The following is a 55976-nucleotide window of genomic DNA, read 5'->3' as shown; positions in this document are numbered from 1 at the left end:
CGGCAATGATGCTCACAGCGGCAAAGCGCGGGAAGGGCATGTCGCACATGCCGGCGACCATGGGCAGCATGGGACGCAATGGGCCGATGAAACGCCCGACCAACAGGCTGGCGATTCCGTACTTGTGGAAGTAGGTTTCTGCACCGTTCATCCATTCAGGATGCTGGCGCAGGCCGGGCAGGCGCCGGATGTTCTGATGGAAATGGCGGCCCAGGTAATAGGAAACGCCGTCGCCCAATAAACCGCCGAGGAAGCCCAGCAGTAGGGTTTCACTCAAAGGCAGCGCACCGCTGCCAGCCAACGCGGCGATTGCAAACAGCAATACCGTGCCTGGCACGATCAACCCGGCAATCGCCAGACACTCCACACACGCGACAATAAACACCGCCGCTGCCAGCCATTGTGGGTTGAGGGTCAACCAGCCGGTGATGCTATCGAGCCATTGGCCCATACAATCCACTCCATGCATACAAAACAGAATTTGAGGCGGTGAAATTCAACTGTGGGAGCTGGCTTGCCTGCGATGGCTGCGGCATGGCCAGCATTGAAGTTGCCTGGCCCACTGCTATCGCAGGCAAGCCAGCTCCCACATGGGATGTGTCGCGCGTTAAATCAAAAAATAATCCCGGCCTTCGACCTGCCCCCGACGCATCGGGTTCCGCGTGCAATAAGGCGCATAGCCAGCATCGACGAAGCGGTACATCAAGTGTTCATCGCGCCCGCTGGGGATACCCAGGCGCGTGGTCTGGATAATCTGCGTGGGCACCTGGCCCACGTCTTCGACATACAGCAGTTCCTGATCGAAGCGCTTGGCGTCCCACATCGGCACTTTCAGGCCCAGGGCCTTGCACAGCAGCGTCTGGCCCGCACAGAGTTTCTGCGAGGGGCGTGGGCTGCCATCGGGGTTGGGGTTGTTCAACAGCATCTGCGCCAGGCTCGCCGCGCCGGAAATGTCGTCGACCCAGGGATAGGCCGATTTGATCAGCACGGCATTGCCCGGGCCGTGAGCGCTGAAGTTCAACGAATCACCGCCACGGGCGTAGTACATGTAGATATGGCCACCATCCAGAAACAAAGCCTTACGCTTTTCTGTGTAGCCGAGTGAGGCGTGGCTGCCTTTTTCGGCCACGTAATAGGCTTCGGTTTCAATAATTCGCGCCGAAAGCCAGAGATCGCCCACACGATGACGAATGACTTTTCCGAGTAATTCGCGCGCAAGCAGTTGGGCATCGCGGTCGAAGAAGCTATCGGGCAGGGGGCTGGCGGGAAGTTGGGGCGAAAAATCGGGCATGGCGGTCAAGGGTTGATACGGCTAAATGTGACCGAATCATAACAACTCTCAGCTTAATTACGCCTGAACCTGGGGTTTTTACAGTTCATTTCGACCATCCGCCCCTCACCGCTGTCAGTCGGGCGGCGTCACAGCTATAATCTGCCGCTTTCCTCTTTGCCAAGACTCCCTGACCATGACTGAGTCCGTTCTTGACTACATGACCCGCCTGGGTCGCGCTGCCCGGCAGGCCTCGCGGTTGATCGCCCGTGCGAGCACCGCGCAGAAGAACCGTGCGCTGCTGGCGGCTGCGGATGCTCTGGATGCTTCGCGCTCCGAGCTGACCGCCGCCAACGAACTGGACCTGGCCAATGGGCGCGCCAATGGCCTGGAGCCAGCCCTTTTGGACCGCCTGGCGCTGACCCCGGCACGTATTGACGACATGATCGAAGGCCTGCGTCAGGTGGCCAAGCTGCCTGACCCCATCGGTGAAATTCGCGACATGCGTTACCTGCCGTCCGGCATCCAGGTGGGCAAGATGCGCGTGCCCCTGGGCGTGATCGGCATTATCTATGAGTCGCGCCCGAACGTGACCATCGACGCCGCGAGCCTGTGCCTCAAGTCAGGCAACGCTACCATCCTGCGTGGCGGTTCCGAGGCGATCAACTCCAACCGCGCCATCGCCGCCTGCATCCAGCAGGGCTTGGCCGTGGCCGAGTTGCCAGCCGAAGTGGTGCAAGTGGTGGAAACCACCGACCGTGCCGCCGTGGGCGCGCTGATTACCATGCCGGAATTCGTCGACGTGATTGTGCCTCGTGGTGGCAAGAGCCTGATCGAGCGCGTCAGCCGCGATGCCAAGGTGCCAGTTATCAAGCACCTGGACGGCGTCTGCCATGTGTTCATCGACATCGCCGCCGACCTCGACAAGGCGATCCGCATTGCCGACAACGCCAAGACTCACCGCTACGCGCCGTGCAACACCATGGAAACCCTGCTGGTGCACGTCGGCATTGCCGAGCGCGTGCTGCCGCCGCTGGCCGCCATCTACCGTGACAAGTCGGTAGAACTGCGCGGTTGCGAGCGCACCCGTGCGCTGCTGGGCGCGGACGTCATCGAGGCGACCGAGCAGGACTGGTACACCGAGTACACGGCCCCGATCCTGTCGATCCGCATCGTCGACGACCTGGACCAGGCCATCGAACACATCAATACCTATGGCTCCAAGCACACCGACGCCATCGTTTCCGAGCATTTCAGCGATGCCCGGCGTTTCCTCAACGAAGTGGATTCCGCTTCGGTGATGGTCAACGCCTCGACGCGTTTTGCCGACGGCTTCGAGTACGGCCTGGGGGCGGAGATCGGTATTTCCACCGACAAGCTCCACGCACGCGGCCCGGTGGGCCTCGAAGGGCTGACCAGCGAGAAGTACGTGGTGTTTGGCGACGGTCATGTGCGCACTTGATGACTAAACGCATCGGGCTGCTCGGCGGTACTTTCGACCCCGTGCACATCGGCCATTTGCGCAGTGCCCTGGAAGTTGCGGATGCCCTTGCGCTGGATGAGCTGCGCCTGCTGCCCAATTTTCGGCCGCCCCATCGCGACACGCCGCAGGTGGCCGCAGAACAACGCCTGGAAATGGTGCGTGTTGCCGTAGAAGGTATATCGCCGCTGGTGGTGGACGATCGCGAACTCAAGCGCGATAAACCGTCCTACACTATCGACACCCTGGAGCTGATGCGCGCCGAATTGGCCGCAGATGACCCACTGTTTCTGCTTTTGGGCTGGGACGCATTTTGCGGCCTGCCCTCTTGGCACCGCTGGGAGGAACTCCTCCAGCATTGCCACATCCTGGTTTTGCAACGCCCGGATGCCGACAGCGAACCGCCGGATGCCTTGCGCAACCTGCTGGCCGCGCGGTCGGTAAGTGACCCCTTGGCCCTGACCGGGCCGAACGGGAATATTGCATTCGTCTGGCAGACCCCGCTTGCGGTGTCCGCCACCCAGATCCGTCAACTGCTGGCCAGCGGGAAGTCGGTACGTTTCCTGGTGCCTGACGCGGTCCTGGCCTACATCGATGCGCACGGGCTTTACCGTGCGTCGAACTGAAAAGGCGCGCTTGAACGCACGAACCGTGCAGCAAGCGCCCGAACATACGAGCAAAACGAGTTTTATATGACGAACAAAGACGTAAGCAAAGTTAAGCGCAAAGGCACCTTCAAAAGCGCGCCGCTGCCGGTTGAAGCCCATGTTGGCCCGGAACTGGCTGGCGAAGAGCTGGTGAAAGTCGCCGTGGCTGCCCTGGAGGACGTTAAAGCCCAGGACATCCAGGTGCTGGACGTGCGCGACAAGCAGAGCATCACCGACTTCATGATCATCGCCACCGGTACCTCCAACCGCCAGATCGGCGCGATGCTGGACAAGGTTCGCGAAGCCGTCAAAGCCCAGGGCGTCAAGCCACTGGGTGAAGAAGGCAAGGGCGACAGCGACTGGGTGCTGCTGGACATGGACGATGTGATCGTTCACATGATGACCTCCAACGCTCGCCAGTTCTACGACCTGGAGCGTCTGTGGAAAGGCGCCGAGCAGAGCCGTGCTGCCGATGGCAAGCACCACAGCCCGGAAGTGGGTCACGCGCACTTCGACAAGCTCAACAAAGACCAGGAATAAGGAACGGCTGTGCGCCTGCGTCTGATCGCTGTCGGTTCACGCATGCCCAAGTGGGTGGAAGAAGGCTGGCACGAATATGCCAAGCGTCTGCCCGCTGAGCTGTCGCTTGAGCTGGTGGAAATACCGCTCAATACCCGGGGCAAGAACGCCGACGTGGCGCGCTTTATCCGTCAGGAAGGCGAAGCCATGCTGGCCAAGGTCGGCCCCAATGAGCGCATCGTCACCCTTGAAGTGCACGGCAAGCCCTGGAGCACCGAGCAACTGGCGGTGGAACTGGATCGCTGGCGCCTGGATTCGCGCACGGTCAATTTCATGGTCGGCGGCCCGGAAGGGCTGGCGCCGGAAGTCTGTGCGCGGGCCGATCAGCGCTGGTCGCTGTCGGCGCTGACATTGCCACACCCGTTGGTAAGGATTCTGATCGGTGAACAGCTGTATCGCGCCTGGACAGTCCTGTCCGGGCACCCTTACCACAAATAGTCTGCGCCGCCCCCGATGACCCAGCCGATCCGCATCAAGGACCACGAGAAAGACGCACGTCTGGTACGCGCGCGGGTGGTGTTCGGTGCTGTCTTGGTGGTGGTGCTGATGTGCGTGCTGATTGCGCGGCTGTATTTCCTCCAGGTGATCCAGTACGACTATCACTCCACGCTGTCGGAAAACAACCGGGTGCATGTGCAGCCGATTCCCCCGACCCGTGGGCTGATTTTCGACCGCAATGGCGTAGTGGTTGCCGATAACCGGCCCAGCTTCAGCCTGAGCATGACCCGTGAACGCTCCGGCGATTGGAAGCAGGTCCTCGATGTCATCGTCGAGGTGCTGCAACTGACGCCGGAAGACCGGGCCGTCTTCGAGAAGCGCATGCGGCAGGGGCGCCGGCCTTTCGAGCCGGTGCCGATCCTGTTCGAGCTGACCGAAGAGCAGATCGCCCGGATTGCGGTGAACCAGTTCCGCCTGCCGGGTGTGGAAGTGGTGGCGCAGTTGGTGCGGCATTACCCGCAAGGGCCGCACTTTGCCCACTCCGTTGGCTACATGGGGCGGATCAACGAGAAAGAGCTGAAAACCCTCGACCCGATCAACTACAGCGGCACCCACCATATCGGCAAAACCGGCATCGAGCGTTTCTACGAGGCCGAGTTGCATGGCCAGGTAGGTAACGAGGAAGTCGAGACCAATGCGCGTGGCCGCGTATTGCGCGTGCTCAAGCGCACCGATCCGGTACCGGGCAAGGACATTGTCCTGAGCCTGGACATCAAGTTGCAGGAAGCTGCCGAGATGGCCCTGGGCGGTCGGCGAGGTGCCGTAGTGGCGCTGGACCCGAAGACTGGCGAAGTGCTGGCGATGGTCAGCCAGCCCAGCTTCGACCCCAACCCGTTTGTGACTGGCATCAGCTTCAAGGCCTACGCCGAGCTGCGTGACTCCATCGACCGGCCACTGTTCAACCGTGTGTTGCGCGGCCTGTACCCCCCGGGCTCGACCATCAAGCCGGCGGTGGCGATTGCCGGCCTGGATGCTGGTGTGGTCACGGCCTCAAGCCGGGTGTACGACCCTGGCTACTACATGCTGCCCAACTACGACCACAAGTACCGTAACTGGAACCGCTCCGGTGACGGCTATGTCGATTTGGACACCGCGATTATGCGCTCCAACGACACCTATTTTTACGACCTGGCCCACAAGCTGGGGATTGATCGGCTATCTGCCTACATGGGCAAGTTCGGCCTCGGTCAGAAAGTATCCTTGGACATGTTCGAAGAATCCCCTGGCCTGATGCCATCGCGGGAGTGGAAGCGTGCGACCCGCCGCCAGGCGTGGTTCCCTGGCGAAACCCTGATCCTGGGTATCGGCCAGGGCTATATGCAAGCCACTCCGCTGCAACTGGCCCAGGCCACGGCGCTGGTGGCGAACAAAGGCGTGTGGAACCGACCGCATCTGGCCAGGACCATCGAAGGCGAAAAGCCGGTGGACGACAACCCGATTCCGGACATCGTGCTGCGTGACCCGTCCGACTGGACCAAGGTCAACCACGGCATGCAGCAGGTGATGCACGGCGCTCGCGGCACCGCGCGCAAGGCGGCGGTCGGCGCGCAGTACCGCATTGCCGGCAAGAGTGGTACGGCCCAGGTGGTCGCAATCAAGCAGGGCGAAAAGTATGACCGCTCCAAGGTGCAGGAGCGCCACCGCGACCACGCCTTGTTTGTCGGCTTTGCGCCGGCGGAAGACCCGAAAATCGTGGTGGCAGTGATGGTCGAGAACGGCGAGTCCGGCTCCGGCGTCGCGGCCCCAGTGGTACGCCAGGTGATGGACGCCTGGCTGCTGGCCGACGATGGCCGGCTCAAGCCCGAGTATGGCGGCCCCCCTTCAAGCCCCGAGGTTACGGCCCGTGAAGAGTAATTTTGACCGCATCCTCTCCAGCGAAGATGTGATGCGTCGCCGTGCGACGTTGCTGCAACGCATGCACATTGATGGCCCCTTGCTGATCCTGCTGCTGACCCTGGCGGCCGGCAGCCTTTTTGTACTGTATTCGGCCAGCGGCAAGAACTGGGACTTGCTGATCAAGCAGGCGTCCTCGTTTGGCCTGGGCCTGCTGTCGATGGTGGTGATCGCCCAGTTGGAGCCGCGCTTCATGGCACGCTGGGTGCCCTTGGGGTATGTCGCCGGCGTGTTGCTGCTGGTGGTGGTGGACGTCATGGGCCACAACGCCATGGGGGCCACACGCTGGATCAACATCCCCGGGGTGATTCGCTTCCAGCCGTCGGAATTCATGAAGATCCTGATGCCGGCCACTATTGCCTGGTACCTGTCCAAGCGCACCTTGCCGCCGCAGCTCAAGCACGTGGCGATCAGCCTGATCCTGATTGGCGTGCCCTTTGTGCTGATCGTGCGCCAGCCGGACCTTGGCACCTCGTTGCTGATCCTCGCCGGTGGCGCGTTCGTACTGTTCATGGGCGGATTGCGCTGGCGCTGGATCCTCAGCGTGCTGGCCGCCGCCGTGCCCGTGGCGGTGGCCATGTGGTTCTTCTTTATGCACGACTACCAGAAGCAACGGATCCTGACGTTCCTCGACCCGGAGAGCGACCCGCTGGGCACCGGCTGGAACATCATCCAATCCAAGGCGGCCATCGGTTCCGGCGGGGTATTTGGCAAGGGGTGGTTGCTGGGCACCCAGTCTCACCTGGACTTCCTGCCCGAGAGCCATACCGACTTCATCATCGCGGTGATGGGCGAAGAGTTCGGCCTGGTGGGCATTTGCGCATTGTTGCTGATCTATCTGCTGTTGATTGGTCGCGGCCTGGTGATCACGGCCCAGGCGCAGACGCTGTTCGGCAAATTGCTCGCCGGCAGCCTGACCATGACTTTTTTTGTTTACGTTTTCGTCAACATCGGTATGGTCAGTGGCCTGCTGCCGGTGGTTGGGGTGCCGTTGCCATTCATTAGCTACGGCGGAACTTCGCTGGTGACATTGCTGTCAGCGTTTGGGGTTTTGATGTCGATTCATACGCATCGCAAGTGGATCGCACAGGTTTGAATAAGGTGAAGATGTCAATGCAAGTAATGCGCGGCTGGGCGACTCGGCATGCGACCTGGATGGGCCTGATCGGGCTGCTGGGGGCAACGCAAGAGGCGCAGGCCGGTGACTACGATGGCTCTCCCCAGGTTGCCGAATTTGTCGGTGAGCTGACCCGCGACTACGGTTTTGCCGGTGAGCAACTGATGGGCGTGTTCCGCGAAGCCCAGAAAAAGCAGGCGATCCTCGACGCCATTTCCCGGCCCGCCGAACGCGTCAAGCAGTGGAAGGACTATCGCCCGATGTTCCTCACTGATGCACGCATCGCCCGCGGCGTGGATTTCTGGCGCCAGCACGAGGCGGTACTGGCCCGCGCCGAGCAAGAGTACGGCGTGCCGGCGCAGGTGATCGTCTCGATCATCGGCATCGAAACCTTTTACGGGCGCAATACCGGCAGCTACCGGGTGATCGACGCCTTGTCGACCCTGGGCTTCGATTACCCGCCCCGTGCCGAATTCTTCCGCAAGGAACTGCGCGAATTCCTGTTGCTGGCCCGCGAAGAGCAGGTCGACCCGCTGAGCCTCAAGGGCTCCTACGCCGGGGCGATGGGCTTGCCGCAGTTCATGCCGAGCAGCTTTCGGGCCTACGCGGTGGATTTCGACGGTGACGGGCACATCAATATCTGGAGCAACCCCGACGATGCCATCGGCAGCGTGGCCAGCTACTTCAAGCGCCACGGCTGGGTGGGCGGCGAGCCGGTGGTTATCCGCGCCGATGTCGCGGGCGAGCACGCCGACGAGGGCCTGACCCAAGGTATCGAACCGGTCAAGACCGTCGGGGAGTTGCGAGCGCTGGGCTGGTCGAGTCAGAATGCGCCACGCGACGACATGCCGGTGACGGCATTCCGCCTGGAAGGCGCAAATGGCCCTGAATACTGGATGGGCCTGAAGAATTTCTACGCAATCACGCGTTATAACCGCAGTGTGATGTACGCCATGGCCGTGCATCAGCTGTCAGATGAGCTGGTTCAAGCACGGGGCAACAAGTAATGCGGGTATCGCCGTTCAAAAAACCGCTCAAGCTGGTGGCGTTCGCCGCGTTGTCCTTGTTGGTAGCCAGTTGCTCCACCACGCCTAGCCGTGCGCCGGCCAAGAAGGCCGGCGGCGCGGTCGTGCGCGCCCAGCCGGGCCTGGACATCAACCGCGCGCACAAAGACGGCGCGCCGTGGTGGGATGTGGATGTGTCGAAAATCCCGGACGCCACGCCGACCCTGCACACCGGCCCCTACAAGGCCAACCCCTATACCGTGCTGGGCAAGAATTACTTCCCGCTGCAGGAGTCCAAGACTTACGTGCAGTCGGGCACCGCGTCCTGGTACGGCACCAAGTTCCATGGCCAGAACACCGCCAACGGCGAAGTGTATGACCTGTATGGCATGAGCGCGGCCCACAAGACCCTGCCGCTGCCCAGCTATGTTCGCGTCACCAACCTGGACAACAACCGCACGGTGATCCTGCGGGTCAATGACCGCGGGCCGTTCTATTCGGACCGGATCATCGACCTGTCCTACGCCGCCGCCAAGAAGCTTGGCTACGCCGAAACCGGCACCGCCCGGGTGAAAGTCGAAGGCATCGACCCGGCGCAGTACTGGGCCCAGCGCGGCAAGCCGGCGCCGTTGATGCTCAACGAACCGGCTACCCCGCAACCGCAAGTGACGGCCTCGACCGGCAAGATCGAGCAGTGGACGCCGCCGCCGGCGCAACATGCTCCGGATACCGTCGTCGTCCCTCACGCGGCACCGGGCGCCTCGATGGCGGGCGGGCAATACCTGCAGGTCGGCGCTTTCGCCAACCCGGATGCGGCAGAACTGTTAAGGTCCAAGCTCAGCGGTATGGTCAGTGCGCCAGTCTTCATCAGCTCCATCGTGCGTAACCAGCAAACGTTGCACCGTGTGCGCATGGGCCCGATCGGCTCGCCGAGCGAAGTGGCGCAAGTGCAGAACAGCGTACGCCTGGCCAACCTGGGGCAACCTAGCGTGGTCACCGCAGAATAAGTAACGCATTGATGGCTCGGGGGCGTCTGCGTGCCCGAGCCCTGGTTGTTGGCTCGTTGAACAATAAAAACCCAGGGGCAAGGGGTGAGCGGGCAACCGAACACGTGACAGTCTGGAAGCGGGCTGTCTGAATAGTTTTGCCCGCGAGGGCAAGTTTCCATAAGCAATTTCGAGAGACGGATGAACATCACCACCTTAGCCAAACGCACGTGCCTGCTTATCTCGCTGATCATCACCCCGGCCGCCTGGGCGGTTGAAATGGTGCCGGCCTCCCCGCAACTGGCCGCCAAGTCGTGGGTCCTCATGGACGCCGCCAGTGGTAACGTGCTGGTCGAAAACGGCGGTGATGTACGCCTGCCGCCTGCCAGCCTGACCAAGCTGATGACCGCCTACATCGCGACCCTGGAAATCCGTCGCGGCCAGATCGGCGAAAACGACCCGGTTACCGTCAGCGAAAACGCCTGGCGTACTGGTGGTTCGCGGATGTTCATCAAGGTGGGTTCGCAAGTGACCGTGAGCGACCTGCTGCACGGCATCATCATCCAGTCCGGTAACGACGCCAGCGTCGCCCTGGCCGAGCACATCGCCGGCAGCGAAGACGCCTTCGCCGACATGATGAACAAAACCGCCGGTGAGTTGGGCATGACCAACAGCCACTTCATGAACCCGACCGGCCTGCCGAACCCGGAGCACTACTCGTCGGCTCATGACATGGCGATCCTGGCGCGCGCCATCATCCGCGTTGACCCGGTGCACTACGCGATCTACTCCCAGAAGGAATTCTTCTGGAACAACATCAAGCAGCCTAACCGCAACCTGTTGCTGTGGCGCGACAAGACCGTCGATGGCCTGAAGACCGGCCACACCGACGAAGCCGGCTACTGCATGGTGTCGTCCGCCGTACGTGATGGCCAGCGCCTGATCGCCGTAGTATTCGGCACCAACAGCGAGCAGGCCCGTGCGGCCGAGACGCAAAAACTGCTGACTTACGGCTTCCGCTTCTTCGAAACCCAGACCTTCTACCAGAAGGGTGCTGAACTGGCGACCGCGCCGGTGTGGAAGGGCTCGACTTCTCAAGTCAAGGCCGGCCTGGCCGACGACCTGACCCTGACCATGCCTAAAGGCCAGCTGAAAAAGCTCGCCGCCAGCATGACCCTGAACCCGCAATTGGTTGCGCCAATCGCCAAGGGTGATGTGATCGGTAAGGTCGAAGTGAAGCTGGACGACAAGGTGGTGCACAGCGCCGACCTGATCGCGCTGGACGCTGTCGAGGAAGGTGGTATCTTCCGCCGCGTATGGGATAGCATCCGTCTATTCTTCTACGGCTTGTTCAACTGATTGTGTGCACCTGCAAAGCCCCGCGTTGATCCAACGCGGGGCTTTGCCCGTCGCCACGGCTTAGCGCTTACGAGGCTGTTCTGCCATGACCGATAAAGACGTAGAAGTAAAGGCGCCAAAGATCGAATTTCCTGTGACGGATTATCCCGTCAAGGTGATCAGCGATACCGGTGTCGGCCGCAAGGACAAGATTCTCGAAATCGTGCGCAAGCACGCGACGATCAACGACAACCGCGTGGACGAGCGCCAAAGCTCCACCGGCAAGTACACCACGATCCAGTTGCACATCGTTGCGACCGATCAAGACCAGCTCTACAACATCAACAGCGAACTGCGAGCCACCGGCTTCGTGCATATGGTGCTGTGATGTCGCAAGTCCTGGGCTTTCGCGAGCTCGGCCGGATGGCATACGAGCCGGTCTGGCATGCCATGCAGCGCTTTACCAATGAGCGCGACACCTCGGCCCCGGATGAAATCTGGCTGGTGGAACACCCGCCGGTCTTCACCCAGGGTCAGGCCGGCAAGGCCGAGCACTTGCTGCTTCCGGGCGATATTCCGGTGGTGCAGGTCGACCGAGGGGGGCAAGTGACTTACCATGGGCCCGGTCAACTGGTGGCTTACCTGCTGCTGGACGTGCGCAAGCTGGGGTTTGGCGTGCGCGACCTGGTCAGCCGCATGGAGACGTGCCTGATCGAGCTGTTGGCCAGTTACGGCGTGACCGCCGTGGCCAAGCCCGATGCACCGGGTGTGTACGTGGATGGCGCGAAAATCGCCTCCCTGGGGCTGCGCATTCGCCACGGTTGTTCCTTTCATGGCCTGGCCTTGAATGTGGACATGGACCTGGCGCCGTTCCGGCGCATCAACCCGTGCGGTTACGCCGGGCTTGCGATGACCCAGTTGAGTGAGCATGCAACATCCATAGAATTTGCCGAGGTAAGTGCCCGGCTGCGCGCGCAGCTCGTCAAACACCTCGACTATGCAGAGCAGACGACCCTGACGGGCGGAATCGATTGATATGACTACTGATGTTGTGCAAACCATGATCCCGACGCTGGACATCACTGAGCGTCCAGCCCCGGCCCCGCGTGCCAAGGTGGAAGCCGGCGTCAAGCTGCGCGGCGCCGAGAAGGTTGCACGCATCCCGGTCAAGATCATCCCGACCACCGAACTGCCGAAGAAACCTGACTGGATTCGCGTGCGCATCCCGGTTTCGCCGGAAGTCGACCGTATCAAGTCGCTGCTGCGCAAACACAAGTTGCACAGCGTATGCGAAGAAGCCTCCTGCCCGAACCTGGGCGAGTGCTTCTCTGGCGGCACCGCCACGTTCATGATCATGGGTGACATCTGCACCCGTCGTTGCCCGTTCTGCGACGTCGGCCACGGCCGTCCGAAGCCGTTGGACGTCAACGAGCCAGAAAGCCTGGCCATCGCCATCGCCGACCTGAAGCTCAAGTATGTGGTGATCACCTCGGTAGACCGCGACGACCTGCGTGACGGTGGTGCCCAGCACTTTGCCGACTGCATCCGCGAGATCCGCAAGCTGTCGCCGAACGTGATGCTCGAAACCCTAGTGCCGGACTACCGTGGCCGTATGGACGTCGCCCTGGACATCACCGCTGCCGAGCCGCCGGATGTGTTCAACCACAACCTGGAAACCGTGCCGCGCCTGTACAAGGCGGCGCGCCCGGGTTCGGACTACCAGTGGTCGCTGACCCTGCTGCAGAAATTCAAGCAGATGATGCCGCACATCCCGACCAAGTCCGGCTTGATGCTGGGCCTGGGTGAAACCGACGAAGAAGTCATCGAAGTCATGAAGCGCATGCGCGAACACGACATCGACATGCTGACCCTGGGCCAGTACCTGCAACCGTCCCGCAGCCACTTGCCGGTGCAGCGCTTCGTGCACCCGGACACCTTCGCCTGGTTCGCCGAGGAAGGCTACAAGATGGGCTTCAAGAACGTGGCCTCGGGCCCGTTGGTGCGGTCTTCGTACCACGCCGACGAGCAGGCCAAGCTGGTCAAGGCGAGCCTGGTTTCGTAAGCCGCCCCCAGAATCAATGTGAAATGCTGGCTTGTGTGGGAGCTGGCTTGCCTGCGATAGCATCACCTCGGTGTCACTGATACACCGAGGCGCTTGCATCGCAGGCAAGCCAGCTCCCACATTTCGTTCTGCGTCATATAGGGAGAACCATGGATGACCGCCGCCGTACCTGCACTGCGCCCCGAAGGCACCTTCGGCCTGATCGCCCCCGCCGGCCCCGCCGCGCTGGATGTTGAAAAAGCCGGGCAATGGATGCGTGCCCGTGGCTACCAATTGCACATTTTCCCCGGGGTGTACGAGCACGACGGCTACCTGGCCGGCAGCGATGAAGTGCGCGTGCGTGATTTGCATGCCGCCTTCGCCAACCCCGATATCGATGCCATCCTTTGCCTGCGTGGCGGTTACGGCACGCCCCGTTTGCTCGACGCCCTAGACTTCGACCTGCTGCGCGCCAACCCGAAGCCGTTCGTGGGCTACAGCGATATCACCGCCTTGCATCTGGCCATCAACCGCTATGCGGGCTTTGTGACGTTCCATGGCCCGATGCTCAACGCCGACCTGCTCGGCGGCAAACAGCCACCCACCGAATCCTCCTTGTTCAGCCTGCTGCGTGGCCAGCGGGGCGCCGGCAGTGTGCTGCCGCACCCGATGGCCTACCCGTTGACCACAATCGAGCCAGGTGTGGCCTGTGGGCGCTTGCTGGGGGGTAACTTGTCGATGATCGCCGCGGTCATGGGCACGCCTTACGAAATAGACGCTGACGGCATCATCCTGTTTATCGAAGACGTCAACGAACCGCTCTATCGCATTGACCGTCTGCTGACCCACCTGCGCCTGGCTGGCAAGCTGGCCCAGGTCGCCGGTGTACTGGTAGGGGATGTGGCTGGTGTGGATAGCGGGGCGTTGGCACGTCTGCTGAAGCAGTCCTTTGAGCCGCTGTGCATTCCAGTGCTGGCAGGCTGGCGCAGTGGGCATTGCGACCCGAACCTGACATTGCCGATGGGCGCCTTGGTGCGCCTGGATGCGGGGGAGCAGCGTGTGGTGTTGGAGCAGGATGTAGTGTTCAAGGCCTGATCGTTCCCACGCTCTGCGTGGGAATTCCTCCAGTGACGCTCTGCGTCACCCTCTTCAGCCGCGGACGCGGAGCGTCCAAGGCAGCGCTCCCACACAGAGCGTGGGAGCGATCACTTCAGCGGTTCTGCAGCGACTCCAGCAACTTCACCGTCGGATACCCATCCGCCGGCCAGCCCAGTGCCTGCTGCGCAGCCCGAATCGCCTTGCGCGTGTTGGCGCCAATAATCCCGTCGGCATTACCCGCGTCATAGCCTTTGGCGCTGAGCGCCGTCTGCAGGTCTATGCGTTGCGAACGGCTCAGTGGCAGCTCATCTTTTGGCCAACTGCCCCGAATCACACCGCCACCGCCAAACCGCTCCGACAGCAAGCCAACCGCCAGTGCATAGGACGACGAATTGTTGTACTTGAGGATCGCGCGGAAGTTATCCAGCACCAGGAACGCCGGGCCACGGTAGCCGGCCGGCAGCAGCAGGGCGGCGGACAGCTGGTCGACATTGGCCGGCAGGCTCACGCCAGGCGGCAGTTGGATGCCCAGTTGCAGCCATTGCGCCACGGTCTTGCGCACGCCGCCATCGGCCAGGCTGTAGTCGAAGCCCGACGGCAGCGGCTGTACTTCAACGCCCCACGGCTGGCCTTTCTGCCACCCCGAGCTTTGCAGGTAATGCGCGGTGGAGGCGAGGGCGTCGGACGGGCTGTTCCAGATATCGCGGCGACCGTCACCGTCGAAGTCCACGGCATGGGTGTTGTAGGTGGTCGGGATGAACTGGGTCTGGCCCATCGCCCCGGCCCAGGAACCTTTCATCTGGTCGGCCTGAATATCGCCATGCTGGATGATCTGCAGCGCGGCCAGCAACTGCGCTTGCGCAAAGGCCGGACGACGTCCTTCATAGGCGAGGGTGGCCAAGGAGCGGATCACCGAGTTATTGCCCTGGAAAGCGCCGAAGTTGCTCTCCATGCCCCACACCGAGACCAGCGCCTGGCGGTCGACGCCATAGCGTTGCTCGATGCTTTGCAGAATATCGGCGTACTTGACCAGCAGTGCCTGGCCATTGCGCACGCGCACCGGCGACAGTGCTCCGTCGAGGTACTCCCACACCGGGCGGGAAAATTCCGGTTGGCTGCGGTCGGCGCGAATCACCGCCATATCAGGTGTGACGCCGGCAAAAGCGTTATCGAACACGGCCGCAGTGATCCCGGCCTGCAGCGCTTGCGCACGGAAGCCAGCTTGCCATTCGGCAAAGGTCTGGGTCGGCTGGATATCGAGATTGTCCACCGCCAACGGGGCCACCACGGCAGGCGCGATAGCCGGGGCCGTCTCGAGCTTGGGCAGGGGTTGAGCGTCCGCAGCGGTAGGTTTTTCGGCGCAGGCGACAAGCAGAATGAGGCTGGAGGCAGCGATCAATTGGCGCAGGTGCCAATGACGAGAAAGACGAGAGGGCATGCACAGGTCCAGGGGTTACAAATCAGGTACAGACCTTATCATGCCAGAGGGGCGCTTGCCTTCAGGCAGCCAGAAAGTAAGAAGCCTCCCAGCTATTAGACTGGAAGGCTTCGCGGCGGTAGCTGCCTTTGCCTTTGCCGGCGCGTTCCTGGCGGCTGCGGAACAAGGGCTGGGCGATGATGGATTTGGCCTTGTTGGGGCCATGCTTGGATGGCTTTTTGCTCATGGTGGATTCTCTCGCTTGAGGGTGGAATGCAGCGGTGCAAATCATCTGCCGAAGTGGGCCGGCTGTAAAGCCCGTCGATAGGTGGGAAATGTCGCAAATAGGCAGTGGGCAGAGTCAATGTGGGAGCAGGCAAGCCAGCTCCCACAGGGTTTTGTGCCGTTGTACAGAGGTGGTTATTCGGCAGGCAACGCCAGGCGCTGGCCAGCCATCAACAGCGACAAGCGGCTCAGGCTCATCCACGGCGAGCCGGCCGCCTGGCCTTTGATCTGTGCGTCGATGCGCTGCGCTTCCAGTAACAGTTGCGCCCAGCGTTGCGCCGAGTGCCGTTGCAGGGCTTTGCTCATCAGGGGTTTGCGTTTGTCCCACACCGGCGGCCTGGCCTGGCTGAAGCATTTGTCCAGTGGTGTGCCCTGGCTGTATTGCAGGGCAATGTTCGCCAACACCCGCAGCTCACGGGCCAGTGCCCACAGAATCACCGGCGGTTCCACTCCTTCGCCACGCAGGCCTTCGAGCATGCGCAGGGCGTGGGCGGACTCGCCGTTGAGGATGGCGTCCACCAGGCCGAACACATCAAAGCGTGCGCTATCGGCCACTGCGCCTTGCACGGTTTCGACGGTGATCTGCCCGTCTTCAGCCATCAACTTGAGCTTTTCGATCTCCTGGGCGGCGGCAAGCAGGTTCCCCTCGACCCGAGCGGCGATCAGTTCCACGGCATCCTGTGTCGCCGCCAGCCCTGATTGCGACAGGCGCTGACGAATCCACTGCGGCAACTGGTTGCTGTCCACCGGCCAGATCTGGATGAACTGAGTCTGTGGACCTTCAACCAGGGCCTTGCCCCACTTGGTTTTCTGCGCGCTGCCGTCAAGCTTGGGCAGGCTGACCAGCAGCACGGTGTCTTCGGCGGGGCGCGAGCAGTATTCCATCAGGGCCGCGGCGCCTTTATCGCCCGGCTTGCCCGAGGGCAGGCGCAGTTCCAGCAGGCGTTTTTCGGCAAACAGCGACATGCTCGCGCCAGCTTGCAGCAGCGTGCCCCAGTCGAAACTGGCGTCAGCACTGAACACCTGGCGTTCATCGAAACCTTGCTGGCGTGCGGCGGTGCGGATAGCGTCGGCCGCTTCCTGGCACAGTAGCGGGTCGTCGCCGCTGACGATGTACACAGGCGCAAGGCCACCTTGCAGGTGTTTGGCGAGTTGGGCGGGGGCAAGTTTCATAGGCGGGGCAAACGGGGCGCCAGGGGCGCCCCGTCTGGCTTACTCGACAGGGACTTCAACAGGTGACTGTTTCGGTGTGTTGTCTTCATATTCCTGCGCGGCTTTCAGGGCGTCGGCGTCAGCCTTGGCCTTGTTGTCGGCCACTTGCTGCAGCTCAGCCAGTTTTTCCGGAGTGAGCATTTGCAGGCGAGTCATCATGCGCTGGATCAGCTCACGACGCATTTCCTTGCGCACCTGGATGGTCTCGGAGTCCGAACCCACCAGGTTGTTGCCATCGTGGCTCACCACTTTCTGCACCTGGATCTTGTCACCCATCAACGGCAACTGATCACGGCCTTGTATTTCGAACATCAGCGCCGTGTTCAACTCTACGTCCGACGCACGGCCAGCACTGGCGTAGCTGATATTGCGCTGGGTTTCTCGCTCATCCGTCAGGATCAGTTTGTAGGTGGCGCCGTTGTACACGTGCACACCGCTGTTTTCCAGGGTCTGGCGCAGCTGGGTGACGGTTTCGCCGTAGGCGTTGCGGGCGCTGACGTCGAGTTCCTTGAGCGACAGCTCATTGGTGCCGGTGCCGCGCAGCTGGAAGCCGCAAGCGCTCAACAGCACGGCAAGGCCCATAACCAGCAGATTGCGTTTGATCATTTTGTTGCTCCCCTTGAAACCAGGTGGGCCTTCTCGGGCCCTAAAGGTTTAGTTCGGCGTGGGGCCCAAGCCCCGCGCCTGATCCGATTTAGCTGGCGACGATATTGACCAGTTTGCCAGGCACCACGATCACCTTGCGGATGGTCAGGCCTTCGGTAAAGCGCAGCACGTTCTCATTGATACGTGCAGCTGCTTCAACCTCTTCACGGCTGGCGCTGGCCGGCATGTCGATCTGGCCACGCAGTTTACCGTTAACCTGGATGACCAGTTGCAGCGTGTCCTGTACCAGGGCGCTGTCATCCTGCACCGGCCAGGCGGCATCGATGACGGCACCGCTGTGGCCCAGACGGCTCCACAGTTCATGGCTGATGTGCGGCGTGATCGGCGCGAGCAACAGGGTAACTGTTTCCAGGCCTTCCTGGATCAGCGCACGGTCTTGTTCGGTCGCCTGCGAGGCTTTTTCCAGCACGTTCATCAGCGTCATCACCTGGGCGATGGCGGTGTTGAACTTGTGGTTCTGCCCGACGTCCTGGCTGGCCTGGCGGATAGCCAGGTGGATGCTGCGGCGCACGGCTTTCTGCTCGTCGTTCAAGGCGCCGAGGTCCAGCTTGCCCGGCAGGCCCTGGCTGACGTGGGCGTGGGCCAGGCGCCAGACGCGCTTGAGGAAACGGTGCGAACCTTCAACGCCAGAGTCGGACCATTCGGCGCTCATGTCAGGCGGCGAGGCAAACATCATGAACAGGCGGCAGGTGTCGGCGCCGAACTGATCGATCATCGACTGTGGGTCGACGCCGTTGTTCTTGGACTTGGCCATCTTCTCGGTGCCACCGATTTCCACCGGCAGGCCGTCGGCCTTCAATTTGGCGCTGATGACCTTGGCCTTGCTGTCACGCTCAAGCTCGACATCCGCCGGGTTGAACCAGGTGTAGGCGCCATTGGCTTCGCGACGATAGTAAGTGTCGGCGATCACCATGCCCTGGGTCAGCAGGTTCTTGAACGGCTCATCGGAGCTCACCAGGCCTTCGTCACGCATCAGCTTATGGAAGAAGCGCGCATACAGCAGGTGGAGGATGGCGTGTTCGATGCCACCGATGTACTGATCCACCGGCAACCAATGGTCGGCTGCGGATTTCTCCACCAGGCCGCCTTCATAGTGCGGCGAGGCATAACGAGCGTAGTACCACGAGGACTCGACGAAGGTGTCCATGGTGTCGGTTTCACGCTTGGCCGGTGCGCCGCACTTAGGGCAGCTGCACTCGTAGAACTCAGGCATGCGTGCCAACGGCGAGCCAGCGCCATCCGGCACCACGTCTTCTGGCAACACGACCGGCAGTTGGTCTTCCGGTACCGGCACGTCGCCGCAGGTTTGGCAGTGGATGATCGGGATCGGGCAGCCCCAGTAGCGCTGGCGGCTGATGCCCCAGTCGCGCAGGCGGAACTGGGTGCGCGAGGCACCGAGGTTTTTCTGGATCAGGGCCACTTCCATGGCATCGAAGGCGCCCTGGAAGTCCAGGCCGTCGAATTCGCCGGAGTTGATCAGCGTGCCGTGCTCGCCGTAGGCGTCTTGCCACGGAGCGGGGTTGGTGTCGCCCGAGCTGGTGCGCACGACCGACTTGATCGGCAGGCTGTACTTGGTAGCGAATTCGAAATCGCGCTCGTCGTGGGCCGGCACGGCCATGACGGCGCCATCGCCGTAGTGCATCAATACGTAGTTGGCGACCCAAACCGGCAGTTTCTCGCCGGTCAGCGGGTGCTCGACGAACAGGCCGGTTGGCAGGCCTTTTTTCTCCTGGGTGGCGACGTCGGCTTCGGCCACGCTGCCGCCTTTGCATTCAGCGATGAACGCCTGCAGCTCAGGGTTGTTCTGTGCGGCCTGGGTGGCCAGCGGGTGTTCGGCGGCCACGGCGACGTAGGTCGCGCCCATCAGGGTGTCTGGGCGGGTGGTGAAGACCTTGAGTGCGCCCGCTTCGCCGATGGAGTCGACGTTGTATGGGAACTGCACTTCCATGCCCTTGGATTTGCCGATCCAGTTGCGCTGCATGGTCTTGACCTGTTCAGGCCAGCCCGGCAGATCGTCGAGGCTCGACAACAGTTCATCCGCGTAGGCGGTGATCTTGAAGTAGTACATCGGGATTTCGCGCTTTTCGATCAGCGCGCCGGAACGCCAGCCGCGACCGTCGATAACCTGTTCGTTAGCCAGTACGGTCTGGTCGATCGGGTCCCAGTTCACGGTGCCGCTTTTTTTGTAGATCACACCTTTTTCGAACAGGCGAGTGAACAGCCATTGTTCCCAACGATAGTAATCCGGCTTGCAGGTGGTGACCTCGCGGGACCAGTCCACCGCCAGGCCCAGGCTGCGCAGCTGGGTCTTCATGTAGGCGATGTTTTCGTAGGTCCACTTGGCGGGCGCCACGTTGTTTTTCATCGCGGCGTTTTCTGCCGGCATGCCGAAGGCGTCCCAACCCATAGGTTGCAACACGTTCTTGCCGAGCATGCGCTGGTAGCGCGAAATCACGTCGCCGATGGTGTAGTTGCGCACGTGCCCCATGTGTAGCTTGCCGCTGGGGTAAGGGAACATCGATAGGCAGTAGTAAGTCTCCTTGCCTGGCTGTTCACTGACTTCAAAGGACTTTTGCTCGTCCCAGAAGGTTTGGGCGGCATTTTCTATTTCACGGGGCTGATATTGTTCGTGCATGGCTACTTTTGAACTGGATAGGGGTGGCCTAATCCTCTTCGGTGCACTGTCCGGGTTGTTCGACACCAAGAAGCGGCGCGTCCGTGCCCAAACCCTGCGGGAAGTGGAGTTACAGGAAGCGCCGTAGCATACATGACCCCACTCTATCGAGGGAAACCCTGATTGCGCGGCAAGGGCCGTCTGTCGCGGCACCGGGCAGGCGCAGCCACGGGGGCTACGCTGTTTAGTGGGGAGCAAGTATTTCTTCAATGAGGTGAGGGGATGGTTGAATCGCAGCGAACTTTAACGAAACCGCAGTTGTATGAAGGATTGATCGACCGTTTGGGTCGGGCATTGGATGCCGCAAGAACCGCAGGCCGATTGCGTGATGAGCGGCCTCTGGAGCTGGAGTTGCGAGGCTTGAGCCAGGCGGAACTTGAATTGATCAAGAACTACCTGGCGTTGAATCACGACCGCGCCTCCCATGGGCAGGCTTCCCCGCCCGCTCATTCGGCCAAGGTCATCTGGCTCAAAGACTTGGCGACCGGCCGCGGGCCAGAGGACTTCCGCTCCGTGCGGTGCAAGTGAGCCCCGCGTTATCCGTTAGCGTTATCAAAATGTTGTCGGTAAGGATTGTTGCAAAACCCCGATGCATCTAGGCTTCGGGCATCTTTGGAGATGCCCGATGCCTTTTCGTTATTTCATTAAACAACTGTTGTTGCCGCCCGGTATTTTTCTGCTGTTGCTGGCGTGTGCCTGGTGGTTTCGCCGCAGCCGTCCACGCCTGGCGGGCTTGTGCTTTGCCCTCGGGCTGGGCGGGATGTGGTTGATCAGCCTGCCAGTGATGGTGCAGTGGGGCGCCCGTGTCCTGGAGACAGAACCACCTTTGGCCCGGGAAGACTGGGCCACCTTGGCCCAGCGTGCCGACGCGATTGTGGTGCTGGGCTCGGGGCGCGAGCGCGGTGACGTTGCCTGGGGCAGCGACCAGCCCACCGGTATTGGCCTGGAGCGTGAGCGTTTTGCCGCGCGGCTGGCCAAAGCATCCGGTTTGCCAGTGCTGACCAGCGGTGGCTTGCACTACGGCACGCCGCCCAGTGAGGCCGAGCTGATGGCCGTGTCGATGCAGGATGACTTCGGTGTCACCGTACGCTGGAAAGAAGAGCGAAGCCGCACTACCTGGGAAAACGCCCAGATGAGCGCCGAGATACTCTTGCCTCAAGGCATCAAGCGTGTGGTAGTGGTGACCCAGGCCTGGCACATGCCGCGTTCGGTGTGGAGTTTTGAAAAGGCCGGCTTCACCGTGGTGCCGGGGCCGGTGGGCTTTTTGGGTGTGGACCATGGCCGACCGCTGGGTGGCTGGATGCCGGAGGTCAAGGCGGTGTGGCAAAGCGGGCAGTTGATCAATGAAGCGGTGGGGCAGGTGGGGTATCGGTTGTTTTACCGGTAGGCGCAACACAGGAGATCAAAATGTGGGAGCTGGCTTGCCTGCGATGGCGGTGGGTCAGTGAGCACTTAGGGCACTGATACACCGCCATCGCAGGCAAGCCAGCTCCCACAGGTCAGAGCGTTTTGGACATTCGTGCAGCCAGCAGAGCCCAGCCAAACAATGCCAGGCACACAATGATCAACGGCCACGAACGCCATTGCAGGTACGGCGTGAGGTTATGCATCGGCACCACCTCTCCATAGAGAATGCCGCGCTCGAACTGCGGGATCTGCGCGGTGATCTGCCCAAACGGATTGATCAGCCCGGTCACGCCGTTGTTGGTGGCGCGGATCATCCAGCGGCCAGCTTCCAGGGCACGCATCTGCGCCATTTGCAGGTGCTGCAGCGGGCCGATGGAGCGGCCAAACCAGGTGTCGTTGCTGATGGTCAGCAGCAGGTCGCTCTGGGCCGACAGGCCGGCGGCGAATTCGGGGTACACAACTTCATAGCAAATGAACGGCGCAATCTGATAACCCTTGGCCTGTAGCATGGCCTGGTCAGAAGGGCCGCGGGCGAAGTCGGACATGGGCAGGTCGAAAAAGGCGATCAGCCCGCGCAACATGTCCTGCAACGGCACGTACTCGCCAAACGGCACCAGTTTCTGCTTGAGGTAGGTGCCGTCACCTTCACCCACCACGGTGATGCCGTTGAAATAGCGCTTCTGGTGGTGCACTTCCTGGCGAATCGGTACCCCGGTGATCAACGCACTGTCCCGGTCGGCGGCAAACTTGCCCATCATGCCCAGGTAGCCCTCGACGGACTCCTTGAGCACCGGCACGGCGGTTTCCGGCCAGACCAGCAGGTCGACGCGCTTGGAGCTCAGGCTCATGTCGCGGTACAGCGCCAACTGTGCATTGAGCTGGTCGGGGTCCCACTTCATGCTTTGCTCGACGTTGCCCTGAATCGCGGCCACGCTCAGCGGCGCGCCAGACGGCGACGTCCAGGCGTGATGCTTGAGCGCCAGGCCAATGGCCCAAGGTGCAACCAGCAATAACAGGCCCGCGCCGATGAAGGCATTGCGCTTGCTGGCCAGCAGACGCGGCAGGTTGCACAGCAATGCGGCGGTGAGTGCGAGGGCGAAGGAAATCAGCCACATCCCACCCAATGGCGCGAGGCCGGTCAAAGGCCCATCGAGTTGACTGTAACCGGAGTACAACCACGGGAAACCGGTAAGGAACCAGCCACGAAAGGCTTCCTGGCCGACCCACAACGCGGCGAACGTCAATGCATCCGCCAGTGGTGCTTCGTTACGGCGCAACCAGCGTGCCCATAACCAGGCGGGCAGGGCAAAGAACCAGGCGATGGCGGCGGTGAACAGCAGCATCAGGAACCCCGCCAGCAGCACCGAAGCGCCGCCGAAGTGGTGGATGCTGTAGTAGATCCAACTGGTGCCGGCGCCAAACAGGCCGAAGCCGAAACACCAGCCACGGGCCAGGGCTTGGCGGGGTGTCAGCTCCCGCAGGCCGATATAGAACAGGCCGACCGCTACCAGCGCCAACGGCCAGATATCGAACGGCGCCAGCGCCAGGGTTGTGATGGCGCCGGCCACCACGGCCAGCAAGTTACCGGGCCAGCCGGGTGCGATCATACGGCGCATGTCAGTCCTTAGCGGGCGATAGGTGTCAAACGGATCAGATGGATACGACGGCTATCGGCATTGAGGATGCGGAAGCGATACGCACCGATCTCGGTGGTTTCATTACGCTTGGGCAAATGCCCGAACGCACTCATCACCAGGCCGCCGACGGTGTCGAACTCATCGTCCGAGAACTCGCTGTCGAAAAACTCGTTGAAGTTCTCGATCGGCGTCAGCGCCTTGATCAGGAAATCACCACTGGGCAGCGGCTTGATGTAGCTGTCTTCTTCGACGTCGTGCTCGTCTTCGATGTCGCCGACGATCTGCTCCAGCACGTCTTCGATGGTGACCAGGCCGGCCACGCCGCCGTATTCGTCAATCACAATGGCCATGTGATTGTGGTTGGCGCGGAACTCGCGCAGCAGCACATTCAGGCGCTTGGACTCGGGCACGAAGGTGGCCGGGCGCAGCAGGTCCTTGATGTTGAAGCTGTCGCCGTTCTCCTTGAGGATCAACGGCAGCAGGTCCTTGGCCAGCAGGACGCCCATGACGTCGTCATGGCTTTCACCGATCACCGGGTAGCGCGAATGCGCCGAGTCGATCACGGCCGGGAGGAATTCCCGTGGGGTCTGGGTCGCCTTGATGCTGATCATCTGCGAGCGCGGGACCATGATGTCGCGTACTTGCAGGTCAGCCACCTGGATGGCGCCCTCGACGATGGCCAGCGCTTCGCTGTCCAGCAATTTGTTCTGGTGTGCATCGCGCAGCAGCTCCAAGAGCTCCTGGCGGTTCTTCGGCTCGTGGGCAAAAGCCTGGGTCAGTTTACCCAGCCATGACTTCTGCCCGTTGCTCGATCGGTCTTCGCTCATAGCGATTACTCTAAATCCTTTGATATGACAGTTGAGTGTTGATCAGTTTTCGTCGTCTGCGTACGGGTCGCGGTGACCCAGCTCTGCAAGCAACGTTCGTTCCAGCGCTTCCATTTCCTCGGCTTCGTCATCGTCTATGTGGTCGTAACCCAAGAGATGCAAGCAGCCGTGGATGACTAGATGGGCCCAATGGGCCTCAAGTTCCTTGCCTTGTTCGGCCGCTTCGCGCTCGACCACCGCGACGCAGATCACCAGGTCGCCCAGCAGCGGGATATCTAGCAATTCGTCGGGCACGTCGGCGGGGAAGGACAGCACGTTGGTCGCGTAGTCTTTCTGGCGCCAGGTGTGGTTCAGCTCACGGCCTTCGGCCTCGTCCACCAGACGAATGGTCAGTTCCGAGTCGGCGGTGCGCTGGCGCAAGGCCAGTTCACACCATTGGCGGAACTGGGCTTCGCTGGGGGCGGGCGCGTCGGTGGCCAGCTGCAGGTCTAGCTCAACCATCGTGGCGAGCGTCCTTGGCGGGCGCGTCGTCGCGGTGTTCGAAACGCTCATAGGCCTCGACAATGCGCTGCACCAGCGGGTGGCGTACCACGTCCTTGGGCATGAAATGCGTGAAGCTGATACCCGGCACGTCCTTGAGCACCTCGATCACCTGGCCCAGGCCCGACTTGGTGCCCTTGGGCAGGTCGACCTGGGTGATGTCGCCCGTGATCACGGCAGTGGAGCCGAAACCGATACGGGTGAGGAACATCTTCATCTGCTCAACGGTGGTGTTCTGGCTTTCGTCGAGGATGATGAAGCTGTTGTTGAGCGTGCGGCCACGCATGTAGGCCAGTGGTGCGATCTCGATCACCTGGCGCTCGATCAGCTTGGCCACGTATTCAAAGCCGAGCATCTCGTACAGCGCGTCGTAGAGCGGGCGCAGGTACGGGTCGATCTTCTGGGCCAGGTCGCCGGGCAGGAAACCGAGCTTTTCGCCGGCCTCGACCGCTGGGCGCACCAGCAGGATGCGCCGCACTTGCTCGCGTTCCAGGGCATCGACGGCGCAGGCCACCGCCAGGTAGGTCTTGCCGGTACCGGCCGGGCCGATGCCGAAGTTGATGTCGTTGCCGAGGATTTCCTTGACGTACTTCTGCTGATTCAAGCCGCGGGGGCGAATCATGCCTTTTTTGGTACGCAAGGCCACGCTGGCTTCGGCCACCGGGTTATTGGCCAGGTCTTCCACAGCCGATTCCTGCAGGTACAGGTGCACGGTCTCCGGCGACAGCTCGCTACCCTTGGTTTCGCGGTAGAGGCGGCGCAGCAGGTTTTCTGCAGACGTGGTGTGTTGAGGTTCACCAATGAGCTCGAACTGATTGCCGCGGTTGCGGATCTCGATGCTCAGGCGTTGTTCGATCAGGCGCAGGTGCTCGTCGAACTGTCCGCACAGGTTGGCGAAACGGCGAGCCTCAAACGGCTCGAGGATAAAGCGATGGGGTTCTGCTATGGGTGCGTTCAAGGTTGCTTTTAGCCGCCCTTTGGCTGATGAGGTGAGAGAGAGAATAACGCCAGGCGCCGGTGTGCGAAAGCACTTAAATAGCTTGGCCCCACTCTCGATAACCCTGAAGAACCCCTGTGGGAGCTGGCTTGCCTGCGATAGCGGTGGGTCAGTTGGCACATAGGGCACTGATACATCGCTATCGCAAGCAAGCCAGCTCCCACATTTTGATCTTCATCCGGTCAGCGAGATCAGTTGATCAACGAGCCACGCAACGAGTGTGGCTGCGCCGCATCAATGTGCACATCGGCAAACTGGCCGATCAGCGTGGGATTGTCGCAGCGGAAGTTGACGATTCGGTTGTTCTCGGTACGCCCCTGCAATTCACCCGGGTCTTTCTTCGAATAATCGGTGACCAGAATGCGCTGGATCGAACCGACCATTTGTCGGCTGATTTCAAAGCCCTGCTGATTGAGGCGATGTTGCAGCGCGTTCAAGCGCTCTTTTTTCAACGCTTCCGGGGTTTCATCCAGCAGGTCGGCAGCCGGGGTGCCCGGGCGCTGGCTGTAGACGAACGAGTAGGAGAAGTCGAAACCGACGTCCTCGATCAGCTTCATGGTCTGCTGGAAATCTTTCTCGGTTTCGCCCGGGAAGCCGACGATAAAGTCCGAACTGATGCAGATGCCCGGCACGGCAGCGCGCAGTTTGCGCAATTTGGATTTGTATTCCAGCGCGGTGTGGTTGCGCTTCATCGCCGACAGAATGCGGTCCGAACCCGATTGCACCGGCAAGTGCAGGTGTTTGACCAGCTCTGGCACTTCGGCGTGGGCCTGGATCAAGCTGTCGGAGAACTCCAGCGGGTGGGAGGTGGTGTAGCGGATACGCTCGATGCCATCGACAGCGGCGACCACGCGGATCAATTCCGCCAGGTCGGCCAGGCGGCCATCATCGGTCTGGCCACGGTAGCCGTTGACGTTCTGGCCCAGCAGGGTCACTTCGCGCACGCCGTTTTCAGCCAGGTGGATGATTTCCGATAGCACATCGTCAAACGGCCGGCTGACTTCTTCGCCGCGGGTGTAAGGCACCACGCAGAAGGTGCAGTACTTGCTGCAGCCTTCCATCACCGACACATAGGCGCTCGGCCCATCGATGCGCGGTTCGGGCAGATGATCAAATTTTTCGATTTCGGGGAACGACACGTCAACCTGCGGCAGCTTGGTGATGCGTGCGGCGTCGATCATCTCGGGCAAGCGGTGCAGGGTTTGCGGGCCGAACACCACATCGACATAGGGCGCGCGGTCGCGGATCGCAGCGCCTTCCTGGCTGGCCACGCACCCGCCGACGGCGATCACCATGTCCGGGTTGGCCAGTTTCAATTCGCGCCAGCGGCCCAGCTGCGAATACACACGGTCCTGGGCCCGCTCGCGGATCGAGCAGGTATTGAGCAGGATCACGTCGGCATCTTCGGCGCGGGCAGTGACTTCCAGGGCCTGGTGTTCGCCCAGCAAGTCGACCATGCGCGAGCTGTCGTACTCGTTCATCTGGCAACCGTGGGTTTCGATGTAAAGCTTCTTGGCCATGGGAATCGTCAACTGGTGGTAAAGAACCGCGCATTATAGGGGGCATGCCCATTGGTTCCTAGCGCTGTGCATCGGGTGCCATGCTATAGTTCGCGCCCTCTTTTATATCCCCATGTGTTGTTCGCCCACCATGACCAAACGTGAAGCTCCAATCTATAAGGTGATTTTCCTCAACCAGGGCCAGGTGTTCGAAATGTACGCCAAGCAGATCTATCAAAGTGATCTGTGGGGCTTCCTGGAGGTGGAAGAGTTCGTCTTTGGCGAGCGCACCCAGTTGGTGGTCGATCCGGGCGAAGAAAAGCTCAAGGCCCAGTTCGAAGGTGTGGTGCGCAGCTTTGTGCCCATGCATTCGATTGTGCGCATCGATGAAGTCGAGCGCCTGGGGACGCCGAAGATCAGTGAAGCTCGGGGCATGAGCAATGTGATGCCGTTTCCGATGCCGATGCCTGAGAAGTGATCTGCAATTAATTTGTAGGGCGTTTCCGAAACTGCCTCTCAATGGATAGACATTTTGTTTGAAAGATAGCAAATTTTGTTTATTCAGAGAGGGCATCATGAATCTACCAATAATAAGAAAACCTCGAAGTTTCCCCCGTTCGACTGCGTTTAATCACGCCACTCATTAGCGCCAAGTTCCATCACGCCTTCATTAACGAACTGACCTGTTCGGGAGTAGCCCTGTGCGCGATCCTCGCTATGACATTCTGTTTGAGCCGGTGCAAATTGGCCCGGTGCGTACCCGCAATCGCTTTTATCAAGTTCCGCACTGTAATGGCATGGGCCACGTGCACCCCTCGGCGATGGCGCGCATGCGCGCAGTGAAAGCCGAGGGCGGCTGGGGCGTGGTGTGCACGGAAGAATGCGAAATCAGCCCGCTGAGCGAGTTCTCCCCTTATATAGAAGCGCGTCTTTGGGATGAACGCGATATTCCTGCACTGGCGCGCATGTGTGAGGGGGTACACCGTCACGGGGCGTTGGCTGGGGTAGAGCTGGCATTCAATGGTTACTCGGCGCCCAACCGCTACAGTCGCGAAATTCCCTGGGCGCCTTCCAATACCCCGGTGCGCAGTTACGACCCGGTGCAGGCTCGGGCCATGAGCCATGCCGATATCCGGCAATTGCGCGCCCTGCATCGAGCCGCCGCATTGCGCGCCCGGGAGGCGGGTTTCGACATCATCTATGTGTACGCCGGCCACGACCTGAGCGTGCCGTTCCATTTCCTCACGCCACGCAATAACCGGCGTACCGACGAATACGGCGGTACGCTGAAAAACCGTGTGCGCCTGTTGCGCGAGTTGATTGAAGACACTCGCGACGCAGTGGGTGATCGGTGTGCCGTAGCGGTCCGCCTGGCGGTGGATGAGCAAATGGCCGACGGCCTCAGCCGCGAGGGCGAAGGTGCCGAAATCTTCTCGATGCTGGCGGACCTGCCGGACCTGTGGGACGTCAATGTCGCCGATTGGTCCAATGACAGCGTGACGGCGCGCTTTGCCGGGGAGGGTTACCAAGAGGCCTTCCTGCTGGGGCTCAAGGCGCTGACCAGCAAGCCCGTGGTGGGCGTCGGCCGCTTCACTTCGCCGGACACCATGGTGTCTTTGGTTCGCCGTGGCGTACTGGACCTGATCGGGGCGGCCCGCCCTTCGATTGCCGATCCGTTCTTGCCCAAGAAGATTGAAGAGGGGCGCGCCGAGGAAATTCGCGAATGCATCGGCTGCAATGTATGTGTCAGTGGCGACCACACCAGCACGCCCCTGCGCTGTACACAGAACCCGACCATGGGCGAGGAGTGGCGGCGTGGCTGGCACCCCGAGTCGGTCAACCGTACGCAGCAACCCGGCCGGGCGCTGGTGGTCGGCGCCGGGCCATCCGGGCTTGAGTGTGCACGGATCCTAGGTGCGCGAGGGATGGAAGTGGCCCTGGTCGACAGCCTGCGCACCCTAGGCGGGCGTGTAGCGTTGGAAGCCCGGCTGCCGGGGCTGGCGAGTTGGGCACGGGTGATTGACTATCGACTGGATGCGTTGAGCCGCATGCCGTCAGTCGAGATCTATCGGGAAAGCCCCTTGCAGGCCCAGGATGTGCTGGATTTCGCCGCCGAGCATGTGTTCATCGCTACGGGTTCCCATTGGCGGCGGGATGGCTTGGGACGCGCCTTGCGCTCCCCCTTAACGGGCCTGGAGAGCCTGCCCGTGCTGACGCCTGATGACCTGATGGCGGGGGTGTTGCCCACTTCGCCGGTGTTGCTGTTCGATGACGATCACTATTACATGGGCAGCGTGCTGGCCGAACACCTGGTGGCGCGGGGTGTGGAGGTGATATTCATCACCCCTGCGGCGGACGTGGCGGCCTGGACCCATAACACTCTCGAGCAGCACCGCATTCAGCGTCGTCTGATGCAGTTGAATGTCACGATCATACCGTCCCATACGCTGGTCAGCGTTAAGCCAGAGGGTGTGGTAGCGGGTTGCATCTACACCGAACGTACGCGGTTGATCCCAGCTGCAGCCTTGCTGCTGGTCACTTCCCGGGAGCCTGAGCAGGCGCTGTATCAGGCCTTGAACAACTCACCCGAACAGTTACAGGCGGCAGGCATCCGAACGCTGACGCTGATCGGCGACTGTGTGGCGCCGGGCACCATTGCGGCGGCGGTGTATTCAGGTCATCGCATCGCACGTGAGTTCGATGCGCCCGAAGGCTCGCTGATAGTGCGGCGGGAAATTCCATTTATCGAGGTGTAGTCAGTCCGACTGTTCAATCAATAACGAGGAATACAATAATGAAAAAAATACTCCTGATGTTATTCACCACACTCCTTATTAATTCATCGTTGTTTGCCAGCGATTATAAAGTGATCCGTTTCGCTGCCGATCCCAACTATGCGCCCTTTGCTTATAAAGACAGTACGGGCACTTTGACCGGTTTTGAAATAGATATTGGCAATGCAATTTGTGCACATTTGAATGTTCGCTGCCAATGGGTCGAGAGTGACTTTGACGGCATGATTCCCAGCCTCAACGCCGGCAAGATCGACGCCATCCTTGCTTCAATGACCATCACTGCCGCTCGGCAAAAGGTCATCGACTTTTCCTCGGAGGTGTTTTCCAGTCCCACCGCCATGGTGATGCGCCCTGGCACTGAGCTTTCCACAGGCATGGCCGTCGGCTATTTGCAGGGCAGTACTCAAGAAGTGTATGCCCGGCAAGTGCTCGCCGGGCAGGGTATGAAGGTGGTGGCTTATGCCGATCAGGAGCAAGTGTACGCGGACCTGCTGACAGGGCGTTTGCAGGCATCGCTGCAGGATGCTCAGCAAGCACAGAGCGGATTTTTACGTTCACCCCAAGGCGTCGGGTTCGTGCTGGGCCCGCTGATTGACAGCGAGTTGATGCCGTCCAAAAGCGGCATTGGCATCGCCAAGGGCAACCACACGTTGAAAGCGCTGTTGGATAAGGGGCTGGCTGCCCTGCACGCCGATGGCACCTACGCTCGCCTGCAAGAGCAGTACTTCCCCGGAGTGAACATGTTCAGCGGCCAATAACCGCCCTCAACGGCCAGCGAGGACACAATCATGCTACCTGCCTTCACTCAATTCGCCGCGTCCCTGGGCGGTTTTTTGCCGATGTTACTGCACGGGGTCTGGGTCACCCTGCAACTGGCACTGTTGTCATTGCTGCTGGGGCTGATCCTGGGCCTGCTGGGGGCAGGCGCCAAGCTGTCCAGGGTCAGGGCATGGCGCCTGTGCGCGCAGGTGTATACCACCTTGATTCGCGGGGTTCCGGACCTGTTGTTGATGCTGTTGATTTTCTACGGGTTGCAGACAGGCCTGAGTCGTCTGACCAGCGAATTGGGCTGGGCCTACATCGATGTCGACCCTTTCAGCGCCGGCGTGATCACTCTGGGGTTTATCTACGGCGCCTATTTCACCGAAACCTTTCGCGGCGCGTTGCTGGCTGTGCCCCGGGGCCAGTTCCAGGCTGCCAAAGCCCTTGGCCTGACCTTCAGGCAGAGTTTTGTGCATGTGATATTCCCGCAAATGATGCGGTTTGCCCTGCCGGGGCTGGGCAATAACTGGATGGTCTTGCTCAAGGCCACGGCGTTGGTGTCGATCATCGGCTTGGCAGACTTGGTGAAAGTGGCGCAGATGGCGGGCAAGAGCAGTCAGCAATTACTGGCTTTTCTGCTGCTGGCGGCGCTGGTTTACCTGTTGCTCAGCAGTGTTTCAAACGCGGCGTTGCGCTGGCTGGAGCGTCGGTATGGTGACGGTGTGCAGGAATCATCATCATGATCGAGCTTATCCAGGAGTATTGGCGGCCGTTTATCTATTCTGACGGCCAACAAATCACCGGCCTGGCCATGACCTTGTGGCTGACTAGCGCCTCTTCGTGCCTGGGCCTGCTGTTGGCGTTGCCACTGTCCATTGCCAGGACGTCCAGCCGACGCTGGCTGCGTTGGCCGGTGCAAAGCTTTACCTACGTGTTTCGCGGCACACCGCTGTATATCCAGTTGCTGATCTTCTACACCGGCATCTACAGCATTGGCGCCGTTCGCGAGCAACCGTTGCTGGATGCTTTTTTTCGCGAAGCGCTCAATTGCACCCTTCTGGCGTTTGCCCTCAATACCGCGGCCTACACCACGGAAATACTCGCGGGCGCGATCCGGGCGATGCCGCGCGGTGAAATCGAGGCTGCACGGTCGTTGGGTTTCGACGGTTGGAAGCTGTACGTGCACTTGATCATGCCCTCGGCCCTGCGCCGGTCGTTGCCCTACTACAGCAATGAAGTGATCTTCATGTTGCATTCCACCACCCTGGCGTTCACGGCAACGGTGCCGGATATCCTGAAAGTCGCACGGGATGCCAACGCTGCAACCTTCCTCACCTTCCAATCCTTTGGCCTGGCCGCGGCGCTCTACTTGTGCATTACGTTCGCGTTGATCTGCCTGTTCCGTCTGGCAGAACGACGCTGGCTGAGCTTTCTTGATTCGAATCGATAGGAGGCGATATGCAGACTTGCAGACATGAACTGTTGACGGCTGTGCCAGGTACCACGCGGCATATTCATAGTTTTCATTACGGCCCAGCCGATGCGCCGAGCAAGGTTTACATCCAGGCGTCCCTGCACGCCGATGAGTTGCCGGGGATGTTGGTGTTGTGGCATCTCAAACAACGGCTGGCAGATCTGGAGGCCAAAGGTGCGCTGCGTTGGCAGGTGGTGCTGGTGCCGGTGGCCAATCCGCTGGGGTTGGAGCAGGTGCTGATGGACGTGCCGCAGGGGCGCTTCGATAACGACAGTCGAGAGAACTTCAATCGCTTCTTCATCGACGTCAGCCAGCAGGTCGGGGATCAGGTCCAGGATGTTCTGACTGATGATCCTGCGCATAACCTGCACCTGATCCGCGCGACCTTGCGGCAAACCCTTGTCAGCCAGGTGCCGGCGACCCAGCTGCATTCCCTGCGCCTGGCCCTGCAAACGCTGGCCTGTGACGCCGACAGAGTGCTGGACCTGCATTGTGATTTCGAGGCGGTGCAGCACCTGTACCTGGCACCGGACGCCTGGCCCCAGGTGGAACCGCTGGCGCGGTACCTGGGCGCCCGGGCCTGCTTTATGAGCCCGGACGCGGGCGGGCATTCGTTCGACGATTGCTACACCTTGTTCTGGGCACGGATGCAGGCGCGTTTCCCTGGGGTCTTTGCGGCGCCGGGTTTTGCCGTGACCGTGGAGTTGCGCGGCGTGGCTGATGTGAGCCACGGGCTGGCGCGACAGGATTGTCAGGCGTTGATCAACTATCTGACTTTGCAGGGAGGCGTTGAGGGGCAAGCGCCTCCACTACCGGCGTTATTGAGTCCGCCAACACCCTTGGCGGGGGTCGAGCCGGTGGTGAGTGCGGTGGGAGGCTTGATTGTGTTTTGCGCGCAGGTGGGGGATTACCTGGAAGCAGGACAAATCGTGGCGCACGTCATCGATCCGATTACAGACCGTGTGACCGAGGTAGCGTGTGAGCGTGCAGGGCTTTTGTATGTACGATCAATACGCCGAATGGCAAGCGCCGGTATGGCGATTGCCCACGTCGCAGGGGTCACGGCGTATCGACAGGGCTACCTGTTATCGCCGTGATCAAGGCAGGGGAGAGAAAGGCGAACGCCCATCGGCGCTCTGCAACTCCTGCAGGTAGTTGCGGAAAATCTGCCCCAGCACCTGGGTCGCCACTTCCAGTTCATCGCGCTGCATGTGCTCGGCGACTTCGTCGGCGGTGTCCAGTGCGTCTTCGGCGCCATTGACCGCGGCCATTTTCAGCACGATGTACGCCTGAATGTTGTTGGCCGGCACGCCTTCGCCTTTGAAGAACATGTTGCCCAACTGGTATTGCGCCTGGGCGTGGCCCTGCAACGAGGCTTTCTCGAAGTAGCTCAACGCTTTGTTGAGGTCAACGGCCGGGTTCTTGCTGTCGTGGTAGTACTCGCCCAACTCGTATTGCGCCTGCGCATCCCCGTCCTCGGCCTGTTTCTGGCACGCGCTCAGGGCTTCGGCCTGGCTCTCTGGCTGGGTATTGAGGGTGCAACGACCCATCGCTGGAATTAACAACGAGTTGCCGCCGGCCTGGGCATGTGCCAGTAGCGGTTGAAGGAGCAACAGGCAGCCCAGAACCAGGGTGCGGCCGGTGCGTTTCATGGGAATCGACTTACCTCTGACGGGGCGCGCGGACCCTCGAGGGAGTCCAATAAGCGCGCATTATGAAATAAGCAGGCCTCTGCTTACAAAGTCTTTACTCGTTTTTCTGCTGCTTGGGCAAGTTATCTGCCGGATTGCAGTGCAATTCTCGAAAAAACCAGGAATTCTCTGTAAGCAAAGTAGCAAATCTGACGCTGCCAGGGGCAACGTCAGAGGTTGCCGTCACTTATTTCAGGGCCGCGAAGGCGCGCTCGGCAGCATCCAGGGTCAACTTCAGTTCGGCTTCGCCATGGGCAATCGAGGTGAAGCCGGCTTCAAAGGCGCTCGGCGCCAGGTACACGCCGCCTTCGAGCATCAGGTGGAAGAAGCGCTTGAACAGCTCGGCATCGCTGCCCATCACGTCATCGAAGGTGACGATATCGTCGGCGCCGCTGAAGTACAGGCCGAACATGCCACCGGCCTGGGTGGTCACAAACGGGATGCCGGCGGCGTCGGCGCGTTGTTGCAGGCCGTCGAGCAGGCGCGTGGTGTAGTCGGTCAGCTCGGCGTGGAAGCCCGGGCGGCTGATCAGGCGCAGGGTGGTCAGGCCGGCGGCCATGGCCAGTGGGTTACCCGACAAGGTGCCTGCCTGGTATACCGGGCCGAGCGGGGCGATGTGTTGCATGATCTCGCGCTTGCCGCCGAAGCAGCCTACCGGCATGCCGCCGCCGATGATCTTGCCGAAGGTGCTCAGGTCTGGCGTAACGCCGTAGTAAGCCTGGGCGCCACCGAGGGCGACCCGGAAACCGGTCATCACTTCGTCAAAAATCAGCACCACGCCATGCTTGTCGCACTGCTCGCGCAAGCCCTCAAGAAAACCCGGGGCCGGTGGAACGCAGTTCATGTTGCCGGCAACCGGCTCGACGATGATGCAGGCAACGTCCTGGCCGACTTCGCTGAGCATCTGCTCGACGGCTGCGATGTCGTTGAACGGCAAGGTCAGGGTGTGCTTGGCGAATGCCGCAGGTACGCCAGCGGAATTGGGAACGCCCTGGGTCAGCGCGCCGGAGCCGGCTTTCACCAGCAGGCTGTCGGAGTGGCCGTGGTAGCAGCCTTCGAACTTGATGATGTTGTCGCGGCCGGTGAAACCACGGGCCAGGCGGATCGCGCTCATGGTGGCTTCGGTGCCGGAGCTGACCATGCGCACCATTTCCATCGACGGCACGATCGAGCAGACCAGGTCGGCCATCTCGGTTTCCATCGCGGTCGGGGCGCCGTAGGACAAGCCGTGTTGCAGTTGCTGGCGCACCGCCTCCAGCACATCCGGATGGCTGTGGCCGAGGATCATCGGGCCCCAGGAGCCGACGTAGTCGACATAGCGCTTGTCGTCTTCATCGGTGACGTAGGCGCCTTCGGCATGCTTGAAGAACAACGGCGTGCCGCCCACGCTCTTGAACGCACGCACGGGGGAGTTCACACCGCCGGGGATGTGTTTCTGGGCGTTGGCAAACAGGGTTTCGGAACGGGACATGATCGGGCTCTCTAAACTGAAGATTTAAGAAGGTCGTTGAATGCACGGGCGCGGCGCGTGACTTCCTGGGTGCTGTCGGCACCGAACAGGCCATGGACCACGGCGAGCAGGTCAGCCCCGTGGGCCACCAGCGGCTCGGCGTTTTCCAGGGTGACGCCGCCAATTACGCAGATCGGCAGGTGCAGGCGCTTGCGGGCCTGGGCCAGCATGTCAACGGTGGCGGCGGGTGCGCCGGGTTTGGTCGTGGAATTGAAGAAGCGGCCGAAGGCGACGTAGCTGGCGCCTTCTTTGGCGGCCTGTTCGGCCAGTTCGATCTGGCTGTGGCAGGTGGCGCCGATGATCGCCTTGGCGCCGAGCAGTGCCCGGGCCGAGGTCAGCGGGCCGTCGGTCTGGCCCAGATGTACGCCGACGCCCAGTCGCGCGGCCAGTTCGGCATCGTCGTTGATGATCAATTGAGTCTTGTAGCGCGAGCACAGTTCATAGAGCTTTTCGGCTTCACGCAGGCGCCGTGCCTCGTCGCTGCTTTTGTCGCGGTACTGCAACAGGGTGACGCCACCGTCCAGCGCCGCCTCGACGTAGGCGAGGAATTTGCCGGCCAACAGTTGGCTGTCGGTAATGGCGTAAAGGCCGCGTAGTTTCATCGGGCAAACCCCTTGCTGACGAGCGATAAGTTACGAGCAGAAATCCAGCGGCAATCGACGCGGCACGAACTGGCCCTGGCCGAGTTGTTCGGCATCACGCAGGGTACGCCACGTGTAGTTGAGAGCCGTTTGCACGGCGCTGGCCAAACCTTCGCCTTGGGCAATGCGCCCGGCCAGCGCACTGGCCAAGGTGCAACCCGAGCCGTGATAACCGCCGGGCAAACGCTGGCAGGTAAAGGTCTGGCGCGTGCCGTCGCGGCTGTACAGGCGGTTGTGCACTTCGTGCTCGTCGCCATGGCCACCGGTGATCAGCAGGTGCTTGATGTACGGCAACAGCTTCTCGGCGCAGTCGTCGGCGCTGCCGTCGGGCAGTTCCGCGAGGATGCGCGCTTCGGGCAGGTTGGGGGTGGCGATCAATGACAAGGGCAGCAGCCGCTCGCGCATTGCATAACCGACCTCGTCCTTGCCCAGGCTACCGCCGCCGCCGGCGCGCAGCACCGGGTCGCAGACCACCGGCAAATGCGGGTGCGCCTGCAGCAGTTCGACCACGGTGTCGACCATCGCGGTGGAGCCGAGCATGCCCAGCTTGACTGCCGCAACTTCAGAGTCGCCGAGCACGGCATTGGCCTGGGCCAGTACCCACTCACGGTCAAGCACGCGGAAATCACTGACATTGACAGTATTTTGCACGGTCAACGCGGTGACGGCCGGGGCCGCGTGGCAACCCTGGGCGAGCAGGGCTTCGATATCTGCCTGCAGGCCGGCGCCACCACTGGGGTCGTGGCCGGAGAGACAGAGGACAACGGGGCGAGAGCTGTAGATATTCATGGTGCGCGAGCTTACCACCAAACGCTTTTTGCGTGGCTGCCTGGCGATGGCAGGAGTTTGCCGCTGCGGCGCGATTTGCCGTGGCTGAGCGCTGCACTGAGATGAGCTGAAAGCATTGCCCTAGAGCTGTCCTAAAAAAAGTTCCCGCGGTGGCTAATGGCTTTTACTGGCTATGCTAAAGTGCATCCAAACAACTTACTGTATCGCCGGTGTACGTCTTCTCAAAAGGAATGGGGGGCTTTTGACACAACCGGACCAGGCTACGCTGGGGCTCTATGCGCTATTTGCTGATTTTTTTATTGTGCGGGCTGCCGATGCTCGCCAGCGCCGTCGAGTTCAACCAGGACACGCGAAGCCTCCCGTTGGGCCGGGTCATGCAAGTGCTCGAAGACCCAACCGATGCCCTCACCATCGCCGATGTCAGTTCCCCCGCCTATGCCGCCCAATTCAAGACCCACGACAAAGACACGCTCAATGCCGGCTATTCACGCTCGGTGTTCTGGCTGAAGGTCAACCTGCACTACACCGCCAAAGATCCCCGGGCACCACGCACCTGGTTTCTGGAACTGGCCTACCCGCCGCTCAATTGCCTGGACCTTTACCAGGACGACGGCACTGGTCACTTCCGCCTCACCACCCGCACCGGCAGCGCGTTGCCGTTTTCCAGCCGTGAGGTGAGCCAGAGCAACTACCTGTTCAAGCTCAGCTTCTTGCCCGACCAGCAACAAACCGTCTACCTGCGCTTGCAAAGCCAAGGCTCGATCCAGGCACCGCTGACATTATGGGCCGGCACCGCCTACATGGAGGAGCAGCCGCTGCGCTTGTACGTGCTCGGCGCCATCTACGGTGTGTTGCTGGGCATGCTGATCTACAACCTGTTCATCTACCTGAGCGTGCGCGACACCAGCTACCTGTATTACATCCTCTATATCGCCTCGTTCGGCTTGTATCAGCTGTCGGTCAATGGCGTCGCGGTGGAGTACTTCTGGCCGAACAACCCGTGGTGGGCGAATGCGGCGGTGCCCTTCCTGATCGGCTCGGCGGCCTTGTTCGGCAGCCTGTTCGCGCGCAGTTTCCTGCACACCGCGCAGCACAGCCGCTGGCTCAACCGTATCCTGCTGGCGCTCGCGGCCTGTGGAGGGTTGGTGATGGCACTGGCGTTGTTGACCAGTTACGCCGTGGCCCTGCGCCTGGCCACTGCGCTGGCGCTGGTGTTTACCGTGACCATCTTCGTGGCGGCCATCAAGGCCTGGTATTGCGGGCAGCGCATGGCGCGTTATTTCATCATCGCCTGGTCGGCTTTCCTGCTCGGCGGGGTGGTCAACACCCTGATGGTGCTGGGTTACCTGCCTAACGTGTTCCTGACCATGTACGCCAGCCAGCTCGGCTCAGCCATTGAAGTGGCGCTGTTGTCCCTGGCCCTGGCCGACCGCATCAACGGCATGCGCGAACAGCAGGCGCAGATTCTCCTCGATGCCAGCCAGAAGCTGGAAGCGCTCAACCAGCAACTGGCCCGCAGCAATCGTCTCAAAGACGAATTTCTCGCCACCCTGACCCACGAATTGCGCACGCCGATGAACGGTGTGATCGGCTCGCTGGAGCTGATGCAAACCGTGTCATTGGACGATGACCTGACGCAGTACCAGCAAACCGCCGCCGGCTCGGCGCGGGACATGATGCGCATGGTCAACGGCATCCTCACCCTCACTGAATTGCAGGCCGGTCGCCTGGTGGCCCAGCCGCAAGTGTTCAGCCTGCGCGGCACGCTCGATACCTTGCGCCAGCAATTCACCGGCAGCGCCCAGAGCAAAGGCCTGGCGTTCTCCATTGATGTGGCCGATGAGGTGCCGGACCGGCTGATCGGCGACGCCGACAAACTGCTCCAGTGCCTGGATTGCCTGCTCGATAACGCTTTCAAATTCACCCACGTCGGCGCGGTGCGCTTGCGAGTGGTGGGCGTGCCCCAAGGGGATGGCGCCTTGCACCTGAGCTTTATCGTCACCGACACCGGTATCGGCTTCGCCTTTCTCGATGAGGCCACGCTGTATCAGCGTTTCTTTCAGTTGGACGGCTCGATGACGCGTGAATACGGCGGCCTGGGCATTGGCCTGGCGATCTGCCGGCAGTTGATCGAACTGCTGGGCGGGCGCCTGACCCATCATTCTGAGCCCCGTAAAGGCAGTCGCTTCCAGTTGGAAGTGGACGTCAGCGCCGTGCCGCAGCAGGTGACGCCCGCCACGCAAACGCTGCCTGCACAGCGTGCGCCTCAGGAGTGCACGGTGCTGTTGGTGGACGACAACAGCGTGGGCCAACTGGCGGTGCGTGGCATGTTGCTCAAGCTCGGTTACCGGGTCAAAACCGTGGACAGCGGCCCGGCGGCACTCGCTGCGTTGCAAGCGCACAGCTTCGACGCCGTGCTGCTGGATGTGCCAGAGGGTGGCTTTTCGTTGTGCTGTCAGATTCGCGCATTGCCTGGCTGCGGTGAATTGCCGGTGATCGCCCTGAGCTCTTCGCCCAATGGGCCGGAGCGTGAGCGCTGCCATGGCATTGGCATGACGGATCGGCTGGCCAAGCCGGTGCGTTTCGATGCTTTGCAGGCGGCACTTGAACGTAGCGTGCTGTGCGCGGATGAGGGTGAAAGCGCCGAACATTCGGCGCGTATGCCACTTTTTTAAGGTCTTGCACGGTGCTTAACTGAATTCCGGGCCACTGTTCATGCGGCCTTTTTTCCAGGAGGCCCGTCATGAACCTGCATCAGTTTGCCGAAACCCACGACGTCACCAACCAGCCACCGTCCCTGGACGGCACCAACCTGTATCGCATCGACTTGCCTTTGCAGGAATGGTCACGCCGCTTTGGCGCCGGCTGGGCCCAAGCGCGCATTGATGCCTACGGCGCGCTGGCGGGTGGGCCGTTGATGGCCGCCGGCTTCCTGGCCAACCAGAACAAACCGGTGTTCAGCAGCCATGACCGTTATGGCCATCGCATTGACCTGGTTGAGTTTCACCCGGCTTATCACGAGCTGATGCGCACCGCCGTCGAGCATGGCCTGCCGTCGTTGCCGTGGGCCCATCCCCAGGCGGGCGCCCATGTGGCGCGTGCGGCGATGACCTACCTGCACAGCCAGGCCGAAGCCGGCAGCGGCTGCCCGCTGACCATGACCTTCGCCTGCGTCCCGGCCCTGCGCCTGCAACCGGAGCTGGCGGACCTCTGGCTGCCTAAAGTCCTCAGTACCCAATACGACCCCCGCAATGTCGGCATCGCCCACAAGGCCGGCGCTACTATCGGCATGGCCATGACCGAGAAGCAGGGCGGCACCGACGTGCGCGCCAACACCACCCGCGCTTACCCCGTGGGCGCGAGTGGCCCTGGCCAAGCCTACGAGTTGGTGGGGCATAAGTGGTTCTGCTCGGCACCGATGTGCGATGGCTTTCTGACCCTGGCCCAGACCGACAAGGGCCTGACCTGTTTCCTGCTGCCCCGGCACCGCCCGGATGACACGCGCAACGAGTTCTACATCCAGCGCTTGAAGAACAAACTTGGCAACTGCTCCAACGCCTCCAGCGAAGTGGAATTTCGCGGCGCCCTGGCGTGGATGGTCGGTGAAGAAGGCCGCGGCGTTCCAACCATCATCGAAATGGTTGCCATGACCCGCTTCGATTGCATGGTCGGCTCCAGCGCCTTGATGCGTCAGGCGCTGACCCAGGCCAGCCATCACTGCGCTCATCGGCAGGTGGGTGGCCGCGTGCTCAGCGAGCAGCCGCTGATGCAGAACGTGCTGGCCGACCTGGCCCTGGAAAGCGAAGCGGCTCTGGCCTTGAGCCTGCGCATGGGGCGCGCCCTGGATCAGCTTGATGATGAACATGAAGCCAAGTTCGCCCGGCTGGTCACGGCGGTGGGCAAGTATTGGATCTGCAAGCGAGCGCCGGCGATGATCAACGAAGCCGCCGAATGCATGGGCGGCGCCGGGTACGTGGAAGACAGCATCCTGCCGCGTCTTTACCGTGAGGCACCGGTGAATTCGACGTGGGAAGGTTCCGGCAATGTGCAGTGCCTGGACGTATTGCGTGCACTGTCCAAAGAGCCGGGGGTACTGGAGGCGCTGTTTGTGGAGCTGGGCGATGGCCACGGCGACAAGCAGTTGGCGCGGCATATCGAGCAGTTGAAGGCGGCATTCATGGACACCCAGGACATCCAGTATCGGGCGCGGCAACTGACCGAGGACATCGCCCTGGCGTTACAGGCCAAGTTGTTGCTGGAGGCGGGTAATGCGGCGGTGAGTGATGGGTTTATCGCCAGCCGGCTGGGTGAATCGTCGGGGCGGGTATATGGCACCTTGCCGCGTGGCGTCGACGTGGAAGCAATTGTCGCCCGCTCAACCCCGCAATCGCTCTGAATAAACACAATCCAAATGTGGGAGCTGGCTTGCCGGCGATAGCGGTGGTCCAGCCAGCAATTATGTAGGTGATAGACCGCTATCGCAGGCAAGCCAGCTCCCACCTATCAACGCATTCCACTTCTGGTGTTTCGGTGAGGCTTGGATACAGGCAAGATAAAGGCCTGCAAGTCAGAACACAGGATGCTTACCGTGACCGAAGCTTTTGTTGTCGTTAAAACCGCCGAAGAAGCCGTGGACCGGCTGGCGGCGCTGCATGAGCGTGCCACTGGCGCGCTCAACCAGGCGCTCAAGCAATACCTCAAGGACCGCGTCGAGCCCGACGCCGAGCAGCGCGCATTGTTTCGCTACCCGGAACTGCGCTTGACCTACCACTGCCACGGTGAAGTCCCCCAAACCACTCGGGCGTATGCCAAGGTGCAACTGCCGGGGACCTACAGCGTCACCGTGACCCACCCGGCCGCGTTCCGTAAGTACCTGCTGGAGCAACTGGTGCCGCTGATGCACGACTTCACCGTCACGGTGGAAGTAGGCGTCAGCCAGCAGAACATTCCATATCCGTACGTGGTGGAGCAGGGCGATGAACTGGCCGGCTCCGGCGTCACCGCCGCGACCCTGGCCCGTGTATTCCCCAGTACCGACTTGTCCGCCGCCACCGACGGCATTGCCGATGGCCTGTACGACTGGGAAAACACCGACCCGCTGCCCCTGGCCCTGTTCGATGCCGCCCGTGTGGATTTTTCCCTGCGCCGCCTGGTGCATTACACCGGCAGCGACTGGCGCCATGTACAGCCGTGGATCCTGCTGACCAACTACCACCGCTACGTGGACCAGTTCATCCTGCATGGCCTGGAGCAACTGCGCAGTGACCCGCGTTTTATCCGCATGGTGCTGCCCGGCAACGTGGTGATCGACAAGAGCATGGACCACGGCGAAGCCTCGGCCATTGCCGCCGGCGTGGTCTGGCACCGCTACCAGATGCCGGCGTATCACCTGCAGGCCACTGACGGCCACGGCGTGACTTTGGTGAACATCGGCGTGGGCCCGTCCAACGCCAAGAACATCACCGACCACCTGGCCGTATTGCGCCCGCATTGCTGGCTGATGATCGGCCACTGCGGCGGCTTGCGCCAATCCCAGACCATCGGCGACTACGTACTGGCCCACGCCTATATGCGCCGCGACGGGATTCTGGACCGTGTAGTACCGCCGAACATCCCGATCCCGGCCCTGGCCGAAGTGCAGCTGGCGCTTCAGCAAGCGGCGGCGAAAGTCACCGGCGAAAAAGGCGAAGAGCTGAAAAAACGCCTGCGCACCGGTACCGTGCTGACCTACGACGACCGTAACTGGGAACTGCGCTGGGCCCAGGAGCGGCCGCTGATCAACCTGTCTCGCGCCGTGGCCGTGGACATGGAAAGCGGCACCATCGCCGCCCAGGGTTACCGTTTGCGCGTGCCTTACGGCACCTTGTTATGCGTATCCGACAAGCCGCTGCACAGCGAGATCAAGCTGCCGGGTTCGGCCAACGCGTTCTACGAGCGTGCGGTCAGCCAGCATTTGAAGATCGGCATCGAGGCGGTCGACCTGTTGCGCACCGAACTCAACTCGTTGCACTCGCGCAAACTGCGCAGCTTCGACGAACCGCCGTTCCGCTAAGCGGTTGGGATGGTCATTTGGCGGTCAGGCCACTAGCATTGTCGGTCCTGACCGTTAGATGTTCCTTTGCCATGTCCCGTCCTACCCGTCCCGATTCGCGCCGCCCAGGCGTGAAACCTTCGCAGCCTGTTCGACGTGTCGCCAAGGCGCCACCGGCCGAGCCGAAGCTGATCCTGTTCAACAAACCGTTCGATGTGCTGACCCAGTTCAGCGACGAAGGCGGGCGCGCGACGCTCAAGGATTTTATCGATATTCCCGGTATTTACCCGGCGGGGCGCCTGGACCGTGACAGCGAAGGCTTGCTGCTGTTGACCAACGATGGCCAGCTTCAGTCGCGCATCGCCGATCCCAAGCACAAATTGGCGAAAACCTACTGGGTGCAAGTGGAAGGTGAGCCGACTGAAGAACAGCTGCAACGTCTGCGCGATGGTGTCGAGCTGAACGATGGCATGACCTTGCCTGCCGAGGCTCGGCAACTGGATGAACCGGCGTTATGGCCGCGCAACCCGCCGGTACGCTTTCGCAAAAGCGTGCCGACGTATTGGCTGGAGTTGGTGATACGTGAAGGGCGCAACCGTCAGGTACGGCGCATGACCGCAGCAGTGGGCCTGCCGACGCTGCGCCTGGTGCGCGTGCGCATTGGCGACTGGTCTATCGACGGCCTGGATCAAGGCCAATGGAAGGCAGTGCCGGCGCGCTTATAAGGCGCCGGATTCAATCAGGCCGATCACCACGCTCTTGATGATGAACGCTGCCACACCAAGGCCCAACACGAAAAACAGGATGAACGAACCAAAGCGCCCGGCCTTGGATTTTTTCGCCAGGTCCCAGACGATAAAGCCCATGAAAATGATGAGGATAGTGACCAGGCCGGTCATCATCCATTCTTCAAACAGGGCGGGGTCGATGTTGTTCATGGGACTCTTCCGACAAGACAAGCGAGCAGTATACGGCAGCGTCACAAACGCAACATTGACCTGAGTCGTACGCGGTCAAACGGTGGGAGCTGGCTTGCCTGCGATAGCGGTCTGTCAGTGATCGTGAGGCAAACTGGCCCGCCGCCATCGCAGGCAAGCCAGCTCCCACCGTTGAACATCGTTGTTCTCAGGTGCGCAGGTGGGTCAGGGGCAGTTCGGTGCTGTTGAGCACTTGGTTCAGCACAAAGCTGGAACGCACGCTGGTCACCCCTTCGATCCGGGTCAGATGCCCCAGCAGCAATTTTTGATAGTGATCCATGTCCGGCACTACCACCTTCAACTGGTAGTCCGCATCCATCCCGGTCACGAGGCTGCACTCCAGCACTTGCGGCAGGGTGCGGATGGCGGCCTCGAAATTCTCGAAGCGTTCCGGCGTGTGACGGTCCATGCCGATCAATACATAAGCGGTGAGGCTCAGGCCGAGCATCTTGCGGTCGAGCAGGGCGACCTGGCGGGCGATGTAGCCGTCGTCCTCCAATTGCTTGACCCGGCGTGAGCAGGGCGAAGGCGACAGGCCGATGCGTTCGGCCAGCTCCTGGTTGGAGATCCTCGCGTCGCGCTGCAATTCCGCCAGAATACTCAGGTCGTATCGGTCAAGCTTGCTCATTGGGTTGGCCTTTGTCGTAACTATTGCGGTTAATTATCCATGAAGGGTTAAAAATTGCGCAAGCACTGTTTATTGACGCAATCTTCGCAATCCTCTGCCCGCCCGGCACGCCTATGATTACCAACAGAATCACCGCCTGGACAACAGTCCACAGCAACGCGCCCAATCAGGCCCGTTGCGGCCGCCGCCCCAGCAGGGTTGAGCCGGCCTCCAGGCTGCACACTGTCCACAAGACGGCGTGAGGTGAGCCAACGTCAAAAGCGTTGAGCCAGGACGAAATTCTCAAGGGGTGGCCGACGGGTCACCCCTTTTTCTTTGTGCGCGTTTTGCCTTCAGAAAATAGTTCTCGTGACTGATAACCTGTCTCAGAACCGGGCGAGGCTTTTCCAGTCTCATGATCAAGCCCCAATCCGCAGTGAGGAAAAGCATGAAGCGCATCTGGCGTATGGCAGGTGTTGGTTTGCTGGTGGTCAGCGTCGGCTCCCAGGCGATGGCCGACGAACGCGATAACTCACCGGGCCAGGGGCAACGGCCTGAGCACAATCAGCCACGCCCACAAAACCCGCAGGGTGATCGTGGCGGCCAGCACGAGGGTGGCCAATGGCAAGGTCGGCCTCAAGGTCATGAGCCGGGGCGACCAGCACTGCAACCGCAACCCTCCAATAACCTGCCGATCCAGGGCCGGCCCGATACCGTGCGCCAGACCCAGGAGCCGCGCCAGGGTTATTACCGTGATATTCCCAGACGCCCCGATGACAACCGGCATTGGGAGGCCGGCGGCCCCGGTTCGCGTCCGGGTAACGATCGCCCCGGTGATAACCGCTGGCCAGGCCGCCCCGACGGGCATGGCAACGGCTGGGGCCCGGGCCCGCAACATCGCCCTGGTTATGTCATCGACCGTTTTCCCGACCGCAATTACCGCGTGCCTTACCGTGGCCAGGACTACTTTTTCTCCGGTGGCTACTGGTATCGCCCCCAAGGCCCGCGCTACGTGGTGGTGACGCCGCCCTACGGCATCCGCGTGCATTACCTGCCGGACTACGCACGTGAAGTGTGGGTAGGCGGCTCACTGTTGTTCCTCGCCGCAGGCGCCTATTACGCCTACGAGCAAAGCACCCAACAATACGTGGTGGTACAACCACCGACGCAGGTGCCATCACCTCCGCCGACGCCTCAAGGCAACGGTTATGACGTGGTGGCTTACCCGGCCAACGGCCAGTCGCCAGCCCAGGTACAGCAGGACGGCTACGACTGTTATCGCTGGGCGGTGCAACAAAGTGGCTTCGACCCGCGCACCGTCACCTACGCCCCGGACCCTGCGGTGGTGCAAACCTACCGCCAGGCCCAGGGCAACTGCCTGGGCAGTCGGGGGTATCAGGTGCAGTACTAGGCCTTGTTACCGGTGACCACTTCCCGTGGGTCGGCGTGCACCAGCACTTCGGCTTTCGGGTATTCCCGGTGAATGGCATCGGCGGCCTGGTCGCTGATGCCATGGGCCACCGACAGCGTCAATTCCCCCGGCAACTCCAGGTGCAACTGCACAAACCAGTGGTTGCCGGAAACCCGCGTACGCAAGTCGTGGGCACCCAGTACGCCGGGCACGCCACGGGCCAGCTCCAGCATGTGCTGGCTGACATCCGGCGGTAGCTCTTCATCCATCAACACCGCAAAGCTTTCCCGGGCGATCTGGATCGCGCTCCACAGAATGTAAGCGGCGATTCCCAGGCCGAACCAGGCGTCGACCTGATGAAAGCCAAAGCCTGCCAACACCAGCGCAATCAGGATGCTGCCATTGAGCAGCAAGTCTGAGCGGTAGTGCAGCGAGTCGGCGCGCACCGCGTTGGAGCCGGTCTCGCGCACCACGTGGTGTTGCAGCATCAGCAGGGCCACGGTCAGCCCCAGCGACAAGATAATCACGCCGATACTCAGCCACGGTGCGCCGACCGGCTCCGGATGCTTGAGCCGTTCATAGGCCTGGAGCGCAATCAGTACCGCACTGCCGGCGATAAACAAGGCTTGCGCCATACCCGCCAGCGACTCTGCCTTGCCATGCCCATAACGATGATCGTCATCGGCGGGGCGCAGGGCGTAATGCACCGCCAGCAAGTTCAGCAGCGAGGTCACGCCGTCGAGCAGCGAGTCGGTCAACCCGGCGAGCATGCTCACCGAGCCGCTGAGCCACCAGGCAATGACCTTGGTCACAATCAACACACAGGCCACGCCCACCGAGGCGCGGGTGGCTAGGCGCAAGAGCCTTGCGTGTTCGGGGCTGCTGGTCATGAGCTGTCCTTACGCGGCAGGCTGCAGGCCCAGGGCCGCCAGTTGCTGCACGCTGCCCCTGAACTGGATCAGGCGTGGGTCGTCCAGCGGCAAGGTGCGGCCGGTTTCTTTCTGGATGATGCTTTGCAGCTTGGCGTTATCGACCTTGCCGTCAGCGTCGATGGCTTCGTGCAGTTTCTCGGGGGCGACCTGGGCGGTCTTGCCCGGTTCGAAGTAAATGGCGCCCGTGGCGAAGTCGACACCGAAGGCGATCAGGCCGGGGATCACATAAAACAACAGGCCGAGGGCATCGAGTACCGCGATGGTCGGGTCGATCTTGCCATCGATCTGGCCACGACGGTCGGGGTAGAAAATCGACCCGCAGGCGGTAAGTTGGCTCAGCAGGGTAACGGCGAGGACACCGCCGATGACACGGGAAGCGATACGCATGAAAAAGTCTCCTGAACATATTTAAGGGTGACTATAAGCCAGATCGGCCAGGCGCCGATGAACCAATGTGGGAGCTGGCTTGCCTGCGATTGCGACGGTTCAGGAAATACAGCGGCAACTGTCACACCGCTATCGCAGGCAAGCCAGCTCCCACCTTCGACTGCATTCACAGCCCAAAGCGTGGGTGTTTTTAAGACCCGCATCGGCATCTGGCAGTTCGCCGTTATACTCGCCGCCCTGTCTGGACGCCAATGGGTGTTCAAGCTTTTCTGTTTGCAGACGAAACACCGGGCAGTTTACAAAAATCAAGGAAGGATGATGAATCAAGAGCAGCAGGCAAACACACGTTATAACCGGACTTTTTGGGAAGATCTGAAAGCTTTTTTCTTCGAATACTCCAGTTTGTTCCTGGTGTATCTGTTGTTTTCCATGGCGTTGATTTACTGGGGCACTTGTCTGAAACCCGAAGTTGGCGAGCTGTTGAACAAAGCTTACGGTGAAGGACTGGCACCTATTTCTATCGCAGTACTAATGGTCATAACCTGTTTGATCATCGGTATCACCCGTCTTATTGCCCCCGTTTCATATGCAGCAAAGGAGCACTGGCTGGTGATCATGGCCTTGGCCCTGACGAAATTCATGATCAGCTTGATGGTTACTTATTACGCTTATCTGTGGGGGTTTATTGCTGCCTGCAGGTTGCTTGAGTTTCCCGTCGACATTGTGCTGTGGAAAGGGGCTGTTATTTTTCCGGTCTTTATATTCTTCATCCACTGGGCTGCGCCGCGAGTGTTCTTTGACTCGTTTCATTCAAATGTCGATTTGGATATCGTTTTAAGTCTTGTGACCCTTGGGGTCGGGGCCATCGTGGTTTTTGTGTGTCTCTATCAAAAGCCTGAAGAGAGCGCCGACGAAAAGCAGGACGTCAACTCGATGGTCATGTGTTGGTATGGACGACCCATACATTAGGCAGTCGCCGGACCGGTTACGCCTCTTAACTGCGCGGATGCCAGAGAACCCTTATGAATTCGTTGCCGATCGATGATGTTTTACCCGCCCTGCGTGACGCCTTGGCGCATCGCCATGAAGCCGTGCTGGAAGCGCCCCCCGGCGCCGGTAAAACCACCCGCGTGCCGTTGGCTTTGTTGCATGAGCCGTGGCTCGCCGGGCAAACCATCCTGATGCTCGAACCCCGGCGCCTGGCTGCCCGTGCTGCTGCCGAGCGGCTGGCCAGTGAACTGGGTGAAAAGGTCGGTGAGACCGTGGGCTACCGCATTCGGCTGGACAGCAAAGTCGGCCCCAATACGCGTATCGAGGTGGTCACCGAAGGCATCCTCACCCGCCGCCTGCAGGACGACCCGGCGCTGGACGGCGTGGGCTTGTTGATCTTCGACGAATTCCACGTTTTGCCACATTCACCGAAATACCCTGAAATCTTGTCAAAGCTCAGGGCATTCTCCTGCCAAAAGTGAGCTCCTTCCAGGCAAGTCCCTGGCCCCTCGTTGAAGTTTCACCCTATGACAAACCTCGGCGTGATCTCAATGTCACCTACCGCAGTCGCCACGGTCTCGAAACCGGCTCATATCCTCCCGCTATGCTCGCCCTCAAGGCGACTGAACGTCATTTCCCCACAGCTACGCACGCCAGTCCCCAATACCCCTGCAGCACCCTCGAACGATGCAATTGATCGGAGAACCACCTGATCGTCGGCAGCCCCGAGAGTGCAGTGTTCTGCCGTTAAAACGGTTTTGTCCCAGGCAGAGGGAGATGTACCGTAGCCCGCTTCTCACTCCTAAGGATTCGAACATGACTATGATCGCGGGTCCTGAATTCAACACATAAGTGCAACGCTCACCCCTGTATGCACTTCGTACGGCGTCTTCCAGCCCAAGCGCTTGCGCGGGCGTAGATTGATCCTCGCTACTGTCCGATTGACGGCTTCGACGGTCAGCTTGCTGAAGTCGCTGCCCTTGGGGAAATACTGGCGGAGCAGACCGTTGGTGTTTTCATTGGTGCCACGTTGCCAGGATGAATAGGGGTCTGCAAAAAAGACCTGGCACTGGCTCCGTAGCGCGATGCGTTCATGCCCGGCAAACTCCCTTCCGTTATCCAGCGTCAGCGTGTGAGCGGCATGGCCCTGAAGCATCAGATTGATCGCCCGCGTTACCTGCCGGCGCGTTCTGCGCTTGACCGGATAGGCGCTCAGATAGCCGCTTTTGCGATCAACCAGGGTCACCAGGTTACCGCCCAGTCCATGTACCGTATCGCCCTCCCAGTCCCCCAGGCGCTCGCGGCTTTCGACCTCGGCTGGGCGTTCACTGATTGACACGCGATTACGCAGCTGCCCGCGCCGATCGTGGCTTCCATAGCGTTTCCGGTAGCGCTTTCGGCGATGTCGCAGATAGGTATAAAGCTCACCACCGGCGCGCTGTTCGGCGGCAATGAACCGATAAATCCACTCATGGCTGACCGCCCGGCTTGGCTGCTCCTGCTTCAACCGCTGGGCGATCTGCTCCGGACTCATGCCATGCTTGAGCCACACCGGGAGATGATGGCTGAGCCATGTCGCCGGCTTGCAAAACTTGCGCGCACCCGCTCGACGAGCATCACTTTCATGGGCCGCAGAAACAGCCTTGTAGATATTCTGGGTGCTGTTGCGGCGAACCTCGCGACTGATCGTCGAGGGATGCACGCCGACCCGCTTTGCAATGCTCGCCTGGCTCTCTGCGGCGCTCAAGCCAGCCTCAATCTGGTAACGTTGTCCCTGAGTCAGCTGCCGGTAATGCGTAGTCATCTGCGCTTGAATCCTTCGGTGTGAGAGCCTGGATTCTACCGGTGGCTGGCTCTCTGCCTCTCGTTTCAAGCGTTGCGCTTATTCTATGAATTCAGGGGTTACAAGCTGAAAGTCGGTGCGTTCCTGCAAGCGGATATTCTCCTCACTAGCCCCGATATGTGGATGAACTCTTCTCCAATCCCGTCGTTCCACGCCAAAGATGGTGAGCCTGGATTAAATGACCGTGTAGTGATGGGGCTATGCCAGAAGATTTTGCTGGTGAATGAGCGCTTTGCTGTAGCTTTTGCTGGCAATGTCAATGATATCCAGGCTGTTGGACGATTGATTGATCAACTTATCAAGGTGGATCCTCAACTCTCAGGTAAACGTTTCATCGAGGCGTTTCTCGCAGACAAGCTACTGAGAAAAGCTGAGGTCAGCATTATTGCACTCAGTATTGAGGGCGATGAAATTAGCATTTCAAATGTTGATGCCGAATTTGGGGGTGGGAATGACCATTTTGAACTGTGGGTTGGAGGAAGTGGTGGAAAGTATATTGTCGAGTACTTCGAGCAGTTTTCTCCTGATAATTTTGATGTTCCTGAAGGGGATGTAGTCGCTCTCGGAACCTGCATGGCTCTTCGGCAGTTCGCCCTTCATTTGATCAGTGAGTTTGAGGGGCGCTTTGAGTCTGAAACTATCAAAATGCTCTGCGGTGGTGGTTATGAGGTACTGGCTTACTACGGCGGTCAGTTCCAGAAGATTTCAGATGTAGTTTACGCCTTCGCAGATGCTGAGATTGACGCTGAAGGAATTCTTCAAATCGACTTCCCCAAATTTTTGATGAAATCTGCGTATGATGAAGATGAACTGATGATCCGAAGCGTGGAAATTAAATATGACGAAGACGAGGATGAGCACCTAGCTTGCAATGACCAGACTTTCATTATCGCTCCGATTACGCGCTATCATGAATTGGCGGTGCGGAGCAATTGCAATGCAATAAAGTTTGTAGGGGAGTTTCTTTGCTTTTTGATTAAGGTAAAGCATCAGGGTGAAAGTTTCATTATTCCTATTGTAAGAAAGTATAGAAGTAAAATTTTCTTTTTGGGTGAGGCTTTTGCCGCCACGGTAGGTCATTACGGTGTGCAAATCATCTACATGGATGACTTCAGGGAGCTTGTCACTGCTCAAGTTTTCGAGCACATGCGAGAACTCAAATTGCAGAGCGGCCTAACCTGATGTCTGTAGCCTAGATTCCGCCTGGAAGTACGGCTCAGATGCAGTGCATTGCAGAAACAATAAAGCCACCTTGCGGTGGCTTTCAAGTGGTAGCGGCTGAGCCCCTAGCGGTGCTCGACTACTGTAACGAGATCAAGGGTTCCAATGCCCTTTTCAACTACATCTTTAGCCTTGGCCAACATAGAAGCCCTGAGCTCATCGCGAGACATCCGGCCACTGTAAATCTTTGCGAATGCTTTGTGCTTCAAAGCAGCGGAGGCGCTCACTTTAGCGTCACCGGTCTCTTCGGCGGCAACTTTAGCTACGGCAAGTTCAGTCATTTTCACTAGCCTCCATGTCAATAAATGCACGGTATAATAATATCATATCATGCAAATACGCGCAAATCGGTTGCAATAGCTGGACAAATTGTGCATTGCGGCTGTCGCCCATTAAAATATTTGCCTTGTTGTTATAGATGTTTAGGCATCCAATTGGGGTTTTGGTGTCGTCGCCTAGCGCTAGCGGAATGGAAAGTATCGACGTTGCATAACGGTGCGTGGTGTAGTACTTGCCAATCGTCGTTTTGTAGTGTTCGGTCACGTGGGGGTTTTGCCGCGCCTCGTCTTCCAGCCAGTCTTTGAAATGCGTGCGGGAGTCTTGAATATACTGTGACTCATTGGTGGAGACAGCTACCGGCCCGCCTGGCAGATTAGGTTGCGACTTTGCATGATCATTCGCGTCGACTTTGAAGGGGAAGCAGATCGGACGGATGTCGTTATCTGGAGCGGCAAGATCCTGGTTACCTACGGAGGTGGACAGTTCTAGGTCGGTGATGTGAAGTATGCCGTCGGCGTTATCCAGGCGAGCATCAATGTTTGAGCTGAACAAGAAGAACGGGCTTTCGTTGACTTGCTGCGAGAAGTTCCTACGAATGGCATCTTTGTCCAGCTCCACCATCATTACGTTGGCCCGATATGTCTCGGTAGGAGCGCTGTCCCAGTTTTGTGCCAACACGAGTATCTTAGTGAGCACCACGCGGATATCACTCGCCAAGCTCTGTTTGGTCATCGGCTGGGAGTCATCCTGCGCTTGGCTCTCAAATAAGAACCGAATGTCGATTACAGCATCGCTGTAGGCCGCCAGAAACTGCTTGGGCGGCATGGTCGTCAGGCGATCTTGCAGTTCCTTTTCTTTTCTTCGGGTGGAGGTGACAACCCCTACTTCACGCAAGAAAACGGCGATCACGGCGAAGATCGACAACATGATCGATGGCCATAGGTACTCTGTCTCGAAAAACTGCTCCAGTGTGTGAGTGGAGGTGTACTCGTCTTTAATGTTGCCGCTCATAACGGAAATCATGGCTGCGCTCCCAATGCTCAGCAGCGCGATGATCATGGATCCGTAACTGGTGCCAACGAGCAGGCAGGTGCCCAGGAACACTTTTTTGACCCAAGAGCCGATGGATCGAGCGATGGAAGCAAGCCCAGCTTGCAGGGTTTGATAACTTGGCGTGCTGTTGTTCAAGATTCAGTTCCGTAATTGTTTTCCGTGTAGCCAGTCCGGCTACCGTTCTCTCACACCCTCACCGGGCGCGGCTGCTCGACCGTCCAGAGCCTTACCAGCAGGTGCTGACGCATAGCTCGTCTGCGACTCCCTTCCTGTCCGACCTGGCAATTTTCGACTTATCCGAGCTTAGGCTGGGTTTTTTCCCCGAGAAGGGGTGATTGACGAAGCCGAACGCTGTAATACCATGGGGTGATATTTAATTGCCTCCACAAGGAAAAGTATATGGCCTTACGCTGCGTAGGACTGGTAGTCAGTGCGAGTGATGTAACCGTAGTGGATACCACGATCCCGGACGACTCGGATGAACCGCTCGTCCTGATCAAGGACGACACCTGGAAACTAGCGGCAGGAGATCGCCCGAAGGCGTATGAAACGCTGTTCCATCGCTGCGTGTCATACATCCAGCAGAACGGCGTGAATCAGGTCGTCATCAAAGCTAGTGCATTGCCGCAGGGCAGCGCAGCAAAGGGTGGTCTCTTGGATGGAGCTGAGCTGAGGGGTGTGATCATGTGCGCCGCTGCGTCTGCCTGTGAGATCCGTGTCATGGACAAGGCCTGGATATCCAGAACTTACAAGCGCAAGGTTGACGAGATCCTCAAGGACGATCCTTTCTGGGAGCAGCAGCTCAACGGGGCCAAGCTTCGCAAGGGAAGCCGCGAGGCCGCCATGTTGGTAGTCGCCCACAGGAACCGGCCATGAGCAGCGTCGTACCGGAACTCGAAATCATCAAGAAGCTGGGCAACGGTCACTTCGGCGAGGTGTTCCTGGGCAAGTGCGGCGTCCACGGAGATGTCGCGGTTAAAGTGCTGGCCCGAAAGCCCGAGCATGATGATGCTGAGTGGAAGGCGATTAGGGAGGGTTTTTTGGTTGAGGCCAAGCACCTTTCGAGCGCCTCTCATCGAAACGTAGTTCAGGTGTACGGAATTGAGGAGCTGCAAGACAGCATCCGATTCACGATGGCTTACTGCCCTGGCGGATCGTTGCAGCCCCTTTACGAGCAAAGCCCACTACCTTTGGCTCGTGTGCATAAGATTGCGACCGATGTCCTGATCGGCCTGGACGCGTTGCATGGGCGTGGCATGCTTCACCGGGACATCAAACCGGGCAACATCTTGCTCGATCACACGGGCTTGGCGAAGCTCGGTGACTTCGGGCTAGTGACAGATGATTTGCTGCTGGGCTATGGCTCCGCTGCGGGTTATGCGGATCACATCGCGTTCGAGGTTTGGCAGGGGGGCGGAACCAGCGTCAAGAGCGACATTTGGGCTCTGGGTATGACGCTTTTCCGGCTGCTTCATGGGGAGACCTGGTACATCCTTCAGAACGAGGCGCCTGTAGACATTGTGCGCAATGGCGGGCTCGCAGATCGCCTGCGTTGGTTACCACACATCCCCAAACCATGGCGCCGCGTAATCCGTAAGATGCTTGCAGATGACTCTGCTGCCCGCTACGCCACTACCGGCGACGTCCTGAATGCCATTTCGGGTCTCCCGATCGACCAACCCTGGGAAACAAATGTAACCCCGGAATTGGTGCGATGGGAGCTACAGTCCCCCAAGCGCCTGAACTTCGTGGAGTGGAATCTGCATTCTGAGCGGCGTCATGAGTGGAAGGCCTGGAGCGAGCCTGTAGGGACGGGACGCAAAATGACACTCGGCCAATCGCAAGGCGTCATACCTCGCAAGAAGGTTGACCGGGAGCTGGAAACCTACTTCTCCCGCTAACGAGTGCTCTTAGCCAGCTGCGCTGCGCAGACGCCGGGGCAGCAGATAACCGTTGACAAAGTCGGCAGCGCTCAATGGCTTGAGTTGGAAATGATCCTGAGCGGCGGCTCGACGCTGATCCGAGCAATTAGGGCAATATGTTGCGAGTGCATCGATACCTTCTGCCGGGTGCCATATGGCGCCGCAGTAGGTGCATCGAGGCGACGTGAGCCTCAGATTGGGATGGCGCTTGCTCATGTGAATCCTACCTGTCGCGAAGGCGACGTATATCGGGCATGGACGAACGAGTGTTTGTGGGCGGCAAAGCTTATACGAGTTCTTTTACTTTGGCCTTCAGAATCGCCGAAAGGTCAATCTCGTTTGAATTCGCCAGCACACTTACACTGTATGCATGAACAGCCTTTAGTGCAAGTGGCGGTTACAGTCGCTTGTCCGTCGTTGCCCGTTCAGGAAAATCTCACCATGAGGTTTAGCAGAGAAAATCATTTTCGCAGCTCCTTTCGATCTCAAACTACTGCTCTTGGTTGACGCTCGCCCGCTGAAAGCAACTGAGCGATGCTCCCCATCAATGCAGAGGCGCGGGGCCCTCCTCGATATGGTGGCCCTTTGCCCTGCTGGAGGGCTACTATGGCGCGTCACTGCCACCGCTTGACGCCATGACTTTCAGGGAGGGTTGCTATGTGGATAGATAACGAGACAGAAACAGATTTCCTCAATTTCTCTGGTGTGGCCGATGCGGTTGCCGAGATCATATACTCCGCAAATGGCCGTCCCATTTCCATCGGGGTCTCAGGGGCTTGGCCTCGATAGCCTGATAGGTTCCATTGATCTAGTTGCACAAGGCGTGAAGCCCTACGCCGTCAGCCAGACTGTTCGGGGGGTGGGGAAAAACAGGATCACTTTGCCCAGAGCCTCGGGCTATCCAGGATCGGACTTAACCACGTCACCCGATCTCCCGGTGCGCAAGAGCCCTCCCAGAGGGCACGCTCGATCATCTTCCTCGCGTTCGGACTGGCAGTAGCAACTTCACTTGATAGTTACCATCGTGGCGAAACGGTGCCGCTGTATATTTGCGAGAACGGTTTCATCGCGATCAATCCGCCGTTGACGCCATCTCGGGCGGCTGCAAGAGATTTTCAACGTTGCCGACATCAATGTACGCATCCACAACCCTTATGCTTTGAAGACGAAAGTAGAAATGTTGGCCGAGTGTCGTAACCAGGATCTGCTGAAGCTGCATGCCATTGCATCCAACAGTTGGGACGATTCCAGCGTTTTGGGTAAAAATACTGCGGTCGATGCGTCCCATGCCAAGTGAGACGTGCTTCGTTCAAGCGGTGGACGGCGGTAAAAGATGACACGCCTTACGTGCATGAAAATCTGGGTTCAGGGACAAGCAAAGCCTGGTTTGATGATGTGCGCTCGGTTGGTATGGCCTTGGCTAATGTGTCAGAAAATGGTTTCGAGGAATGGTTGGGCCATAGCCTTTTCTCCGTTCATTCAGGACCGTGCAGGGTATAGGGCAATGCTTGCCCGAGGTTTGGAAGAGCTTGGGTAGCTTCACCACAGT

Annotated in this window: 54 protein-coding genes and 1 pseudogene (1 of these 55 only partly in view); 31 read left to right on the top strand and 24 right to left on the bottom strand. The window is 60.2% G+C overall.

Annotated elements, in window-relative coordinates; translation table 11 throughout:
• Positions 1-451, bottom strand: the start of a protein-coding gene (locus tag RHM69_RS17040) for a bifunctional DedA family/phosphatase PAP2 family protein (protein ID WP_019818749.1). Its footprint begins 866 nt before the window's first position; the window shows 451 of its 1317 coding nt (coding positions 1-451); its start codon is at positions 449-451; the stop codon falls past the left edge of the window.
• A gap of 156 nt (positions 452-607) precedes the next feature.
• Positions 608-1291, bottom strand: a complete 684-nt coding sequence (locus tag RHM69_RS17035; protein WP_003194484.1) for a DNA-3-methyladenine glycosylase — start codon at positions 1289-1291, stop codon at positions 608-610.
• A gap of 175 nt (positions 1292-1466) precedes the next feature.
• Between RHM69_RS17035 and RHM69_RS17030 the strand changes: the two genes are divergently transcribed.
• From RHM69_RS17030 to RHM69_RS16970, 13 genes are all read left to right on the top strand, one after another.
• Entirely contained in the window at positions 1467-2732 is a 1266-nt protein-coding gene (locus RHM69_RS17030) for a glutamate-5-semialdehyde dehydrogenase (RefSeq protein WP_003194482.1), read from the top strand.
• Entirely contained in the window at positions 2732-3376 is a 645-nt protein-coding gene (gene nadD / locus RHM69_RS17025; RefSeq protein WP_003194480.1) for a nicotinate-nucleotide adenylyltransferase, read from the top strand. The genes RHM69_RS17030 and nadD overlap by 1 nt, the downstream gene beginning before the upstream one ends.
• A gap of 66 nt (positions 3377-3442) precedes the next feature.
• Positions 3443-3937, top strand: a complete 495-nt coding sequence (gene rsfS, locus RHM69_RS17020; protein WP_003176298.1) for a ribosome silencing factor — start codon at positions 3443-3445, stop codon at positions 3935-3937.
• A 9-nt stretch (positions 3938-3946) separates the two neighbouring features.
• A complete protein-coding gene (gene rlmH, locus RHM69_RS17015; RefSeq protein ID WP_003176297.1) occupies positions 3947-4414 on the top strand; it encodes a 23S rRNA (pseudouridine(1915)-N(3))-methyltransferase RlmH in 468 nt (155 codons plus the stop codon).
• 15 nt (positions 4415-4429) lie between these two features.
• Entirely contained in the window at positions 4430-6328 is a 1899-nt protein-coding gene (mrdA, locus tag RHM69_RS17010) for a penicillin-binding protein 2 (protein WP_014720086.1), read from the top strand.
• A gap of 31 nt (positions 6329-6359) precedes the next feature.
• Positions 6360-7463 carry a rod shape-determining protein RodA gene (gene rodA / locus RHM69_RS17005; RefSeq protein ID WP_044268991.1) on the top strand — a complete coding sequence of 368 codons (1104 nt, stop codon included), beginning with the start codon at positions 6360-6362 and terminating at the stop codon, positions 7461-7463.
• Positions 7464-7480: 17 nt separating this feature from the next.
• On the top strand, positions 7481-8491 hold the full coding sequence (gene mltB / locus RHM69_RS17000; RefSeq protein ID WP_020301955.1) for a lytic murein transglycosylase B: 1011 nt from the start codon (positions 7481-7483) through the stop codon (positions 8489-8491).
• On the top strand, positions 8491-9495 hold the full coding sequence (locus tag RHM69_RS16995; RefSeq protein ID WP_200600682.1) for a septal ring lytic transglycosylase RlpA family protein: 1005 nt from the start codon (positions 8491-8493) through the stop codon (positions 9493-9495). The genes mltB and RHM69_RS16995 overlap by 1 nt, the downstream gene beginning before the upstream one ends.
• A gap of 180 nt (positions 9496-9675) precedes the next feature.
• Positions 9676-10833: a D-alanyl-D-alanine carboxypeptidase family protein gene (locus tag RHM69_RS16990; RefSeq protein ID WP_014720083.1), complete on the top strand. Its 1158-nt coding sequence runs from the start codon at positions 9676-9678 to the stop codon at positions 10831-10833.
• A gap of 85 nt (positions 10834-10918) precedes the next feature.
• A complete protein-coding gene (locus RHM69_RS16985; protein ID WP_005791752.1) occupies positions 10919-11200 on the top strand; it encodes a DUF493 domain-containing protein in 282 nt (93 codons plus the stop codon).
• Complete coding sequence (gene lipB, locus RHM69_RS16980) at positions 11200-11847, top strand: lipoyl(octanoyl) transferase LipB (RefSeq protein WP_200600684.1); 648 nt, start codon at positions 11200-11202, stop codon at positions 11845-11847. The genes RHM69_RS16985 and lipB overlap by 1 nt, the downstream gene beginning before the upstream one ends.
• 25 nt (positions 11848-11872) lie before the next feature.
• Positions 11873-12874 carry a lipoyl synthase gene (gene lipA / locus RHM69_RS16975; RefSeq protein WP_161793230.1) on the top strand — a complete coding sequence of 334 codons (1002 nt, stop codon included), beginning with the start codon at positions 11873-11875 and terminating at the stop codon, positions 12872-12874.
• 153 nt (positions 12875-13027) lie between these two features.
• A complete protein-coding gene (locus RHM69_RS16970) occupies positions 13028-13948 on the top strand; it encodes a S66 peptidase family protein (RefSeq protein WP_032904147.1) in 921 nt (306 codons plus the stop codon).
• A gap of 115 nt (positions 13949-14063) precedes the next feature.
• On the opposite strand, the gene RHM69_RS16965 is transcribed toward RHM69_RS16970, so the two are convergent.
• The 5 genes from RHM69_RS16965 to leuS form a co-directional block, all read right to left on the bottom strand.
• Positions 14064-15389, bottom strand: a complete 1326-nt coding sequence (locus RHM69_RS16965) for a lytic murein transglycosylase (RefSeq protein ID WP_200600686.1) — start codon at positions 15387-15389, stop codon at positions 14064-14066.
• 61 nt (positions 15390-15450) lie between these two features.
• Positions 15451-15615, bottom strand: a complete 165-nt coding sequence (arfA, locus tag RHM69_RS16960) for an alternative ribosome rescue factor ArfA (protein WP_003176285.1) — start codon at positions 15613-15615, stop codon at positions 15451-15453.
• Between the two features lie 173 nt (positions 15616-15788).
• Positions 15789-16826 carry a DNA polymerase III subunit delta gene (gene holA / locus RHM69_RS16955; RefSeq protein ID WP_200600688.1) on the bottom strand — a complete coding sequence of 346 codons (1038 nt, stop codon included), beginning with the start codon at positions 16824-16826 and terminating at the stop codon, positions 15789-15791.
• Positions 16827-16865: 39 nt separating this feature from the next.
• Positions 16866-17471 (bottom strand): LPS assembly lipoprotein LptE, encoded by a 606-nt coding sequence (gene lptE / locus RHM69_RS16950; protein ID WP_014720078.1) that lies wholly within the window; start codon positions 17469-17471, stop codon positions 16866-16868.
• Between the two features lie 88 nt (positions 17472-17559).
• Positions 17560-20166 (bottom strand): leucine--tRNA ligase, encoded by a 2607-nt coding sequence (leuS, locus tag RHM69_RS16945; protein WP_200600697.1) that lies wholly within the window; start codon positions 20164-20166, stop codon positions 17560-17562.
• 261 nt (positions 20167-20427) lie between these two features.
• On the opposite strand from leuS, the gene RHM69_RS16940 reads away from it, so the two are divergent.
• Together RHM69_RS16940 and RHM69_RS16935 are read left to right on the top strand one after the other, a co-directional pair.
• Positions 20428-20733 (top strand): hypothetical protein, encoded by a 306-nt coding sequence (locus RHM69_RS16940; RefSeq protein ID WP_014720076.1) that lies wholly within the window; start codon positions 20428-20430, stop codon positions 20731-20733.
• A 97-nt stretch (positions 20734-20830) separates the two neighbouring features.
• Positions 20831-21592, top strand: a complete 762-nt coding sequence (locus RHM69_RS16935; RefSeq protein WP_014720075.1) for a YdcF family protein — start codon at positions 20831-20833, stop codon at positions 21590-21592.
• Between the two features lie 112 nt (positions 21593-21704).
• Here the strand turns inward: RHM69_RS16935 and lnt are convergent, their stop codons facing one another.
• From lnt to miaB, 5 genes are all read right to left on the bottom strand, one after another.
• A complete protein-coding gene (gene lnt, locus RHM69_RS16930; protein WP_014720074.1) occupies positions 21705-23228 on the bottom strand; it encodes an apolipoprotein N-acyltransferase in 1524 nt (507 codons plus the stop codon).
• Between the two features lie 8 nt (positions 23229-23236).
• Positions 23237-24076 (bottom strand): HlyC/CorC family transporter, encoded by an 840-nt coding sequence (locus RHM69_RS16925; RefSeq protein WP_003194444.1) that lies wholly within the window; start codon positions 24074-24076, stop codon positions 23237-23239.
• A gap of 42 nt (positions 24077-24118) precedes the next feature.
• Positions 24119-24577 (bottom strand): rRNA maturation RNase YbeY, encoded by a 459-nt coding sequence (ybeY, locus tag RHM69_RS16920; RefSeq protein ID WP_014720073.1) that lies wholly within the window; start codon positions 24575-24577, stop codon positions 24119-24121.
• Positions 24570-25574, bottom strand: coding sequence for a PhoH family protein (locus RHM69_RS16915; RefSeq protein ID WP_014720072.1), 1005 nt, complete (start codon positions 25572-25574; stop codon positions 24570-24572). Before RHM69_RS16915 ends, ybeY begins: the two co-directional genes overlap by 8 nt.
• A 230-nt stretch (positions 25575-25804) precedes the next feature.
• The gene (gene miaB / locus RHM69_RS16910; protein ID WP_014720071.1) at positions 25805-27133 is read right to left on the bottom strand and encodes a tRNA (N6-isopentenyl adenosine(37)-C2)-methylthiotransferase MiaB; all 1329 of its coding nucleotides are present in this window, start codon (positions 27131-27133) and stop codon (positions 25805-25807) included.
• A 130-nt stretch (positions 27134-27263) separates the two neighbouring features.
• Between miaB and RHM69_RS16905 the strand changes: the two genes are divergently transcribed.
• The 6 genes from RHM69_RS16905 (at position 27264) to RHM69_RS16880 (ending at position 33240) form a co-directional block, all read left to right on the top strand.
• Complete coding sequence (locus tag RHM69_RS16905; RefSeq protein WP_003215457.1) at positions 27264-27590, top strand: DUF1820 family protein; 327 nt, start codon at positions 27264-27266, stop codon at positions 27588-27590.
• 223 nt (positions 27591-27813) lie between these two features.
• Positions 27814-29868 (top strand): NAD(P)-binding protein, encoded by a 2055-nt coding sequence (locus RHM69_RS16900; RefSeq protein ID WP_078466472.1) that lies wholly within the window; start codon positions 27814-27816, stop codon positions 29866-29868.
• 38 nt (positions 29869-29906) lie between these two features.
• Positions 29907-30665, top strand: a complete 759-nt coding sequence (locus RHM69_RS16895; protein ID WP_019818062.1) for a transporter substrate-binding domain-containing protein — start codon at positions 29907-29909, stop codon at positions 30663-30665.
• A 30-nt stretch (positions 30666-30695) separates the two neighbouring features.
• The gene (locus RHM69_RS16890; protein ID WP_014720068.1) at positions 30696-31412 is read left to right on the top strand and encodes an ABC transporter permease; all 717 of its coding nucleotides are present in this window, start codon (positions 30696-30698) and stop codon (positions 31410-31412) included.
• Positions 31409-32119 (top strand): ABC transporter permease, encoded by a 711-nt coding sequence (locus tag RHM69_RS16885; RefSeq protein WP_014720067.1) that lies wholly within the window; start codon positions 31409-31411, stop codon positions 32117-32119. Before RHM69_RS16890 ends, RHM69_RS16885 begins: the two co-directional genes overlap by 4 nt.
• An 8-nt stretch (positions 32120-32127) precedes the next feature.
• A complete protein-coding gene (locus tag RHM69_RS16880) occupies positions 32128-33240 on the top strand; it encodes a succinylglutamate desuccinylase/aspartoacylase family protein (RefSeq protein WP_073452088.1) in 1113 nt (370 codons plus the stop codon).
• Here RHM69_RS16880 and RHM69_RS16875 read toward each other — a convergent pair whose 3' ends face one another.
• From RHM69_RS16875 to RHM69_RS16860, 4 genes are all read right to left on the bottom strand, one after another.
• Complete coding sequence (locus RHM69_RS16875; RefSeq protein WP_014720065.1) at positions 33241-33795, bottom strand: tetratricopeptide repeat protein; 555 nt, start codon at positions 33793-33795, stop codon at positions 33241-33243.
• A gap of 226 nt (positions 33796-34021) precedes the next feature.
• The gene (gene hemL, locus RHM69_RS16870; protein ID WP_019818059.1) at positions 34022-35305 is read right to left on the bottom strand and encodes a glutamate-1-semialdehyde 2,1-aminomutase; all 1284 of its coding nucleotides are present in this window, start codon (positions 35303-35305) and stop codon (positions 34022-34024) included.
• An 11-nt stretch (positions 35306-35316) separates the two neighbouring features.
• Positions 35317-35946 (bottom strand): thiamine phosphate synthase, encoded by a 630-nt coding sequence (gene thiE / locus RHM69_RS16865; RefSeq protein WP_014720063.1) that lies wholly within the window; start codon positions 35944-35946, stop codon positions 35317-35319.
• Between the two features lie 30 nt (positions 35947-35976).
• Positions 35977-36774: a hydroxymethylpyrimidine/phosphomethylpyrimidine kinase gene (locus RHM69_RS16860; RefSeq protein ID WP_014720062.1), complete on the bottom strand. Its 798-nt coding sequence runs from the start codon at positions 36772-36774 to the stop codon at positions 35977-35979.
• 275 nt (positions 36775-37049) lie between these two features.
• Between RHM69_RS16860 and RHM69_RS16855 the strand changes: the two genes are divergently transcribed.
• From RHM69_RS16855 to RHM69_RS16840, 4 genes are all read left to right on the top strand, one after another.
• Entirely contained in the window at positions 37050-39449 is a 2400-nt protein-coding gene (locus RHM69_RS16855) for a hybrid sensor histidine kinase/response regulator (RefSeq protein WP_060766658.1), read from the top strand.
• A gap of 68 nt (positions 39450-39517) precedes the next feature.
• A complete protein-coding gene (locus RHM69_RS16850) occupies positions 39518-41170 on the top strand; it encodes an acyl-CoA dehydrogenase family protein (RefSeq protein ID WP_073452093.1) in 1653 nt (550 codons plus the stop codon).
• Positions 41171-41353: 183 nt separating this feature from the next.
• Positions 41354-42826: an AMP nucleosidase gene (amn, locus tag RHM69_RS16845; protein WP_161981173.1), complete on the top strand. Its 1473-nt coding sequence runs from the start codon at positions 41354-41356 to the stop codon at positions 42824-42826.
• 71 nt (positions 42827-42897) lie between these two features.
• Complete coding sequence (locus RHM69_RS16840; RefSeq protein ID WP_234451984.1) at positions 42898-43530, top strand: pseudouridine synthase; 633 nt, start codon at positions 42898-42900, stop codon at positions 43528-43530.
• Here RHM69_RS16840 and RHM69_RS16835 read toward each other — a convergent pair.
• Positions 43525-43734 (bottom strand): DUF2788 domain-containing protein, encoded by a 210-nt coding sequence (locus tag RHM69_RS16835; protein ID WP_025999909.1) that lies wholly within the window; start codon positions 43732-43734, stop codon positions 43525-43527. The genes RHM69_RS16840 and RHM69_RS16835 overlap by 6 nt on opposite strands.
• A 196-nt stretch (positions 43735-43930) precedes the next feature.
• Positions 43931-44410 (bottom strand): Lrp/AsnC family transcriptional regulator, encoded by a 480-nt coding sequence (locus tag RHM69_RS16830; protein WP_003194418.1) that lies wholly within the window; start codon positions 44408-44410, stop codon positions 43931-43933.
• Between the two features lie 427 nt (positions 44411-44837).
• Between RHM69_RS16830 and RHM69_RS16825 the strand changes: the two genes are divergently transcribed.
• Positions 44838-45800, top strand: a complete 963-nt coding sequence (locus RHM69_RS16825) for a DUF6515 family protein (protein ID WP_032904151.1) — start codon at positions 44838-44840, stop codon at positions 45798-45800.
• Here RHM69_RS16825 and RHM69_RS16820 read toward each other — a convergent pair.
• On the bottom strand, positions 45797-46690 hold the full coding sequence (locus tag RHM69_RS16820) for a cation diffusion facilitator family transporter (protein ID WP_200600699.1): 894 nt from the start codon (positions 46688-46690) through the stop codon (positions 45797-45799). The genes RHM69_RS16825 and RHM69_RS16820 overlap by 4 nt on opposite strands.
• Positions 46691-46699: 9 nt before the next feature.
• Positions 46700-47119, bottom strand: a complete 420-nt coding sequence (locus RHM69_RS16815; protein WP_200600700.1) for a polyribonucleotide nucleotidyltransferase — start codon at positions 47117-47119, stop codon at positions 46700-46702.
• Positions 47120-47146: 27 nt separating this feature from the next.
• Between RHM69_RS16815 and RHM69_RS16810 the strand changes: the two genes are divergently transcribed.
• Positions 47147-48088 (top strand): hypothetical protein, encoded by a 942-nt coding sequence (locus tag RHM69_RS16810; protein ID WP_231125691.1) that lies wholly within the window; start codon positions 47147-47149, stop codon positions 48086-48088.
• Between the two features lie 53 nt (positions 48089-48141).
• Positions 48142-48522 (top strand): annotated as a pseudogene (locus tag RHM69_RS16805) (DEAD/DEAH box helicase); the annotation flags it as partial.
• A gap of 428 nt (positions 48523-48950) precedes the next feature.
• On the opposite strand, the gene RHM69_RS16800 reads toward RHM69_RS16805, so the two are convergent.
• Positions 48951-49913: an IS30-like element ISPpu17 family transposase gene (locus tag RHM69_RS16800; RefSeq protein WP_004577240.1), complete on the bottom strand. Its 963-nt coding sequence runs from the start codon at positions 49911-49913 to the stop codon at positions 48951-48953.
• A gap of 162 nt (positions 49914-50075) precedes the next feature.
• Here RHM69_RS16800 and RHM69_RS16795 point away from each other — a divergent pair, with 162 nt between their 5' ends.
• The gene (locus tag RHM69_RS16795) at positions 50076-51134 is read left to right on the top strand and encodes a hypothetical protein (protein WP_322255307.1); all 1059 of its coding nucleotides are present in this window, start codon (positions 50076-50078) and stop codon (positions 51132-51134) included.
• Positions 51135-51238: 104 nt separating this feature from the next.
• On the opposite strand, the gene RHM69_RS16790 is transcribed toward RHM69_RS16795, so the two are convergent.
• A complete protein-coding gene (locus tag RHM69_RS16790) occupies positions 51239-51454 on the bottom strand; it encodes a hypothetical protein (RefSeq protein ID WP_076964220.1) in 216 nt (71 codons plus the stop codon).
• The gene (locus RHM69_RS16785) at positions 51447-52640 is read right to left on the bottom strand and encodes a hypothetical protein (protein ID WP_130175045.1); all 1194 of its coding nucleotides are present in this window, start codon (positions 52638-52640) and stop codon (positions 51447-51449) included. The genes RHM69_RS16790 and RHM69_RS16785 overlap by 8 nt, the downstream gene beginning before the upstream one ends.
• A gap of 315 nt (positions 52641-52955) precedes the next feature.
• Between RHM69_RS16785 and RHM69_RS16780 the strand changes: the two genes are divergently transcribed.
• Positions 52956-53381, top strand: a complete 426-nt coding sequence (locus RHM69_RS16780; RefSeq protein ID WP_236383793.1) for a hypothetical protein — start codon at positions 52956-52958, stop codon at positions 53379-53381.
• Positions 53378-54406 (top strand): serine/threonine-protein kinase, encoded by a 1029-nt coding sequence (locus tag RHM69_RS16775; protein WP_130175043.1) that lies wholly within the window; start codon positions 53378-53380, stop codon positions 54404-54406. Before RHM69_RS16780 ends, RHM69_RS16775 begins: the two co-directional genes overlap by 4 nt.
• 1093 nt (positions 54407-55499) lie before the next feature.
• Here RHM69_RS16775 and RHM69_RS16770 read toward each other — a convergent pair.
• On the bottom strand, positions 55500-55715 hold the full coding sequence (locus RHM69_RS16770; RefSeq protein WP_169851179.1) for a hypothetical protein: 216 nt from the start codon (positions 55713-55715) through the stop codon (positions 55500-55502).
• Positions 55716-55976: the final 261 nt, after the last annotated feature.

Origin of the sequence: Pseudomonas sp. CCI1.1 (genome assembly GCF_034348165.1) — a bacterium.
In the GTDB taxonomy this organism is placed as follows: domain Bacteria; phylum Pseudomonadota; class Gammaproteobacteria; order Pseudomonadales; family Pseudomonadaceae; genus Aquipseudomonas; species Aquipseudomonas paracarnis.
The sequence above is the reverse complement of the archived record's forward strand: the minus strand, read 5'-3'. Positions and strand labels throughout refer to the sequence as shown.

What these genes read in the sequence shown, in the direction of transcription:
- RHM69_RS17035 (WP_003194484.1), bottom strand. Translation starts at nt 1,291, where the DNA reads ATGCCCGATTTTTCGCCCCAACTTCCCGCCAGCCCCCTGCCCGATAGC.
- RHM69_RS17030 (WP_003194482.1), top strand. Translation starts at nt 1,467, where the DNA reads ATGACTGAGTCCGTTCTTGACTACATGACCCGCCTGGGTCGCGCTGCC.
- nadD (WP_003194480.1), top strand. Translation starts at nt 2,732, where the DNA reads ATGACTAAACGCATCGGGCTGCTCGGCGGTACTTTCGACCCCGTGCAC.
- rsfS (WP_003176298.1), top strand. Translation starts at nt 3,443, where the DNA reads ATGACGAACAAAGACGTAAGCAAAGTTAAGCGCAAAGGCACCTTCAAA.
- mrdA (WP_014720086.1), top strand. Translation starts at nt 4,430, where the DNA reads ATGACCCAGCCGATCCGCATCAAGGACCACGAGAAAGACGCACGTCTG.
- rodA (WP_044268991.1), top strand. Translation starts at nt 6,360, where the DNA reads ATGCGTCGCCGTGCGACGTTGCTGCAACGCATGCACATTGATGGCCCC.
- mltB (WP_020301955.1), top strand. Translation starts at nt 7,481, where the DNA reads ATGCAAGTAATGCGCGGCTGGGCGACTCGGCATGCGACCTGGATGGGC.
- RHM69_RS16995 (WP_200600682.1), top strand. Translation starts at nt 8,491, where the DNA reads ATGCGGGTATCGCCGTTCAAAAAACCGCTCAAGCTGGTGGCGTTCGCC.
- RHM69_RS16990 (WP_014720083.1), top strand. Translation starts at nt 9,676, where the DNA reads ATGAACATCACCACCTTAGCCAAACGCACGTGCCTGCTTATCTCGCTG.
- RHM69_RS16985 (WP_005791752.1), top strand. Translation starts at nt 10,919, where the DNA reads ATGACCGATAAAGACGTAGAAGTAAAGGCGCCAAAGATCGAATTTCCT.
- lipB (WP_200600684.1), top strand. Translation starts at nt 11,200, where the DNA reads ATGTCGCAAGTCCTGGGCTTTCGCGAGCTCGGCCGGATGGCATACGAG.
- lipA (WP_161793230.1), top strand. Translation starts at nt 11,873, where the DNA reads ATGATCCCGACGCTGGACATCACTGAGCGTCCAGCCCCGGCCCCGCGT.
- RHM69_RS16970 (WP_032904147.1), top strand. Translation starts at nt 13,028, where the DNA reads ATGACCGCCGCCGTACCTGCACTGCGCCCCGAAGGCACCTTCGGCCTG.
- RHM69_RS16965 (WP_200600686.1), bottom strand. Translation starts at nt 15,389, where the DNA reads ATGCCCTCTCGTCTTTCTCGTCATTGGCACCTGCGCCAATTGATCGCT.
- arfA (WP_003176285.1), bottom strand. Translation starts at nt 15,615, where the DNA reads ATGAGCAAAAAGCCATCCAAGCATGGCCCCAACAAGGCCAAATCCATC.
- holA (WP_200600688.1), bottom strand. Translation starts at nt 16,826, where the DNA reads ATGAAACTTGCCCCCGCCCAACTCGCCAAACACCTGCAAGGTGGCCTT.
- lptE (WP_014720078.1), bottom strand. Translation starts at nt 17,471, where the DNA reads ATGATCAAACGCAATCTGCTGGTTATGGGCCTTGCCGTGCTGTTGAGC.
- leuS (WP_200600697.1), bottom strand. Translation starts at nt 20,166, where the DNA reads ATGCACGAACAATATCAGCCCCGTGAAATAGAAAATGCCGCCCAAACC.
- RHM69_RS16940 (WP_014720076.1), top strand. Translation starts at nt 20,428, where the DNA reads ATGGTTGAATCGCAGCGAACTTTAACGAAACCGCAGTTGTATGAAGGA.
- RHM69_RS16935 (WP_014720075.1), top strand. Translation starts at nt 20,831, where the DNA reads ATGCCTTTTCGTTATTTCATTAAACAACTGTTGTTGCCGCCCGGTATT.
- lnt (WP_014720074.1), bottom strand. Translation starts at nt 23,228, where the DNA reads ATGCGCCGTATGATCGCACCCGGCTGGCCCGGTAACTTGCTGGCCGTG.
- RHM69_RS16925 (WP_003194444.1), bottom strand. Translation starts at nt 24,076, where the DNA reads ATGAGCGAAGACCGATCGAGCAACGGGCAGAAGTCATGGCTGGGTAAA.
- ybeY (WP_014720073.1), bottom strand. Translation starts at nt 24,577, where the DNA reads ATGGTTGAGCTAGACCTGCAGCTGGCCACCGACGCGCCCGCCCCCAGC.
- miaB (WP_014720071.1), bottom strand. Translation starts at nt 27,133, where the DNA reads ATGGCCAAGAAGCTTTACATCGAAACCCACGGTTGCCAGATGAACGAG.
- RHM69_RS16905 (WP_003215457.1), top strand. Translation starts at nt 27,264, where the DNA reads ATGACCAAACGTGAAGCTCCAATCTATAAGGTGATTTTCCTCAACCAG.
- RHM69_RS16895 (WP_019818062.1), top strand. Translation starts at nt 29,907, where the DNA reads ATGAAAAAAATACTCCTGATGTTATTCACCACACTCCTTATTAATTCA.
- RHM69_RS16890 (WP_014720068.1), top strand. Translation starts at nt 30,696, where the DNA reads ATGCTACCTGCCTTCACTCAATTCGCCGCGTCCCTGGGCGGTTTTTTG.
- RHM69_RS16885 (WP_014720067.1), top strand. Translation starts at nt 31,409, where the DNA reads ATGATCGAGCTTATCCAGGAGTATTGGCGGCCGTTTATCTATTCTGAC.
- RHM69_RS16880 (WP_073452088.1), top strand. Translation starts at nt 32,128, where the DNA reads ATGCAGACTTGCAGACATGAACTGTTGACGGCTGTGCCAGGTACCACG.
- RHM69_RS16875 (WP_014720065.1), bottom strand. Translation starts at nt 33,795, where the DNA reads ATGAAACGCACCGGCCGCACCCTGGTTCTGGGCTGCCTGTTGCTCCTT.
- hemL (WP_019818059.1), bottom strand. Translation starts at nt 35,305, where the DNA reads ATGTCCCGTTCCGAAACCCTGTTTGCCAACGCCCAGAAACACATCCCC.
- thiE (WP_014720063.1), bottom strand. Translation starts at nt 35,946, where the DNA reads ATGAAACTACGCGGCCTTTACGCCATTACCGACAGCCAACTGTTGGCC.
- RHM69_RS16860 (WP_014720062.1), bottom strand. Translation starts at nt 36,774, where the DNA reads ATGAATATCTACAGCTCTCGCCCCGTTGTCCTCTGTCTCTCCGGCCAC.
- RHM69_RS16855 (WP_060766658.1), top strand. Translation starts at nt 37,050, where the DNA reads ATGCGCTATTTGCTGATTTTTTTATTGTGCGGGCTGCCGATGCTCGCC.
- RHM69_RS16850 (WP_073452093.1), top strand. Translation starts at nt 39,518, where the DNA reads ATGAACCTGCATCAGTTTGCCGAAACCCACGACGTCACCAACCAGCCA.
- amn (WP_161981173.1), top strand. Translation starts at nt 41,354, where the DNA reads ATGCTTACCGTGACCGAAGCTTTTGTTGTCGTTAAAACCGCCGAAGAA.
- RHM69_RS16840 (WP_234451984.1), top strand. Translation starts at nt 42,898, where the DNA reads ATGTCCCGTCCTACCCGTCCCGATTCGCGCCGCCCAGGCGTGAAACCT.
- RHM69_RS16830 (WP_003194418.1), bottom strand. Translation starts at nt 44,410, where the DNA reads ATGAGCAAGCTTGACCGATACGACCTGAGTATTCTGGCGGAATTGCAG.
- RHM69_RS16825 (WP_032904151.1), top strand. Translation starts at nt 44,838, where the DNA reads ATGAAGCGCATCTGGCGTATGGCAGGTGTTGGTTTGCTGGTGGTCAGC.
- RHM69_RS16820 (WP_200600699.1), bottom strand. Translation starts at nt 46,690, where the DNA reads ATGACCAGCAGCCCCGAACACGCAAGGCTCTTGCGCCTAGCCACCCGC.
- RHM69_RS16815 (WP_200600700.1), bottom strand. Translation starts at nt 47,119, where the DNA reads ATGCGTATCGCTTCCCGTGTCATCGGCGGTGTCCTCGCCGTTACCCTG.
- RHM69_RS16800 (WP_004577240.1), bottom strand. Translation starts at nt 49,913, where the DNA reads ATGACTACGCATTACCGGCAGCTGACTCAGGGACAACGTTACCAGATT.
- RHM69_RS16795 (WP_322255307.1), top strand. Translation starts at nt 50,076, where the DNA reads ATGAACTCTTCTCCAATCCCGTCGTTCCACGCCAAAGATGGTGAGCCT.
- RHM69_RS16790 (WP_076964220.1), bottom strand. Translation starts at nt 51,454, where the DNA reads ATGACTGAACTTGCCGTAGCTAAAGTTGCCGCCGAAGAGACCGGTGAC.
- RHM69_RS16775 (WP_130175043.1), top strand. Translation starts at nt 53,378, where the DNA reads ATGAGCAGCGTCGTACCGGAACTCGAAATCATCAAGAAGCTGGGCAAC.
- RHM69_RS16770 (WP_169851179.1), bottom strand. Translation starts at nt 55,715, where the DNA reads ATGGGACGCATCGACCGCAGTATTTTTACCCAAAACGCTGGAATCGTC.